The organism is Paraburkholderia tuberum STM678, assembly GCF_902833905.1.
GTDB classification, from domain to species: Bacteria; Pseudomonadota; Gammaproteobacteria; order Burkholderiales; family Burkholderiaceae; genus Paraburkholderia; species Paraburkholderia tuberum.
This window is the reverse complement of the sequence record NZ_CADFGP010000048.1, coordinates 1-55,955: the sequence shown is the minus strand read 5'-3', so window position 1 is coordinate 55,955 and position 55,955 is coordinate 1. Positions and strand designations below refer to the sequence as shown.

Sequence of the window (55,955 nt, the reverse complement as noted above, 5' to 3'; positions counted from 1 at the left end):
GCGGCGCGCGGGACGCGCCGCTTTCAGCGCGGCGCGGGTAAGACGGGTGCTCAAAAGAGTATGCATGGCTTCACATTTAGGCAATGAACCGCACGTCGGCGCGTGCACCGGATGTGCACGGACAAACAGCACCATATGTGCCAATGACGGGGTTGCGATGAACGGCCTGAAAGCGGGAAATTCGGTGCGGGTCGTGGCGCGGGAGATTGCGACGCGAAACACGGCGCACAGCGCAGCGAAGGTACAACGCGGAGAAATCGACGGCACGGGCCCTGACGGCCTGCGCACAACAGAAAACTGCGTAAGCGACGATTGACATGCGAGCAGGCTACATGGGAATCGTGACGTTAGAAAGTCGGTTAATACCCTGCGCGAACCAGATTTCTCCGTGGATCGAATCGTCGCGGATGCCAGTTTGCTGTCACCCTTTACGGGCGATTTGCGTGCGCGTTTGCCCAGCGAATGTGCGGTGCGGGCGCGCCGCGCGCTTGAAACCGGTGCATTGGCGCGCCGCGAAAAGCGAAGGCGACCGGCGCAAAAGATCAGCAGGACGCAGGAGCCTCTCGCGGTGAACCAACGCATCCCGATGGCGCCCGTTTTACAATCGAACATCAGTTAGTCGACAGTAACGGAACGCCATGTCACTCCATTCGAAGAAAGAGCAGATTCAAACGTTGCGGGAGCAGGGTTTTGTCGTCGTGCCAGGACTCGTGTCGCCCGAGCGTTGCGACGAGCTGAAGCGGATCGCGCAGCGGCAGCTGCAGGAAGCGGCGGCGCCGATCGAATTCGAAGCGGATTTGCAGTATCCGGGCGCGCCGTCATCGAAGGATGCTCCAGGCGGACATACGGTGCGGCGCCTGCTCGACGCGTACGGTCGTCACCCCGCGTTCGCGCAATGGGCGACCGCGCCCGAAATCCGTGGCTGGATGGAGCTGTATTTTGGCGAGGAGCCGCGTCTGTCGCGCGCGCATCACAACTGCATGATGACCAAGCACCCCGCGTACGGCAGCCTGACCGGCTGGCATCGCGACGTGCGCTACTGGTCGTTCGAGCGCGACGATCTGATGTCGGTGTGGCTCGCGGTCGGCCCGGAAACAGTCGATAACGGCGCGCTGTGGTTCGTGCCGCAATCGCACGGCGCCGCGTTCACATCGGACCGTTTCGACGAAGCGAAGTTTTTCCGCACGGATCTCGCCGAGAACGACGCCGCGATCCGCACGGCGGTGTCGCCCGAGCTGAAGACTGGCGACGTGGTGTTCTTTCACTGCAACACGCTGCACTCGGCCGGCAAGAATCTGAGCGACCAGGTGAAGTTCTCGCTGGTGTTCACCTATCACGGCGCAAGCAATGTGCCCCTGCCCGGCACGCGCTCGGCCGCGAAGCCCGAAATCGCGTTCTAGATTATTGTGGTCGCGGGCCTCGCGCCGACGCTCAGCGCTTGCGCCCCGACATCGCGATTCCCGTCAGCCCGGCGAGCGTCGCCACCACGCCCGCGACGATCAGCACGATCGCCTTGTTGCTCGGCGAGCCGGTAAAGAAGCGCGACACGTCGCTGCTCACCGAATTGAACGCCTGCCCGCCGAAATACAGCAGCACGATACCGCCGACAATCAGCGCGATCGAAATCGCTTTCGTCATCTGCACCTCCCATCAACCTGAACCGGCCAGAGTGTAGGTGAGCCGTGCGTGCTCGTCCATCCCGCAGACTGGTTGCGCTGCAAGCGCCGCGTCGATTGGCTAACATAGCGGTCCGGCCGCACCGCGGCGACACCACAACAACAAATCTCCCCAGCAGCATGCCTCCCGCAACGCGCGAATCCTCACGCCCGCCATCCTCGGGCGATCTCATCGACAAGGACACTAGCAATGGCTTACGAAGCAGCTTCAGAACGCTATTCGGACATGCAATACCGCGTCTGCGGCAAGTCGGGTCTCAAACTGCCGGCGCTGTCGCTCGGCCTGTGGCACAACTTCGGCGACACCACGCCGATCTCGACGCAGCGTGACATCCTGCGCACGGCCTTCGACCTCGGCATCACGCACTTCGATCTGGCGAACAACTACGGCCCGCCGTACGGCAGCGCGGAAACCAACTTCGGCCGTCTGTTCAAGGACGATTTCAAACCGTATCGCGACGAGTTGCTGATTTCGTCGAAGGCCGGTTGGGATATGTGGCCCGGTCCGTACGGCCAGGGCGGCGGCTCGCGCAAATACGTGCTCGCGAGTCTCGATCAGAGCCTGAAGCGCATGGGCCTCGATTACGTCGACATCTTCTATTCGCATCGCTTCGACGCGCACACGCCGCTCGAGGAAACCGCGGGCGCGCTCGCGAGCGCGGTGCAGCAGGGCAAGGCGCTGTATATCGGCATCTCGTCGTACTCGTCGGCGAAGACGCGCGAAATGGCGAAGCTGCTCGCCGAATACAAGGTGCCGCTGCTGATCCATCAGCCGTCGTACAACATGCTGAACCGCTGGATCGAACACGACCTGCTCGATACGCTCGATGAAGTCGGCGCGGGCACGATCGCGTTCACGCCGCTCGCGCAGGGATTGTTGACCGGCAAGTATCTGAACGGCGTGCCGGAAGACGCACGCGTCAACAAGCCGGGCGGCGGTTCGCTGAAAGACGAGCATCTGAGCCCGCGGAACATCGAGCACGTTCGGAAGCTCAACGACATCGCGCAGCGCCGTGGTCAGAGCCTCGCGCAGATGGCGCTCGCGTGGGCGTTGCGCGATCCACGCGTGAGCTCGGTGCTGATCGGCGCGAGCCGCGCGGAGCAGGTGCGCGAGAACGTCGGCGCGCTGAAGAAGCTCGCATTCTCGGCCGACGAACTCGCCGAAATCGATCGCTATGCGACCGAAGGCGGGATCAATCTGTGGGAAAAGCCGTCGACGGATCAGGCGATCTGATCGCGTGAGGAGCCGTCCGCGCAACAGGCGGACGGACGCAAGGGCAAAACGAAGCCGCACGCTCAGCGTGCGGCTTTTCTGCAGGTATTTCGCCGCGCCGCTACACGAGCGCCGGCAGACCCTCGACCAGCGCCACCGCGCACATCACACCGATCAGCGCGCCCAGCACACGCAGCCCGTTGTGTCGCAACTCGGTCTTGCAGGGCAGCGCGCCGACGAATAGCGCGCCCGCCAATGCCATCGGAATGACCAGGATGAAATCGCCGATCGTAAAGTAGGTCATCTTCGTCTCCTCCCATGCGGGATGGTTGCTATGTCGTTCCAGCAGAGGCCGCGGCTTCGAAATCATGCCGCGCCATTGCACGAATCGAGTATAGGAGACCGATCGAGCGGCGCGACGGCGCCAGCCGGCGCGTCGGCGCTTATTCGTAAGCTGCTGAACCCAGGCGCGGCGCGGCCCGCGGCGATTGGCGCGGCGCAACAAAACGCGGCGGAAAATATCAAATGTTCGCTTACGCAAGCCTTTCGTTTTGCCGCCGATCCATGCGTGTTGGCTGATTGCGGCCGGCTCGCGGTGCGTGCACCGCGCAACGCGACCGATGCGCCGGGCTATTCGCGCCCGCGCAGGCGGCTCGCCGCGATCAAGCCGATCACGAGCAGCGCACCGACTAGCCCGACGACGCCGTTCCAGCCATGACCGGCCCACACATGGCCGCCATACGAACCGACCAGGCTCGAGCCGATGTAGTACGCGAGCAGATACAGCGCAGCGGCCTGGCCTTTCGCGTCTTTCGCCAGACGCCCGACCCAGCCGCTCGCGACCGAATGCCCGGCAAAGAACCCGAACGTCACGCAGGCGATACCGGTCGCGATCGCCGCGAGCGGATGCAGCATCGTCAGCGCGAGGCCGAGCACCATCAGCAGCAGGCTCCCGATCAGCACGCGCGCGCGGCCGAACGAGTCGGCCATGCGCCCGGACCATGGCGACGCGACCACGCCAACCAGATAGACGATGAAAATCGCGCCGATCTCCGTCTGATTCAACCGATACGGCGGCGCGAGCAGCCGGTAGCCGATGTAGTTGTACAGCGTGACGAAGCTGCCCATCAGCACGAAGCCGAGCAGGAACAGCAGCGGCAGACCCGGTCGCGTGAACTGGCGCAACAGCAGCGTGCGGTGATGCGCGAAGCCGAGCCCCCGGCGCGGCACGAAATGGCGCGACGGTGGCAACAGCGCGCGGAACGCGAGCATCGACAGCAGGCCGAGCACGCCGATCGTGCCGATCGCGATGCGCCACGAAAACAGATCCGCGACCACGCCGGTGATGACCCGCCCGGCCATGCCGCCGATCGCCGTGCCGCCGACGTACAGGCCCATCGCGAGGCCGAGGCCGTCGGGATGCACTTCCTCGGCGAGATAAGCCATCGCGACGGCCGGCACGCCGCCGAGCGCGAGCCCTTCGAGCGTACGCAGCACGAGCAGCTGGTGCCAGTGCGGCGCGACCGATACGCCAATCGTCAGCACCGACGACACCGTCAGCGACAGCGTCATCAGCTTGTGCCGGCTCCAACCCTCGGAGACGAAACCGGCGACGAAAATCGCGAGCGCGAGCGCGGCAGTGGATAGTGACAACGACAGACTGCTTTGCGCCGGCGTCACGTTGAACGCTTCGGAGAACGACGGCAGCAGCGGCTGCACGCAGTAGAGCAGTGAGAACGTCGCGTAGCCGGCGAACAGCAGCGCGAGGCTGGCACGCCAGTACGCGCGCGAGCCGCGTTCGAGATAAGGGATGTCCGACACGGTGGTGGTGCTTGCGCAAGCAGCTGAAGCTGCGCCGCGGGAGGGAACGGCAGATGCGGTCCGCTGGGATGGCGGCGGCAGGGTCACAACAAAACTCCTTGGGTCACACGGAAACGCGCAAAAGTGTTAAGGATACGCTGAAAACGCGTTTCAAGCCGGCGTCGCGGGCAACGTGGCGTGCCAATGGTGACCCGCAGCGCTCCATCCGCAGCACGTCGCGCGCCTGTCTCCCGGCGCTAGCCGTGCGCCCCGGCTTCACTGCCCGGCGCCGGCGCCCGCGTCGCCCCCGAAGTCGCCGTCGACGGATGCACGAGCGCGTCGTCGCCCGGCACTCGGATGATGATCAGGGTTCAGCGCGATCAGGATGTCCGAGTCGGATGTGCCGATCGTGCCCGTGTTGCTGTACGAAAGGGTTGACGCCCGACACCGGCAGACCGATGTTGTCGATGATCGAATGCAGTTCGCCGGCCGGAATCAGCTGACGGATGCGCGCATCGACACGATCGGTCAGCACCGCGGTTTCCTCGACGCGCATGCCGGTTTTCGCGCGCATGTGCAGCGCGATCGTGCCGGCATCGACGGCGGGGAAAAAGTCGCGGCCGATAAACGGCAGCAACAGCAGCGACGCGCAACAGCACGCGAGAAACAGCGTGACGAACAGTCCCGGTCGCGCGACTCGCGCTTCGAGAAATACGCGGTAGCGCTCGCGCAAACGCGAGAAACCGCGCTCGAACGCGTAGTGCATGCGCATCAACGGATTGCGCGTTTGCACCGGTGCGTGATGTAAATCCGCGGGCTTGTGGTGATAGCGCAGCAGATACTTCGCGAGCGTCGGCACGAGCGTACGCGAGAAGAAGTACGACGCGAGCATCGCGAACACCACCGCTTCGGCAAGCGGAATGAACAGATAGTGCGCGACACCGGTGAGCAGAAACATCGGCACGAACACGATACAGATCGACAGCGTCGACACCAGCGTCGGAATCGCGATCTGATGCGCGCCGTCGAGAATCGCCTGTTCTAGCGTCTTGCCCTGTTCGAGCTGATGGCTGATGTTTTCGATCGCGACGGTCGCATCGTCGACGAGAATCCCGACCGCGAGCGCGAGGCCGCCGAGCGTCATGATGTTGATCGTCTGACCGAGAGAGGACAACGCGATGATCATCGATGATCAGCGTCGTGCGCCAGTTGCCGAGGAACAGCAGAATCATCAGGCCCGTCAGGCACGCGGCGATCAGCGCTTCACGCAATACGCCCTGCACGGATGCACGCACGAACAGCGATTGGTCGGCGACGGGGTCGATATTCAGCGACGGCGGCACCAGATTGCGCAGCGTCGGCATCATCGTCTTGATGCGGTCGACGATATCGAGCGTGGACATTCCGTGTGTTCGATATCGTTGACCGCCACCGACAAGCCGCGCTCGTAGTTCAGCGCGATGCGCCGCTCCATTTCGTCGGCGGGCAGGCCGTTATACGACCCGATGACCGAGAGCACCGGAATATCGATGTTCGGAAAGATGTCGGTGGGCGTGCGCAGAATGGTCAACGGTCCGACGATCAGCAACAGCAGCGCCAGCACGACGAACGTATAGGGGCGCCGTAGCGCGAGACGAACGATCCACATGACTAGCGCAGACGGATGAAATGAGCGGCGAGCGCGCCGCGCGGATCGGAAACGAGGCGCGCACCTCGGCGCGAAGGCAGGTGCGAAGCCGCGCGGCGCCCGCATCTGGCAGATCGTTCCGGCCGTGCACGTTTTTGATGTCTCCCCCCGCAGGGTTTATGATGGTCTGCATTACGACGTCTGACGCCGAGATAATCGGCCGTGCGCAGCGTAATGGGAATAGGGCGAAACGACGGGTGAAAGCCTTCTATTCGCCTTCCCAAAGCCCCGCAAAGCGGGAACAATGACTCGAACCTCTTACGCGCCATGCGCGCGACAGATTAAGTGCGCACGCAACGTCAAATGCGAAGCGGCGTTTTTATCATCACCTCGACCGGCGTGAAATCATAAAGCCGGCTAAGGGAAGCGGGGAATTATCATGGAAGTCGGTTCCATTGTCCGATCGGTACATATCGCCGTGCCGCAAGGCGCGCGCGGAATCGTCATGCGCATTCTTGGCGACATGGCGATGGTGGCGTGGTACGCCGGCGAGCCCGGCGCCTCGCAGCAACTCAATACCGAACCCTTTTTCCTGGAAGATCTGATCGATACCGGCGACCTGATACGTCCGGCCGGCGCGCAGACGCATTGAACGAGAGGCTTACCGGTTGCTCATTGCCGTTGTGTGACCCGCAGGTGCGGGCTGTAGTGATGCTGTAAGGTCAGATCGGCTCGCCAGCATCGCCGTGGGCCGATGCGCGCGTCGATTCACGGCGCGTCCCAAATCAGCCCGTATTTCTAGCGATGCCACCCACGCATTGTGAGTCGTCGCCCTCGTCTTTACCCGCGGCGCGGCGCACAATGCGGGGCATGAACGACACCATTCCCGACAATTCCTATCCCGAGGCCGGCGCCGATGGCGCCGTGCCATTCGCGCGGCTCACGCCGGAAACCGTGCTCGACGCGATCGACGGCGTGCTCGCAACGACCGGCGTGCGTACCGACGGCCGTCTGCTGCCGCTCAACAGCTACGAAAATCGCGTGTATCAGGTCGGCGTCGAAGACGGTCCGCCCGTGGTCGCGAAGTTCTATCGTCCCGAGCGCTGGAGCGACGCGGGGATTCTCGAAGAGCACGCGTTCGTCGCCGAACTCGCCGCGCGCGAGATCCCGGCCGTGCCCGCGCGCGTGCTCGATGGCCGCACGCTGCACAGCTTCGACGGCTTCCGCTTCTCGGTCTTCGAGCGACGCGGCGGTCGCGCGCCGGATCTCGACCGGCGCGACACGCTGGAATGGCTGGGGCGTTTCATCGGACGCATTCATGCGATCGGGCAGACCCAGGACTACGTAGAACGTCCCACGCTAAACATCGACACGTTCGGCTACGAGCCGCGCGACTTCCTGCTCGCGCACCGTTTCGTGCCCGACGATCTGCGCACCGCGTGGGAAACCGTCGTGAATCTCGCGCTCGAAGGCGTCGAGCGTGCGTTCGAGCGGGCTGGCGAGATTCGCAGGCTGCGTCTGCACGGCGACTGTCATCCGAGCAACGTGCTGTGGACCGACGCGGGCCCGCATTTCGTCGATTTCGACGACAGCCGCATGGGGCCCGCGATTCAGGATCTGTGGCTGCTGTTGCCGGGCGAGCGTGCGGAGGCGTCGCGCGCGCTGGCCGATCTGCTCGCCGGTTACGAGGATTTCTGCGAATTCGATCCGCGCGAGCTGTATCTGATCGAAGCGCTGCGCACGTTGCGGCTGATTCACTATCAGGCATGGCTCGCGCGCCGCTGGAACGATCCGGCGTTTCCGGCCGCGTTTCCGTGGTTCAACACGCAGCGCTACTGGGAAGATCGCATCCTCGAGATGCGCGAGCAGATCGGCGCGATGCAGGAAGGGCCGTTGTGGCCGGTTTGACGTGTTGACGGTCAAGGCGCCTGCGACGCCACATTCGACGACTCCACCAACGTCGATCTGACGATTACCTCCGCGCGCACGTCCCGCCCAATCGCTTCGATCGCGGGACGCATGCGCGTGAAATCGTCGGGCGTGCAGACGTCGCCGTCGAAATGGGTGGCGCCGTCGCGCGTCATCGTAACCACGTTGCTGCGCGGGTCGAACGCGTACTGCGACGTGAAATCGACGAAGCGGTCCTGCGTGCGTTGCGCCTCCGGCATGTCGAGCACGCGGAAATTGGCCGGCAGTTCGATGCGCGCGCGTTCGTGGATCGCGAGGTTGTGGCACACGAACGGCTGCGTGCGCTTGCGTTCGCCGAGCCAGTAGCGCGTGTCGGCTTCGACGCCGCCGCCGAGGCTCGTCAAGGCCGGAATCGAGGCCGTCATGCCGGTCACCACGAGACTCTCGAGCGTGCCTTTCATCGTCAGCGTGAGCGGGCCGTCGGCCGCGCTGAGGTCGCTCGTCGTCAGCGTCGCGGTGCCGCGCAGATTCGCGTTGCGTAACTCGGCCTGAATCGATTCCTCGCGTTGCGCGGGCGTTTGCGTGCGCAGCCGCGCGCGGGCCTGCTCGGCATACGGCCCGGCATCCTGCAGCCGATACGTGAAGCTCGCCGAGCCATCCGGTTCGATCTTGATCGCGAGATCGGTGCTGCGCGACATCTGCGCGGTGGCCGGCGTTTGCGCGAGCACGCCGTCGCCGATCAGCACGGTAGGACGGTCCATGTCGGACGAAGGCAGAAAACCGAATTCGACGTTCGACGCGGTCGAATCCGCGTACATCTGCAAATCGGGCAGCCACGTGATCGCATGATTGATGACGCCGTAGCCCGGGACGCTCGGCAGCGTGTAGATCGTGCCGCTGCTGATCAACGCCGGCTCGTTGCGCACGCCGAGCGCGTCGAGCAGCGCGCCGTAGAGCGCGACGTGGTCCTTGCAGTCGCCATAGCGGTTCGCGAGAATCGCGCTCGCGCTGTGCGGCACGACGGCGCCACGTCCGACGTAGATCGCGACATAGCGGATATTGCGGCGAACCCAGTCGTACAGCGTTTTGGCTTTGTCGTGTGGGGTGTGATCGTGCGCGGTCAGCTGCTGCGCGAGCTGGGTGATCGCGACGTCGTGCGCGCCCGGGTCGGCCGCGGAACTGCGATAGGAGGCGGCGAACGCGGCATAGCTTGGGAAGGTCGACACCATCAGCCGATCACCGTACGACACGTACGCGACCGAGCCGCGTTCGAGCCGGTCGAAGTGTGCCTTGTCATAGCGGAATTCGTAACGCGTGCGGCCGTCGCGCGTGACCGGTGTCACTGCGCTGAAGCCGCGCGCGTCCGCATACAGCGGCTTGTCGGCGGGCAGGTCGTAGATCAGGCGGAAGTTGCGGGTCGGCGCGAGATCGGGTGGCGTGAAGTCGCTGAATTCGCCCGGCACTATCGGCTGACGCTGCGTCTTGCGGTACGTCAGATGCACGCGCGCGCCGGGTTCGACCGCGGGGAACACGATCACCTTTTCCTGGATGTCCTGGAACATCGGCGCGTCGAACGAGCGGACTTCCTGCACGTCGCGGATCTGCTCGGGCGCAACGTCGTGACGCTTGCCGTCGGCGGTGACCGTGTAGGCCTCGAGGATCTGCACGTCGGCCATGTTGCGGTTGAACCAGACGTATTGCTGAGCGACCCGCTCGACGCCGGCTTCGTTGTTCACGCGCAGCGTCATCGAATCGAGCTTCGCATACGAGCCGTCAGCGTTGACGGTGAAGGTCTGCGTCTCGCCTTCGTTGGTGTAGGGATCGTCCAGGTTGAGCGGCGCGCTCGCGCTCGCGGCGTGAACGCCGGCCAGCCAGCCGGCGGAGGCAAGGACCACGAGGCAGAGTCGCATGACGGCGGGCTACACGCTGTAAGCGGCGCCACCCGACGCCGCAATCTCCCGCGCGGCCTTCGCGCCTTCGACCTGCAATAGCGTCGGCAGCGACACGCCATTTTTCGCCGCCGTCACCTCCGCCAGAATCGACACCGCGATCTCGGGCGGCGTCCTGCTGCCGATATAAATGCCGACAGGTCCATGCAAGCGGGCCAGTTCGGCTTCGTTCAGATCGAACTCCTTCAGGCGCTCGCGTCGCGCGTGATTGTTCCTGCGCGAGCCGAGCGCGCCGACATAAAACGCCGGCGTCTTCAATGCTTCCATCAGCGCGAGATCGTCGAGCTTCGGATCGTGCGTGAGCGCGATTACCGCGCAGCGCTCGTCGAGCTTCATGTCGATCACGGTATCGTCCGGCATCGTGCGTACGATCTTCGTGCCCGGCACGTCCCATTCCTCGGTGTATTCCTCGCGCGGATCGCAGACCGTCACCTGATAATCGAGCCCCACCGCGATATGACACAGGTAGCGAGACAACTGCCCGGCGCCGATCACTAGCATCCGGTAGCGCGGGCCGTGGATCGTCAACAGACGCTCACCGTCGAAATGCACGCCGTCGGTCGCCTGTGCGTCGTCGAGCCGCACCGCGCCCGTCGTCATGTCGAGTTCGCGCGCGACGAGCCGGCCATTTTCGACCGCGTGACACAGCTCGGCGATGCCGCTTTGCCGCGTCAACGGTTCGAGCACGAGCTGGATCGTGCCGCCGCACGGCAGGCCGAAGCGATGCGCTTCCTCGGCCGTGATGCCGTACTTCACCGCCTCCGGATGTGTCTGCTCGATGCCCCGTTGCCGCACGCGATCGATCAGGTCGTCTTCGATGCAGCCGCCCGACACCGAGCCCACCACGAGGCCGTCGTCGCGCACCGCGAGCATCGCGCCCTCGGGACGCGGCGACGAGCCCCACGTCTTCACGACCGTCACGAGGAGCGCGCGATGTCCGTCCGCCAGCCAGCGGGCGCAGGTTTTCAGAACTTCGAGATCCACGCTGTCCATGATTTCTTCCCTTTCTTTGCTTCGCCGCCGGACTCGCCGTCCGCGGCCTCGTTCGATTCCGTTTGCTCGGAGGCGGATGCGGCTTCGGCTTCGGTTTCGGTATGCACCGGGGCGTCGCCTTCCGCTGTTTCATGAGCGCTATTGTCTCCCGAGAGCTGGGCGCCGAGGCGCTTGAAAAACTCCCCCGCAATCTTGCGCGCCGCACCGTCGACGAGCCGCGAGCCGATCTGCGCGAGCTTGCCGCCGACCTGCGCATTGGCGGTGTAGGAGAGCTTCGTCGCGGCATCGCCGTCGGCTTCGAGCGTGACATGCGTGTTGCCCTTGGCAAAACCCGCGGCGCCGCCCTGGCCTTCGAACACAATGGTGTAGGTGTTCGGCGCGTCGATATCGGTCAGTTGCATGCGCCCCTTGAAGCGCGCCTTGACCGGGCCGACCGCCGCGCTCAGCGTGACCAGGTACGCGTTTTCGCCGTCCGGGTCGATGCTTTCGCAGCCGGGGATGCAAGCGCGCAGAATCTCGGTGTCGTTCAACGCGTCCCAGGTTTGCTGCTGCGCGACCGGCAGCGTATGAATTTCGCTCAATTCCATGACGTTGCTCCTGCGAATGTCGTCGCGACGACGGCGTGGCGAGGCGCGCGTGTCAGTTGCGCGAGATCGTGGCCGAACGCTGCGAGACTGTCTAGATTATGAACCGGACGATGCGCGTCGACATACGGCAGGATCGCCTGCACGCCGCGCGCCTTCGGAGTAAAGCCGCTGAACCGCAGCAGCGGATTGAGCCACACGATGCGATGCGCGAAGCGTGCGAGGCGCGCCATTTCGGTATCGAGCACGTCGATTGCTTCGTGATCGAGACCGTCGGTGACGAGCAGCACCGTCGCACGACCTGTGAGCACGCGGCGCGCCCAGCGTCGGTTGAACTCGGCGAGCGCCGCGCCGATGCGCGTGCCGCCCGACCAGTCGACCACCTGATCGCTGAGCGTCGCGATCGCGACGTCCGGATCGCGTTCGCGCAATGCGCGCGTCGCGTTCGTGAGCCGCGTGCCGAACAGAAACACCTGCAGACGTTCGCGCGACTGCAACAACGCGTGGCAAAAGTAGAGCACCGCGCGCGAGTAGTTGCTCATCGAGCCGGAAATGTCGAGCAGCAGCACGAGCGGCGGCTTGCGCTCGACCCTCGCGCGATACTTCCACACGGTCCAGTCGCCACCGGCGCGCACCGCATGCCGCGCGCTCGCGCGCAAGTCCGCATGCGTGCCGTGCGATGCCGCCTTCAGGCGCCGCGTCGATTCGGTTGCGAGCGGCAGCCGCTGGCCGCGAATCAGATGCCGCAGCGTGCGCCATTCGTCGGCGTTCAGCGTGTCGAAATCGCGATGACGCAGCCGCTCTTCTGCGCTGAACGTCAACTGCGCATGCAACTCGTGCTGCTCGGTTTCCTGCGGCGCATTCAGATGCGGCGACGGTGGCATGCGCACCGCGAGCGCGTCGGCGAGACGGTTGTTGCGCTTAGGCGGTGGCAGCCCGTCGCGCACTTTCGGCAGCAGCAGCGCGCGCAGCTTGCCTTCCCAATCGGGGTCGCGCCAGAACAGATCGAACGCGGCATTGAAGAGTTCGCGTTCATCAGGCGCGGTGACGAGCAGCGCGGCAAGCGCGGCGTGCACGTCGTCGCGGCGGCCGAGGTCGATCCACTGCAACGCGGCGAGTGCGTCGACTGCCTGTGCGGGCGACATCGGCAAGCCGGCGCCGCGCAGCACGCGCACGAAATGGACGACGTTGCGCGCGAGCGTGGGCGCAGTGTGCTGGTTCGTGTCGTCGAGCCTGCCCGAGCCGGTTCCGTTCGTCATGCCAACGGCCCTCACCCGGACAGACACTGCGCGATCTGCGCGGCATCCACACGCGCGAGATCGTCCTGATACTTGAGCAGCACGCCGAGCGTGTTCTGCACCGATTGCGGATCGAGCTCCGTGACCGACAGCGCTTCGAGCGCGCGGCACCAGTCGATCGTCTCGGCGATGCCGGGCGCCTTGAACAGATCCATGCCGCGCAGCCGATGCACGAAGTCGACCGCGCGCCGCTGCAATTGCGCCGACGTTTGCGGCGCGCGCGCGGCGACGATCTCCAGTTCGCGATCGCGGTCCGGATAGCCGATCCATTGATACAGACAGCGGCGCTTCAACGCGTCGTGAACTTCGCGCGTGCGGTTCGACGTCATGATGACGAGCGGCGGCTGCGTCGCGCGCACGGTGCCGTATTCGGGAATCGATACCTGGAAATCCGAAAGGAGTTCGAGCAGGAATGCCTCGAATGGTTCGTCGGCGCGGTCGATTTCGTCGATCAGCAGCACGCGCCGCGCGCCGGGATGGTTTTCGTCGGGCATCAACGCCTGCAGAAGCGGACGCTTCAGCAGGAATTCGCCACGATATAGCGTGTCGTTGTCGGGGCGCTCGCCGCTCGCTTCGGCAAGCCGCAGCGCCATGATCTGGCGCGGGTAGTCCCATTCGTAAAGCGCGCTCGCGGTGTCGAGGCCTTCATAGCATTGCAGGCGCAGCAACGTGGTGCCGAGCATGCCCGCCGCCGCTTTCGCGAGCTCGGTTTTGCCGACACCCGGCTCGCCTTCGACGAACAACGGCCGCTCCATGCGCAGCGCGAGATACAGTGCGGTCGCGAGCTCGCGGCTCGCGAAATAGCGTTGGGCGGCGAGTTGGGCGAGGGTGTCGTCGATCGAAGCCGGCTGCATGGTGATCCTGAATCTGCGCGACAGGCCATGGCAAAGCGTGGCGCGAGTGAAGAACGCAATGGCCGCGAGCCCGGCGTCGAACTGTCGCGCCGGCTCGCGAAGTGAACGAAGCCGGCTTGCGCGCACCGTGGTGAAGGCGCGGCAAGCCGGGGCGGCTAGCGAGGATCGCTAGGCATTTGCCTTCGTGACCGCGCGCGCGGCGAGCACCGGAATCAGATGCGCGCGATACGCGGCGCTCGCGTGCATGTCGTCGTTCAGCTCCTCGGGCGACACGCTCACTGCACGTGCCGCCTCGGGCGTGAAGTTCGTCGACAGCGCGCTTTCGAGCTCGGCCACGCGAAACACCGATGACGCCGCCCCCGTTACCGCGACGCGCACGCCGCTCGCGACCTTCGCGACGAACACGCCGACCAGCGCAAAGTGCGAGGCCGGATTGCGGAATTTCTCGTATGCGGCACGCTCGGGCACCGGAAACTCGACGGCGACGATCAGCTCGTCGGGCGCGAGCGCGGTCTCGTACATGCCGACGAAGAAATCGGCCGAAGCGATGCGCCGCCGGTCCGTGACGATCGTCGCATCGAGGCCCATCGCCGCCGCCGGGTAGCACGCGGCCGGGTCGTTGTTCGCGAGCGAGCCGCCGATCGTGCCGAGCGCGCGCACCTGGCGATCACCGATATTCGCGGCCAGCTCCGCGAGCGCCGGCAACACGCGCCGCACGTCCGCGTGTTCGGCGACGTCCGCGTGACAGACGGCTGCGCCGATCGTCACCGTGCTGGCGTCGACGGTGATCGTCCTGAGCGCGGGAATGCGCGTCACGTCGATCAGTTGCGACGGCTGCGCGAGACGCAGGCGCATCGTCGGCAGAAGGCTCTGGCCGCCGGCGAGGAACTTCGCGTCGCTGTCGGCGGTGAGGGCTGCGGCGGCCGCCTGCGGATCCGTCGCGCGTTGATACTCGAATGAATACATGTCGAATGCTCCGCTCAGGATCGTTGGGTCAGGCTTGCTTCGCCGCTTGAATCGCGGACCAGACGCGATGCGGCGTGGCCGGCATCTGCAGATTGGTCACGCCAAGCGGCGCGAGCGCGTCGATGATCGCGTTGATCACGGCCGGGGGTGAGCCGATCGCGCCCGCTTCGCCGCAGCCTTTGACGCCGAGCGGATTGTGCGTGCACGGCGTGCCCTTCGACGTTTCGACCGTGAAGTCGGGCAGGTCGGACGCATGCGGCATCGCGTAGTCCATGTAAGAGCCGGACAGCAACTGGCCGCTGTCGTTGTCGTACACGCAGCGCTCGAGCATCGCCTGACCGATGCCTTGCCCGAGCCCGCCATGCACCTGACCTTCGACGATCATCGGATTGATCACGTTGCCAAAATCGTCGACCGCGGTGAACTGCTGGATGCGGGAGACGCCGGTGTCCGGATCGACTTCGATCTCGCAGATATACGCACCCGACGGATACGTGAAGTTGGTCGGATCGTAGAACGCGCTTTCTTCGAGCCCCGGTTCGAGCACGTCGAGCGGATAGTTGTGCGGCACGTACGCGGCGAGCGAGATCTCCGCGAACGCCTTGGTGCGGTCGGTGCCCGCGACGCGGAACACACCGTTCCTGAACTCGATGTCTTCAGCCGACGCTTCGAGCAGATGCGCGGCGATCTTCTTCGCCTTTGCTTCGATCTTGTCTAGCGCCTTCGAGATGGCCGAGCCGCCGACCGCGATCGAACGCGAACCATACGTGCCCATGCCGAACGCGATGCGGCCGGTGTCGCCGTGCACGATCTCGACGCTTTCGAGCGGAATGCCGAGGCGGTCCGCGACCACCTGCGCGAAGGTCGTCTCATGGCCCTGGCCGTGGCTATGCGAGCCCGTGAACACGGTCACCGAACCGGTCGGGTGCACGCGAATCTGGCCGACTTCGAACAGGCCCGCGCGCGCGCCGAGCGCGCCCGCGATGTTCGACGGCGCGAGACCGCATGCCTCGATGTAGCACGAGTAGCCGAGGCCGCGGCGCTTGCCGTTGTTTTCGGATTCCTGCCGGCGTGCGGCGAAGCCCTCGACGTCCGCGAGTGTGAGCGCGCGCGACAGGATCGCGTTGTAGTCGCCGGTGTCGTAGGTGAGGCCGACCGGCGTCGCGTACGGGAATTGCGTGATGAAATTGCGGCGGCGGATTTCCGCGGGGTCGATTTTCATCTCGCGCGCCGCGGCTTCCACCAGGCGCTCGACCACGAACGTCGCTTCCGGCCGGCCCGCGCCGCGATACGCATCGACGGGAACGGTGTTGGTGAAGACCGCCTTCACTTCGGCGTAGATCGCGGGCGTTGCGTATTGCCCGGCGAGCAGCGTCGCGTACAGGATCGTCGGCACGCTCGACGCGAACGTCGACAGATACGCGCCCATGTTCGCGATCGTATGCACGCGCATCGCGAGGAACTTGCCGTCGGCGTCCAGCGCAAGCTCGGCTTTGGTCACGTGATCGCGGCCGTGCGCATCGGAAAGGAACGCCTCGGAGCGCTCGGCGGTCCATTTGACCGGCCGGCCGATCTTCTTCGACGCCCAGGTGAGCGCGACGTCTTCGGCGTACAGGAAGATCTTCGAGCCGAAGCCGCCGCCGACGTCCGGCGCGATCACGCGCAGCTTCGATTCCGGCAGCGACAGCACGAACGCGGCCATCAGCAGCCGCTCGACGTGCGGGTTCTGATTCGCGACGTACAGCGTGTAGCTCTCGTCCTGCGCCGAATAGTTCGCGTTGACCGCGCGCGGTTCGATCGCGTTCGGCACGAGGCGGTTGTTGACGATGTCGAGCGCGGTCACGTGTGCGGCTTTCGCGAACGCGGCGTCGGTCGCGGCCTTGTCGCCGTGGCCCCAGTTGTAGCAGACGTTGTCGGGCACTTCGTCGTGCACGGCCGCTTGACCCGGGTCGGCCGCATGCGCGGTATCGACGACGGCCGGCAGTTCTTCGTAATCGACGTCGATCAGTTCGGCCGCATCTTTCGCCGCCTTGATCGATTCAGCGATCACGAGCGCGACCTGATCGCCCACGTGCCGTGCTTTCGTATGCGCGATCACCGGATGCGGCGGCTCGTTCATCGGCTTGCCGTCGGTGCTATGGATCAGCCAGCCGCACGGCAGTCCGCCGACGTTGTCGGCGGCGAGATCCGCGCCGATGAAGATCGCGATCACGCCCGGCGACTGTTTGGCCGCGCTCGTGTCGATGCTTCTGATCTTCGCGTGCGCGTGCGGTGAGCGCAGGAACACCGCGTAGGTTTGCTGCGGCAGCACGATGTCGTCGGTGTACTGGCCTTTGCCGGTCAGGAAGCGATAGTCTTCCTTGCGTTCGACGGCGGCGCCAATCAGGCTCTGTGTATCGGGTGCGTTCATCGTCGGCTCCTCAAGCGGCGGTGGCGCCGGCGGCATTCGTGCCGGCAGATGCGCTCGATGCGGCGGACTTCATACCCGCGGCGCCCTCGAGCACGGCCTTGACGATGTTGTGATAGCCCGTACAGCGGCACAGATTGCCGTCGAGCTGCTCGCGCACCTCGTCGCCGGTCAGATCGGGTTGACGCTGCACCAGCGACACCGCGTTCATCACCATGCCCGGCGTGCAGAAGCCGCATTGCAGACCGTGACAGTGTTTGAACGCGGCCTGCATCGGATGCAGCGCGCCGTTGTGCGCGAGCCCTTCGATGGTCGTGACTTCGGCGCCATCGGCTTGCGCGGCAAGGATGTTGCAGGACTTGATCGCGCGGCCGTTCAGATGCACGGTGCAGGCGCCGCATTGCGCCGTATCGCAGCCGACATGGGTGCCGGTCAGACGGAGTTGATCGCGCAGGAACTGGACAAGCAGGGTGCCAGGGTCGACTGAGGCGCTCACGGGCGCGCCATTGACCGTCAGACTGATGCTGATCGCCATGAAGCTGTCTCCTTTGTCGACCGCAGTTAGCGCTTCAGCGCTTACTGCGGTCCCATGCGTTTATCGCGGTCGATCGGAGCGAGCGCGTTGGCGTATCGATCCCTGCCTCGGCGCTGACCACGATCCCATGCAAGATAGTTGCTGTGGGTGAGGCCGGACCTGTGATTGTTATTGCCCCCTGCTTTGCTTCGACTGCGTGCTGACTTCGATTCGCCAGGTCCGATGAGGGTACTACGGGTTTTACAAATCTGCCGAAAAGTAAAGCACAAATCGCGCGGGCGCGCTATGAGGGGAAGTGTGTTCGGCGCGCGCGAGCGCACGACGAGAACACGGCGGCCACGGAATGGGACGCCGCAAAGACAAGCGCCCCGTCTGCGGAGCATGACGGGGCGCATCGATAGATCAGCGGAAAGCGAGGCCACGCTCGCGAGCATTCAGCTCATTGGCGTGGCTTCATCGAAACGGCGCATTACTTTGCCAGTTTCGAATGACGGCGCGAGTAGCCGAAATAGATGAACTTGCCGATCAGCAGCCAGATCACGAACGCGCCCCACGTGATGCCTTGCAGATTCAGCATCAGGAACAGGCACGATGCGACCGCGAGCACCGGCACGACCGGCACGCCAGGGCAACGGAACGCGCGCGGCAGCTGTGGGTGCGTCTTGCGCAGCACGAGCACCGCGATCGACACCATCGAGAACGCCGCGAGCGTGCCGATATTGATCAGCTCAGCCAACACATTGAGCGGCACCAGCGCGCCGATCAGGCCGAAGAAGATGCCGACGAGCCACGTCGTGAAGAACGGCGTCGCGAAACGCGGATGCACTTTCGACAGCTTCGCGGGCAGCAGGCCGTCGCGCGACATCGCGAAGATCACCCGCGTCTGACCGTAGGCCATCACGAGAATCACGGTCAGCATGCCCAGCACGGCGCCGAGGTCGATGAAGCCGGCGACCCAGTTCTGCCCCGCGAGTTGCAGCGCGTACGACACCGGGTGCGAAATGCCCATGAACTTCCCGGACGGCACGATGCCGGTGACGACCGCGGCCACGGCCACATACAGCACCGCGCACACGCCGAGCGACGCGATGATGCCGATCGGGAGGTCGCGCTTCGGATTCTTCACTTCTTCGGCCGCCGACGACACCGAGTCGAAGCCGATGAACGCGAAGAACATCACCGCGGCCGCGCCGAACACGCCGCTCCAGCCGTGAGGCATGAACGGGTGCCAGTTGGCCGGCGTGACGTGAAACACGCCGACGCCGATCACGAGCAGCACGACGACGACCTTGATCGCAACCATGATGTTGTTGATTCGCGCGGATTCGCGCACGCCGAGCGACAGCAGCGTGGTGATCGCCATCATCACGAGGAAGGCGGGCAGGTTGAACAGCGTTTCGTGTCCGGGCACGGCGCCCGGGGCTGCGCTCAGCGCCATCGGCAGCGATACGCCGAAGCCCGACAGCAACGACTGCAGATAGCCGGACCAGCCGACCGACACCGCCGAGGTCGCGAGCCCGTACTCGAGCATCAGGTCCCAGCCGATGATCCACGCGGCCAGCTCGCCGAGCGTCGCATACGAGTACGTGTAGATCGAACCGGCGACCGGAATCGTCGATGCGAATTCAGCGTAGGCGAGCGCGGCGAAGCCGCAGGCGATCGCCGCGATCAGGAACGAGATCATCAGCGCGGGACCGGCCTGTAAGGCGCCCGTGCCGGTCAGCACGAAGATGCCGGTGCCGATGATGGCGCCGACGCCGAGGAAAGTCAGGTCGAGCGCGCCCAGCGCCTTTTTCAGGCCGGCGGTCTGAGCGCTCGCCGCAAGCATGTGCTCGACGCTCTTTTTGCGAAACAGGGACATTGGCGTGGGTCTCCAGTGGTGCACGCGTGTTGCGCGCCGAATGTCGGGAAAACCCGCGATTCTAGCGGATGCGTGTCGCCGGGCTGGTTCGCGCGCGGCGCTTTCTGGGCCAAGGCGATGGGCGGAAACTCCCGCCAGGAGGTGATTTCGAGGAGGTCTTGCGGTGCCGGAAGCGGGGCGGCGGTGAAGCTATTTACTGAATAGTCAATTGATGAGGATGGAATTTCTCCGATTGCGCCGGCGCCACGATCGGACGACAGCGGCGCAACGCCGCGGGCACGGCTGGCGGCGCCTGCTGGGCTAGCCTGCCATCGCGGGATTCAGATCGACGAGGCGGTTGCTCATTACATAGAAGGTCAGCTCGGCGTTGTTGCGCAGCTTCATCTTGTCGAGCAGCCGCGTGCGGTACACGCTGACCGTCTTCACCGACAGCGACAGCGCGGCCGCGATATCGGTGAGACGTTTGCCGGACGCGAGCATGCACAGCGTCTGGTACTCCCGATCGGACAGCTTTTCGTGCGGCAACTGCTCGCCGTCGAACGACACGTAGTCGGCGAGCGCCTCGGCCATCTCGGGGCTCACGTACTTGCGGCCCGCCGCGACCTGCTGGATCGCGCCGATCATCTGCGCGGCATCGACCGTCTTCGACAGATAGCCGGACGCGCCGGCTTTGAGCGCGCGCACCGCGTACTGGTCCTCGCGGTACATCGAGAACATCAGCACCGCGACGCGCGGCGCCTTGCGCTTCAGACGCTTGAGCACCTCGACGCCATTCATGTCGGGCAGCGAAATGTCGAGCAGCACGACGTCGAAGCTCTGATGGACGACCAGGTCGAGCGCTTCGGAGCCGCTTTGCGCCTCGGCGACCTCGCGCGCGACGCCGCGATCGAGCAGCAGATGGCGAACGCCCTGGCGGACCACCGCGTGATCTTCGACGATCAGGATGCGCAGGCTCATGGTCGCGGGCTCACGATTGCAGCGCGCGCCGGGCGGCGCGCGGCGTTGGGGCGGCCGTGAGCAGCGCGTGCCACGCGAAGCGGGCCTGGATCAGGGTGCCGCGCGGGGTGATGGCGCCGTTGTTGCCAGCGCCGCTGTCCTCGCCACGACCGACGCTCGTGCGCCTCGCGCTGATTCGCAGCGTGCCGTCGAATGCGGCGCAGCGCGCCTGCATGCCGGCGAGGCCGAAATGATCGCGCGGTTTTTTCTGGCCACCGCGTTCGCGCGCGCCGCGCGGCAGGCCGATGCCATCGTCGCTGACGAGGAGCCTCAGATGACGCGCACCGGTTTCGACGCGCAGGTCGGCGCAGGTCGCGCGCGCGTGCTTCGCGATGTTGTTCAGCGCTTCCTGCGCGACGCGGAACACGGCGAGCGCGGCATCGGCGGGCAGGCGCGCGAGCCGCGCGTCGCCGCTGCAGGTGAAGGTGGTGCGCAAGCCGGTGCGCATGGAGAAGTCGCGGGCCCAGCACTGCAGCGCGCCGGCGAGGCCTGTCTCGAACGACGGCGCGTGCAGTTGCGCGATGGCGTCGCGATTTGCCGCCTGCACGGCGTCGAGCGAACGATTCGCGACCGCGAGCGCGGCCGCGCATTGCGGGGGCGCGTCGGCGGGCAGCCAGGTTTCGATGCCGGCGAGCGCGAAGCGCGTCGCAGTCAACTCGGCGCCGACGTCGTCGTGCAGCTCGCGCGCGACGTGACGGCGCACGCTTTCCTGCGCGTCGACCAATTCGGCCGACAGCTCGCGTACCCGCGCGCGCAGCCGCTCGATCTCGCGCGCTGCGAGCGATGGCATGTCGAAGCCATCACGCTGCGCGGACGAAGCCAGCGCAGCGTTGAACGGGACGGCAGTCGACGTATCCATGAATTTCCCTCTCAGGAGGCGGAGTGGACGGCGAAGCGGGCACGCGCAGACGGAATCAAAGCCCGCGAATCACGAGGTTTCGCGTCGGACGAAACACGATGGCCCAACGTAACGAAATTTACATTCAGTAACAACTCTGGTGGACGACGATCGGTGCATGAATTCGTCTGATCTCGCGGCGCGATGATATCTCAAAAAGATTAAAAAAGCAGTCCCACCAAGGCTTAGCGCAGAGTCTTCAGAGATTAGATGATGTTTACTGCGGACTCGTGCTGTCAGAGGAATTCTGACAGCGAAGGTGGCGCAACGCGCTCCAATTTGTAACGGAGCAACAAAAAAAAGGAGCCCGGAGGCTCCTTTTTTGGAATTCGCGGCGCGCGGGCCGCGAAGAAGAATGCCGCCGACTTAGCCGACGAAGGCCTTTTCGACCACGTAATGGCCCGGCTCGTTGTTGCTGCCTTCCTTGAAGCCCGCGTCTTCGAGCAGCTTGCGCGTGTCGCGCAGCATGTGCGGGCTTCCGCACAGCATGACGCGGTCGTCCTCGAGCGAGAAACCCGGCACGCCGAGGTCGGCGAACAGCTTTTCGGTTTCGATCAGCTCGGTGATGCGGCCGCGGTTCTGGAACGCTTCGCGCGTGACAGTCGGGTAGTACAGCAGCTTTTCCTGTACGAACTCGCCGAGGTGTTCATGCGCCGGCAGGTGCTCGGTGATGTATTCCTTGTACGCGAGTTCGTCGACGAAACGGCAGGTATGCGTGAGGACCACGCGCTCGTAGCGGTCGTAAATGTCCGGATCCTTGATGATCGACATGAACGGCGCGAGGCCCGTGCCGGTGGACAACAGCCACAGCGTCTTGCCCGGCAGCAGGTTGTCGGCCACCAGCGTGCCGACCGGCTTCTTGCCGATCAGCACTTCGTCGCCGACCTTCAGGTGCTGCAGACGCGATGTGAGCGGGCCGTCCTGCACCTTGATGCTGAGGAATTCGAGATGTTCTTCGTAGTTCGCACTGGCGAGGCTGTATGCGCGCAGCAGCGGCTTGCCCTCGACCTGCAGGCCCACCATCGTGAACTGGCCGTTTTCGAAACGGAACGACGGATCGCGCGTGCAGGTGAAGCTGAAAAGCGTATCGGTCCAGTGATGGACGCTCAGGACGGTTTGTGAATTCAGGTTGCTCATGGCTTCTTGGATAGTGCGAAAACAAAGGCGGCCAGTCGTCTGAGCCGGCCGGCACGGCAAGGGCGATGCTGCGCTGACCCGTGGTCGGGACTCCCGCGCAATCCGTCATTTTACCGTGCCCGCCGGGGCGGGGCCGCGGCGCGGCGGTCGAGCGTGGTAAAGCGGGTTGCCAAACCGGGAAGCGGCGGCGCCGGCTTGCTGGCGCCGCGAAGTACGTTGGCGTGAGTGCGGCCGTGCTTCAGCGGGGTACGGCGATTCGGCGAACGCCGCGAAGGGCGGCTGCCATTGGTTGCCCGGCCGGCGCGAAAGCGATGCGCCGCAAGGGCAACATTTTCAGGATGATACCGAAAGGCGGCGTGCGCTGCAGCATTGACCCTGCTGATAAAACTGGCAAATGGGGAGGAACCCTGCCGGCGCCATCGAGATCGCTTCGCTTTCGACTATCGTTTGCGCGCCGCGATTTTTTGGGGAGTACGCCCGAGGTTGCCTCGTTTACGCAGGACGCGAGTCGCGCGAAGCCAGGCAGTGCGGTGGGTGCGCGACACTCGTCCTGGCGGCTGCGGCCGCCCATGCGAGTAGGAGGTGTCAAATGGAGGCTTCTCGTGCGATATCTGCATCCGGTTCATACACTGGCTTCGACGGGTTGGTGATACGCGCACGCGCTTCGCGCCGCGTGTGTCGCGCGCCCGACCCGAAACGTCCCAGCGAAATCGTCGAGTTCACCGTCGACGGACAATTCGTCGCTCAAATGTCGGTCGACCCTGCGCCAGGCTCCGCGTTCGGCCTCGATAGCAAGCGCCACTTGCAGTTCACCGCGGCAGACGACGCCACGAATACGGCGACCGTCTGGACGTTGCGCACCGACAGTCAATAAGGAAACCGGGGACGACGAGCGGGGACGTCGTGACGCGTCGGGGACGCGTCACGGTCACACGGTTTCGCGGCGAGTCTATCGGTACACAGAGATGGGTCGGGGGCGGCGATTGTGGCGGCAAGCCTCGGCCAAGTAAGGAAATTCTGTCCGATGGAATTGATGACGCCAATTCGCGGGTGCCGCTTGCTCACGCCGCCGCCACCCGCTTTTTTCCGCGCTGTTTCCACACGCGCGCCTGCAGCACGATCACGAGTAGCAGGAACACGCCGCGAAGCACGGATTGCCAGTACGCGGACAGACTGATGAACCCGAGCCCGTTCTCGAAGTTCAGCAGTTGAACACGAGCCCGAGCAGCAGCACGCCGGCAATCGTCATCGCGACGGAACCCTCGCGCCCGCGGCGACGCTCAGATTCGCGGAACGGCGCCAGGTTGATCTCCTGGTAGATCGTGCTGATGCCCGCTTCGCGCGCCTGCTTGGGCGTGCGGAAATCGAGCATCGTCGTGACGAGCTGCAGCTTGTCCATCTCGGCCATCGTGCTTTGCACGACCGTCTGGCCGTCGCGCATCACGGTCACGCGATCGCACAGCGCGTACAGCTCGTCGAGCCGGTGCGAGACGAAAATTACCGCGCGGCCGTCGTCGCGCAGCTTGCGCACGACGGTGAACAGCAGTTCGACTTCGCGCTCGTCGAGCGACGACGTCGATTCGTCCATGATCACCATCTTCGCGTCCGACGACACCGCGCGCGCAAGCGCCACCATTTGCCGCCATGTCTTCCTCCAGTAACCGGTGACGGTTTATTTGCTTTTCGTGCTGCTCGGGATTGCCTCTGTCCAGCCGGGGGGCCGACGTTGGTTCGCCGGCGAGCGCGCGATTGGCTATGACCCACCGGCGCTGTCTTCCCGACCCGACGTGCCGATTATTCCACTTGAAATTATTATCGATCAATCACTAATAATATTAGTTGTCGCCGCTTTTGCCTCGGTAATTACCCGGACCGAGGTGCGTTCCACCAGCGGTCCGTCGAGCTTGACCGTGCGATGGCGCACCGGCGCGCCGGCTGCGCGGTTGTGCTCTTCCTGCAGCAGCGTTTCGACGGCCCAGCGGCCGAGTTCGTAGTTGGGCAGCACCACCGTCGACAGCGGCGGATGCGTGTGGCGCGCGATTTCCTGGTCGTCGTAGCCGAGCACCGACACGTCCTCGGGCACGCGCAGGCCGAGTTGCTTGAGCGCCTCGATCGCGCCGATCGCGGTCAGGTCGTTGGCGCAGAAGATCGCAGTGGGAGGATTGGCCTCGCGCATCAGCGACAGCGTCAGCTCGAAGCCGAGGCCGGGGCTCCAGTCGCCGTCGCGCACGAGTTCGGCCGCGAAAGGCAGATCGGCGGTCGCGAGCGCGGTGCGGTAGCCCTTCAGGCGGTCTTTCGCGGCGTCCTGCCACGGCTCGCCGTTGATGTAGCCGATGCGCCGGTGGCCGGCCTGCAGCAGGTACTCGGTCGCCAGATGGCCGCCCGCGACCTCGGCCGGCACCACGGACGAGAACGTGCTGTCGCCGGTGTAGCAGTTCAGCAACACGGTCGGCACCTGCGACAGCGCGCTCGGCGGCGCGACCTTGCGCGTGTAGACGGTCGCGTAGATCACACCGAACACGTGCGGATTGGTGAGGACCGTGTCGAGTACCTGTTTTTCGATGTCGGCGTTGCCGTGCGTCGAGTAGACCGCGAGCATCTTGCCGCTCGCGTACGCGGCGTCGCGCGCGCCGTCGATGTTGACGACCGGGTGCGGGCTCGTCGAGATTTCGTCAGCCAGATAGACGATCAGGTTGCGCTCGTCGCTCGATGCCGCTACGGGCGCGCGCAGCGACTGCCGGTAGCCGAGGTCGTGCGCGGCCTTCAGCACCTTGTTGCGGGTCGCATCGGAGAATTTCGCGCCGGCCGCGTTGTTGAGCACGAGCGAAACGGTGGATTGCGACACGCCGGTGAGCTTGGCGATGTCGGTCATGGTGGGACGGCGTTGAGTCGATTTTTTCATTGTGCGGGCCGCGCCGAGGCGGCGCTGAAGCGGGGCAATGCCAGCGGCATCATGCTGCTGACGGTACCACTAATAATATGCGCGCGGCAACGCGCGCTAACCCGCCATTTGGGAACGGAGCGTAGGTCCGTTACCGGCCCTTTTTGAACGAATTTATTACTAATAATATTGACCAATGGTGCGGTGTCGTGCGATTCTCGCTCGGGGCGGACTGAGGTGGTCCGCCGGCCGCGGGGTGCGCGGCACGTCAAAGGAGATATGAATGCACGTTGATGCCGCTTTCCGCTCGCGGTTTCGCCTCGTCTGACCATGCGCGACGTTTCCCTGAATCCTGCCCGGTCGCGCGCGGCACATGACGTGACTCGATCGGCGACTCAACGCTCATGGCTCGACGATCCCGTGATCGCCGCGCGCCTCGTCACGTTGTCGGCCGGTGCGTTGCGAGCGGTGCTCGCGCCGGACGTTGGCGGCGCGCTCGCGGCGTTCTACGAAGTCACGCCGGAAGGTCCGTTGCACTGGCTGCGGCCGGCGCTGCCGGAAGCGTTCGAAGCGCGCGATCCGCTGCGCATGGCGAGCTTTCCGCTGTTCCCATACTGCAACCGGATTCGCGATGCGCGCTTCGCGTTCGACGGCGCGACGATCGATCTCGCCGGCAACGACCCGCGTTTCGCCCACGCGCTGCATGGCAACGCGTGGCGGCATCCGTGGCGCGTCGGCGCGCGCAGCGAAAGCGCGGTGGACTTGCACTTCGAGCACGAACCGGATGCGAGCGCGACTGGCGACTGGCCGTTTCGCTATCGCGCGCGGCAGCGTATCGAGTTGCGCGGTGGCGCGCTCCACATCACGATGTCCGCGCGGAATCTCGCCGGCCGGCCGATGCCGTTCGGCATGGGCCATCATCCGTACTATCCGCGCACCGCGTCGACGCGCATCCATGCCGACGTGCAGGCGATGTGGCACGCGGACACCGACGTGCTGCCGACGCATCTCGGCCCGCATCCCGCCGTCGACGCCTTGCGCGCGGGCATGTCGCCCGATGCGTTCGATCTCGACAACAACTTTTCAAAGTGGTCGCGCGTGGCGACGATCGCGTGGCCCGACGAGCGCCGCAATCTGACGATGCGTGCCGACGCGCCGTTCGATCACCTGGTCGTGTTCGCGCCGGCCAACGATCCGCAGCTATGCGTGGAACCGGTCACGAATACGACCGATTGCTTCAACGCGGTTGGTACACAAGAACACGTCGGTGGCTGCGTATTGCAGCCGGGGGAGGAGATCGAAGCGGCGTTGAGCTGGACGCCGCTTCGCGAGTGAGGGTGGACGCGCTTTCCGTTGGCGAAAGCTCAACCAGCAGAAGCGCTCACTCCAGCCGCAACTTCGCCATATACGGCAAATGATCGGACAGCCACGCGGTCTCCTGCGTCGGCTGGATCCATTCGACCGGCTGCATGTCGCGCACGAACATCTTGTCGAGCGACAGCGCCGGCGAGAACGCCGGGAACGTGCGCGCCGGTTCGCCGAGCAGCGTCGCGACTTCCTGCAAGCCATGCTCGCGAAAGAGCGGCACCGAGTCGTTGCGCCAATCGTTGAAATCGCCGGCCAGCACGAGCGGACCGTCGGGGGCTTCCTTCGCGATCCAGTGCGCGATCCAGTCCATCTGCCGCAACCGCGCCGGACGCGTCAGCGCGAGATGCGCACAGAGCAACGTGACGAGTCGTCCGCCGAACGTCGCACGCGCGACCAGCAGGCCGCGCTTTTCGAAGCGGTGCGCGGAGATGTCCCAGCGGCCGCCGAGATCGAGCGGATGCGGCGACAGGATCGCATTGCCGTGCCGCCACGACGGCTTGAACACGTTCGGGCCGAGCGCGACTTCGAGTTCGAGCGCGCGCGCGATTTCGGTTGCCTGACAGTGCCATACGTCGGTCAGTGGATCGCCCATCGGCGTGCCGAAACTGCTCGCCAATACCGGCGACGGCATACGCCGCGCCATCGCTTCCTGCAGGAAGTATGCGTCCGCGTGGGTCGATTGAACCCAGCGCTGCATCGCCTGCCAGGCCTGAAAACCGAGCGGTGTGCGGCCCTTGTGCAGGTTCCAGCTCACCGCGACGAAATCGTTCGGCGCGAGGTTCTCGCGGATCAGTTCTTCTGGGTTTCGCATGCCGCGTTATCCACGTGTTCTGTCTGAGCGCGTCGGTAAGGCGCGCGGTTCCTGTCAGTTCGGATTGCTGCTGCCGGTCGCGGCGCCATTGCCGCTCATGCCGCCGTTCGTGCCGTTGCCGTTCGCGCCATTGCTCACGACGTTCGCATGCACGCGGTACACGAGGTTCGGATTGTGATCGACGATCGTCCAGCTCGCCCATTGATCCGGCGGCACCACGAGACCCGGGTGGCTCGCGCTCACCTGGCGCGGCTGCGGCGGCAGCTTGCAGCCGATGTCGGTGCGCCGCGCATTGTCGTCCTCGAGCGTTTCCTGCGTGTCGATCGAAAACATCACGCCCTCGGGATCGACGCGCAGCGGCGACACCGTGATCGTGCGTGACAGATCGATGCTGCCGGCCGGCTGGTCCTTGCAGCCGACCTCGTGTTGCACGACCTGGTGATGCGTATCCGTGCGCGCCTGGCCGACGGTCGTGGTGCCGTCGAACGAATCGATCTGCTGGCCATCTTTCACCACCTGCAACTGCCATTGCACGACCTGCTGCGCTGGCTGTTGTTGCGCGTGGGCGAGCAACGAAGCGCCAAGCAGCATGGCCACGATACTGGTTTTCCACATAAAAAGGATCTCCGCTTACGCGTCGCTTGCGTGGGTGCCTCGTAGCAATTAGAGAGCCATCTTACCCCCGATGGCCGCAACGATTTCTGACACGGTCGACGAGGGCCGGTTCAGCAACACTCCATTCCAGATGAGGATGGGATGCCAGCGATCGTTAGCAGCAGAGCCACATGACTGCTGGCTTGCACGCGTTTGTGTCCTCGCTACACTGGACTCGAACCGGCGCTCACAAGGCGCCGCCGCTGCAGAATCAGCCAGACGGGGTGAGCGATGACGACAGCAATGGTCAAACAGGAAATCGCCGTGGCCTCGTTCAGCCGGGTGTATGACCTCGACGAGGTCGAAAGCGCGCTGAACGGTCTCGGCGAGGGCGCGAACGAGGCGCTGCGCGCGACCTACGAAAAGATGCTGAAAACCGGCAATCTGCGATTCTGCGTGAAGCCGAACCGGATGCCGTCGATCGACGATCTGATCGGCGCGCTGCCCAATTTTTCCGCCCCGCTCGACGACATCCGCAAGCAGGTCGTGCTGTGCCTCGAAACCGAGGACCGGCTCGAACTGATGCCGATCCTGTTGCTCGGCGAGCCCGGCATCGGCAAGACGCATTTCGCGAAGCACCTCGCGCGCCTGCTCGGCACCGCGTACCAATACGTCGCGATGAGTTCGCTGACGGCGGGCTGGATTCTGTCGGGCGCCTCGTCGCAATGGAAGAACGCGAAGCCGGGCAAGGTGTTCGATGCACTCGTGAACGGCAGCTACGCGAACCCGGTGATCGCCGTCGACGAAATCGACAAGGCGAGCGGCGATTCGCAATACGATCCACTCGGCGCGTTGTACGCGCTACTCGAACACGACACCGCCCAGAGCTTCATCGACGAGTTCGCCGAGATACCGATCAACGCGGGCAACGTGATCTGGATCGCGACCGCCAACGACGAACGCGCGATCCCCGAGCCGATCCTGAACCGCATGAACGTCTACGAGATCTCGCCGCCGGACCACGCCGGCGCGCGACGCATCGCGCAGTCGATCTACGACGAGATCCGCGGCGCGCACAACTGGGGTCTGCGCTTTCCGGGCACGCTTGGCGAAGCGACGCTCGATGTGCTCAAGCGGGCGTCGCCGCGCGAGATGCGCCGCGCGATCCTGAACGGCTTCGGCGCGGCGCGCATCGCGGGACGCGACCAGATCGAGCCCGCCGATATCCGCCTCGATTACGGAAACCGGCGAAAACCGATCGGTTTTTGAGGTTTTCGGTCGGTTTTTTGCACCCAAACCCCGCTTCTCTGGAATTTGGGGAGCTGTTTCGGCAAATTTATACAGCCTGCGTTGTGAATGCTGCGGCAATTATTGCTATTTTCGATGTGGAGCGCAGAATCGAGCGCAGCTTGCGCCGCCATCGCCTGGTCGGCGCGCACGAACGTTTGTCACTTCTGTCTGTACCGAGTCGTACAATTTCCCGTGGCGGTGATAAAAAGACATAAGCAGACCAGCGGACAGATGCGTTCGACAACAAACGGAACGCGGCGGCGAGGTGCCGTACTTGTCTTCCTTCCATCGGCTGAACGAGGCAGCGCGCGGCCCAATGCGCCGCGTCAACGGATATGGATCAGATCGAATGTGTAGTGATCGGCGCCGGCGTGATCGGCCTCGCGACGGCGCGCGCGCTGGCGGCGCGCGGGCGCGAGGTGATCGTGCTGGAGGCCGCCGACGCCATCGGCGTGGGCACGAGTTCACGCAACAGCGAAGTGATTCACGCGGGCATCTACTATCCGCGCGGATCGCTGAAGGCCACGCTGTGCGTGCGCGGCCGCGAAATGCTGTATGACTATTGCGCCGAGCGCAACGTGCCGCATTCGCGCTGCGGCAAGCTGCTCGTCGCCACGTCGCGCAACCAGATTCCGCAGCTCGAAAGCATCATGGCCAAAGGGCGCGACAACGGCGTGCTCGACCTGATGCGCGTCACCGGCGATCAGGCGCAGGCGCTCGAACCGGCGCTCGAATGCGTGGAGGCGGTGTTTTCGCCGCAGACGGGGATCGTCGATAGTCATCAGTACATGCTCGCGCTGCAAGGCGATGCCGAGCGCGACGGCGCCGTGTACGCGTTCCATGCGCCGGTCGAGGCGATCGAGGCTCACAACGGCCGTTTCACCATCGCGGTCGGCGGTGCGGCGCCCGCCACGATCAGCGCTGCCTGCGTGATCAACAGCGCGGGTCTGCATGCGAACGCACTCGCGCGCAAGATTCGCGGACTCGACTCGCGCCACGTGCCGCCGCTCTACTTCGCGCGCGGCAATTACTTCAGCATTTCGGGGCGCGCGCCGTTCAGCCGCCTGATCTATCCGATGCCGAACGAAGCCGGCCTCGGCGTGCATCTGACGCTCGACCTGGGCGGCCAGGTGCGCTTCGGCCCCGACGTCGAATGGGTCGATGCGATCAATTACGACGTCGATCCGCGTCGCGCGGAGTCGTTTTATGCGGCGATTCGCGCGTACTGGCCGGCCTTGCCCGATGGCGCGTTGCAGCCGGCGTACGCCGGTATTCGTCCGAAGTTGTCCGGCCCGGGCGAGCCCGCCGCGGACTTCATGATCCAGGGGCCGGCCGCGCATGGCGTGCGCGGGCTCGTCAATCTGTTCGGCATCGAGTCACCGGGGTTGACGGCATCGCTTGCGATTGCGCAGCGGGTCTGCGAGCTGAGCGGGCGGCCTTGAGGCCGCGTTTGCACCGTACCGATCCGCTTATCTTTAGCATTTGGAATATCACGGGCGACGGCTACGTTGCTATGCTTGGCGAACGCTGTCATCAGAACGGCGTTGATTCCCATATAAATGGAGTGAGTCCCCATGAGTTCTTCCCGTCGTACGTTTTTGATCGCCAGCATCGGTGTGGCATCGACGCTCGCGCTGTCGCGCCAGGCGTTCGCCGACGCGCCGAAAGTCTCCGAAACCGATCCGACCGCGCAGGCGCTTGGCTACAAGGCGGACGCGAGCAAGGTCGACAAGGCGAAATTCGCCAAATACACGCCTGGCGAGCAATGCAGCAACTGCAGCTTCTTCCAGGGCAAGGCGGGCGACGCCTACGGCGGCTGCCCGATGTTCGCGGGCAAGCAGGTCGCGGCCACGGGATGGTGCAGCGCCTATAACAAGAAGGCCTGATCAAGCCTGCGCGGCGCAAGCCGGGCCGGTTTTTCAAAGCTTCATTGCAGCGGGCCGCTGGACTATTAGCGGCGCGCATTCATCAATGGCGGCCGCTTGTCGAACCACGGCCGTGCCGCCTCGAGTTGCGCGGCGAGTCTGAACAGAGTCGCCTCGCCGCCGGTACGCGCCGCGAACTGCACGCCGATCGGCAGCCCGCGCGCATTCCAGTACAAAGGCACCGACATCGCCGGCTGGCCGCTCAGATTGAACAGCTCCGTGCATCCGGCCCACGCGAACGCCTTGTTCGACGCTTCGAACAGCAGTTTCTTCATCAATCGTTCTAGCGGTATCGTGGTGACCGCGCGCATCTGCATGCGCTCGACCGAGCTTGGTCGCATCTCGCCGATCTTGATCGGCGCGGACGCGAGCGTCGCGCACAACAGCACGTCGTAGCGGTTCAGCAGGTCGGTCAGACGCGCGGTGATGCGGCGCTGTTCGTCGAGCGCGGCCGGCAAGCCCTGCTCGCCGAGCTTGCGGCCGACGTGCGCCATCGCCCATGTCGAAATTTCGAACTCGCCGCGCGTTGGCTTGTGGCCGGTGATGCGCTCCGCGTTCAGCACGAGGTCCTCGGCGGTCACCGACCACAGCGTGAGGAACGCATGACGGACCGCCGCGAAATCGACGCCGAGCGACACCGGCTCCAGACGATGGCCGAGTGAGCTCGCGAGTTGCGCGGCGTCGTCGAGCGCGGCGCGCGCATCGGCCGATAACGACGGCGCGAGCATCGGCTCGGTCACGTAGGCGATCGTCAGCGGTTTGCACGGCTCGCGCGTCGCGCCGAGAAAGGTGCCGGGCGCGCCGCTCGGCCGCTCGGCGTTGCCGGCCAGCAGATCGAGCAGCAACGCGCTGTCGCGCACGCTGCGCGACACGGCGTGATCGATGCCGAGTTCGCCGGCGCTGGCCTGCGCCGCGCGCGGCACGCGACCGCGCGAGGGTTTCAGGCCGAACAGTCCGCAGCACGACGCCGGAATCCGGATCGAGCCGCCGCCGTCCGACGCATGCGCGAGCGGTACGATGCCGGCAGCGACCGCCGCCGCCGCGCCGCCGCTCGAACCGCCCGGCGTGTGATCGATATTCCACGGATTACGGCACGCGCCAAATAGTTCGGGCTCCGTATAAGGCATCTGGCCGAGCTCGGACGTGCTGGTCTTCGCGAAGATATTCAAACCCGCCGCTTTCGCGAGCGCGACGACCGGCGCATCCTGCGTCGGAATGAAGTGGCGGTAGTGTCGGCTGCCCATTGCCATGGGCAGTCCCGCAACGGGCGCGCCGAGATCCTTGATCAGGAACGGCACGCCGGCGAGCGCGGCGTGGGCGGCGCAGTTGTCCGTTCCGTTCGCGCCGTCGACGGTATTCGCGCGATTCTCGTCTTCGCGCGACGCACGTTGGCGGGCCGCATCGTAGTCCTTCAGAACGACCGCGTTGATCGCGGGATTGACGGCCTCGGTGCGCGAGATCGCGACGTCGATCAATTCGCGCGCGCTGACCTGGCGCGTGCGCACGAGTTCGGCGAGGCCGATGGCGTCATGAGCGAGATAGTCTGATTGCACGTCGGTTGAGCCCTCGCGGTCGGTTGGCATGCTGCGTCGAATTCGTGGCCGGCCATGCACGCGCGACTGAGGCGTTTCGCTCGGCATCGCGTTGCCCCGCCCGGGCGTCGCACATGTGAAAAGACGGCGTGTCGGCCGACACGCCGTCTTGCACAGAGTACCCGAGTTGAGCGCCGACGTGACTCGTGTGAATCCGAATGCGCACTTCAAATGCGCGAGCGTGCGATCACATGCGCAACGCGGCGGGGCCGGCTGAATACCGGAACCGCGGATTACATCCGCTCGCCGAGGAACGTCAGCGTGCGGCCATGCGCCAATGCCGACGCGTGCTGGTTGTACGATGCACGCTCCGAGCAGTTGAAACCGTGGTCGGCGTTCGGGTAGATGTTGAATTGCACGTCGCCGCGACCCGCGAAGCGCTCCTGAATCTGGCCGATGTCCGACGGCAGAATATGCGCGTCGAGCTCGCCGTAGTGGAACTGCATCGGCACCTTGATGTTCGCGGCCTTGTCGAGATGGTTATGGATGCCGCCGCCGTAGTAGGCGACAGCGGCGTCGACCGAACCGGCCGCCGCGGCCAGATAGGCGAGACGGCCGCCGAAGCAGTAGCCGATCGCCGCGATCTTGCCGGTCACTTCCGGCAGCGCGCGCAAGGCGGCCGCAGCGGCGCCGAGATCGGCGACCGCGTCGTCGACCTTGGTTTTCTGCATCAGCTCGATGCCCTTTTCGCGATCCTTGCCGTCGTACGTCAATTCGACGCGCGGCTGCACGCGCCAGAACACGTCCGGGGCGAGCGCGACATAGCCGTCCTGCGCGTACTGATCCGCGACCGAGCGGATATGGCCGTTCACGCCGAAGATTTCCTGAATGATGATGACGGCCGGTCCCTTGCCGCCCTTCGGCAGCGCGAGGTAGCCGCCGAAACTGTCGTTGCCGGCGGGGATGTCGATCCATCGGGAAGTCGTGCTCATGCTGTTCTCCATTGACTCGCGCGACCGCCGCGCGAGGTCGGTGTGTACGAAACGCTCAAGGCCACGAGGCCCTGCAACGGGCGGTTAGTTTGCCATCAAAAGAATCGCCTTGCAGAGAGGCGGGACGGGGCCTCGCGGGTGATGCGAAGTGCTTCGATTCTCGTCAGGCGATTGAAACGATCTCGATAATTCATTTCTCCGCGATGGCGCGTGTCGGTACAGTCAGCGCGTGATGGCTCGCGCGTGTCAGCGCATCTCGCGAACATGTTGGCGAGCCCATGAATCAGCACATCGACGGCTTTGCGCCGCAAGGAAACGAACATGAATGAAGGCAGTTTCGTGACGCCGTTCGCCGAGCACTTCCAGATGCGGTTACCCGTCGTGCAGGCGCCGATGGCCGGCGGCGCGACGACGCCGGCGCTCGTCGCGGCGGTATCCAATGCGGGCGGACTTGGTTTTCTAGCGGGGGCGGCGCTCGCGCCCGAGAAGATCGCGAGCGAGGTCGCGGCGATTCGCGCGCTGACCGATCGCCCGTTCGGCGTGAATCTGTTCGTGCTCGATCCGGTCTCGCCCGTTGAAGCCACCGTGCGCCGCGCGCTCGACGCAATCGATCCGCTGCGCGCCGATCTCGGCTTGCCGCCGGGACAGCCGCTCGCACGCTATGCGCCTGACTTTCGCGCGCAACTGGAAACGCTGATCGAATTGCGGGTGCCGGTCGCCGGCTTTACGTTCGGTCTGCTAGCAGCGGACGACGTCGAGCGTTTGCACGCGAGCGGCAGCTATGTAGTTGGGACTGCGACGCATGTTGCCGAAGGCATCGCGTGGCGCGATGCGGGCGCCGATGCCGTCGCCGCGCAAGGCGCGGAGGCGGGCGCGCATCGCGGCACGTTCATCGGCGCATTCGAAGATGCGCTGGTGGGCACGATGGCGCTCGTGCCGCAACTGGTCGACGCGACCGGGCTGCCGGTGCTCGCGGCCGGCGGCATCATGGACGGTCGCGGCATCGTCGCGGCACTCGCGCTCGGTGCGCAAGCCGCGGTGATGGGCACCGCGTTTCTGACCACCCGCGAGAGCGCGATCCCCGAGGCATGGAAAACCCGCGTGCGCGGCATGTCAGATACCTCGACCACGGTGACGCGCGCGATCACGGGCCGCCACGCGCGCGGCATCCGCAATCCGTTGATACAACGTTTGCGCGAATCGGCGGACAGCATCGCGCCGTATCCGGTGCAAAACGCGTTGACGCAGGCGCTGCGGCAAAACGCGGCGCGTGCGCAGAACGGCGATTACCTGTCGTTGTGGGCGGGGCAGGGTGCGCCGCTTGGCCACACGCGCGCCGAAGCAATTGGCGCGATCGAACTGATGGCGCAGCTCGAGCAGGAATGGCAGGCGGCCTCCGTGCGAATCGCCGCGTTCTTGCGTTGATTGCATGGCCGATTTAAGGCTGATTTAAGTTTTTTACCGCACTCACAATCCTGTGCGGCACGCCACATTTTTGAGTTGAAAAACCCTTCGAATCATATGTGACAGAAGCCGGAAAATGGCTAAATCCGCGCCCGCGGAGAAACTTCCTAATTAGCGGAAACCCGCATGGGCTGGGGCTTTCCGGTCCGCTCGCCCAAGCCACGAGCGGTTCGCCCGGGAACTGCGCTATTAGTGTTGTTCCCACTTTCTCAAAAAATTCCCGCAAATTAATTTGATGGCCTACACTTGCGCGCAAGTACGGTTTGCCAACTGTCACAAACAGTCCGGTAAACGTACTGGCCAAGTGCATGAACGATGCAACCGGCGTGGTCGTCCACGGGACTGAGCGACACGTGTAGGGGAAGCGGGGCACAGGGCGATTACGTTGTTTTGACCGAAACTGGAGACTTACATGAACATCAAGATTCAAAAGCTGTTGCCGATCAGCGCTGCGGCGGTGCTGTTCGCGACGTTGGCAACATCGGCCGCGGCCGACACGGTCGTGAAGATCGGTCACGTCGCGCCGTTGACTGGCGGTATCGCTCACCTGGGTAAAGACAACGAAAACGGCGCACGCCTCGCCATTGAGGAAATCAACGCGAAGGGTCTGACGATCGGCGGCCAGAAGATCACGCTGCAACTCGACGCGCAGGACGACGCGGCCGACCCCCGCACGGCCACGCAGGTTGCGCAGAAGCTCGTCGACGACAAGGTCGTCGCCGTGGTCGGCCACCTGAACTCGGGCACCTCGATCCCGGCATCGAAGATCTATAGCGATGCGGGCATCGTGCAGATCTCGCCGTCGGCAACGAACCCGGCCTACACGCAGCAAGGCTTCAAGACGACCTACCGCGTCGTCGCGACCGATGCTCAGCAAGGCCCGGCTCTCGCGAACTACGCGGCGAAGGGCATGAAGGTGAAGAGCGTCGCGATCGTCGACGACTCGACCGCTTACGGCCAGGGTCTCGCGAACGAATTCGAGAAGACGGCGAAGTCGCTCGGTATGAAGGTCGTGTCGCACGACGCGACGAACGACAAGGCCGTCGACTTCCGCGCGATTCTGACGAAGATCAAGGGTGAAAATCCCGACGCGATCATGTACGGCGGCATGGACGCGACCGGCGGCCCGTTCGCCAAGCAGGCGAAGCAGCTCGGCCTGCGCGCGAAGGTGCTGGCAGGTGACGGCGTGTGTACCGACAAGCTGTCGGACCTGGCCGGCGACGCAACCGACAACATCGTCTGCTCGGAAGCCGGCATGGCGCTCGAAAAGATGGCGGGCGGCAAGGCGTTCGAAACGAAGTACGAGAAGCGCTTCGGCCAGCCGATCCAGATTTACGCGCCGTTCACGTATGACGCGGTGTACATCATCGTCGACGCGATGAAGCGCGCTAACTCGACCGATCCGGCGAAGATCCTGGCAGCGATGCCGACGACCGACTACAAGGGCGTGATCGGCGAAACGACGTTCGACTCGAAGGGCGACCTGCAGCACGGCGTGATCTCGCTGTACGACTACAAGCAAGGCAAGAAGACGCTGCTCGACGTCGTGAAGATGTAAATTCGGTGTGGTCGAAGGCGGCGTCGGGCCGCACTTCGATTTGCCGCCAAAGAGGCACGTGGGCCGTCAGGCTTGCGTGCCTCTTCTTTTTGGCGTTGCGTTTGCGTCAGATCTTCAAACGCCGCAGCACCTTCGGCCCGACGAGCGCGATCATCGCGGCGCACACGGCGACGACCGACAGCCCGATCGTCAGATTGGTCACCTGCGCGACCGCACCGATGATCACCGGTCCGAGCAGCAACCCGAAATAGGCCAGCCCCGCGACGTGCGCGAGCCCCTCGGCCGCGTGGATGCCTTTCACGCTCGCGGCCGCCGCGAACAGCACCGGCATCATGTTCGCGAGGCCCAGGCCGATCAGCGCAAAGCCGGCGAGCGCGGCCACCGGATTCGGCAGCAGCAGCGCGTCGACCATCCCGGCGCAGGCGAGCGCCGCACTGATCATCACGAGTTGCGGCGCGCCGAAGCGGGCGCGCACCGCGTCGCCGGCAAAACGCGCTGCTGCCATGCCGCCGGAAAACGCCGCGTAGGCGGCGCTGGCGAGCGCGGGCGTCGAGAGCACGACATCGCGCATATAGACCGTGGCCCAGTCGTACATCGCGCCTTCGGCGATCAGCGCGACCAGCGCCATCGTGCCGAGCGCCCACAACGCCGGCGAGCGCCAGCGGCTCGCGCGCGGCGTCGCGGCATCGGGATGCTCGGCGTGCGGCACGTGCGGGAGCACCGACGGGCACGCGAGCACCAGCACGAGCGCGCTGGCCGCCGCGGCGAGCGCGAGGTGCACAGCCGGCGCCATGCCGCGCGACAGCAGCGCCCCGCCCACCGCCGCGCCGAACATGCCGCCAAGGCTGAACATCCCATGCAGCGACGACATGATCGGCTTGCCGAGCGCCTTTTCGACGGCGCTCGCTTCGGCGTTCATCGCGACGTCGAGCGTGGCCATGCCCGCGCCGAAGACGGCCAGCACGATCAGCACGATCCAGTACGCCGGCACGACGAGGATCAGCGCGGCGCAGGCGGCCATCGCGAGGCCGCCGGTCAGGCAGGCGCGGCGCGTGCCGACCCGCGCGATCCACGACGCATTGGTCACCATCGCGCCGATCGATCCGCCCGCCACCGCGAACAACGCGAACGACAGCATCGCCGGATTCAGATGGAAGCGGTCGCGCACCGTCGGCACGTGCACGCCCCACGACGCGTACATCATGCCGGCGATGAAAAATACCGCCATCGTGGCAATGCGTGCGCGTTGCCGTGCGGTGACGGACAGATTGCGATGCGCGGCGGGCAGGACGGCGAATTCGGAGGCTTGGTGATCGGGCACGGAGGTCTCGAAGCGAAGTGCGCGAGAAAGCGCATTGAAAGCGGATCTTCGATTCTATCGAAGCGTGGTGGCGAATGCTTGGAGCCGTGGGATCGGGCGCATACGATTGATAGGCTGGGGGATGCAACCTGGCGGTATTGCCGGCTTTCATGCCGTGGCACGCCGCAGTTGGTTTTTGCATTGCCGCGCGGCGGCTTTTCTGCCGCTCACCGCTTTCCGTTCATTCCTAATTCACCGAGGAACGCTCAGTTGAACATTCCGGCTCACGCTCCGCTGCATCTGCTGCACACGGCCACGGTCGGCACGCTCGCCACCCATGCTCGCCAGCCCGAGGGCTTTCCGTATCCGTCGGTGCTGCCGTTCGCGCCGGACGCGCGGCATCGTCCGACGATCCTCGTAAGCCGGCTCGCGGAGCACACGCACAACCTGCACACCGATCCGCGCGCCGGTTTTCTGGCCGTCGACGCACCCGACGGCGACGTGCTGGGCGGCCAGCGCGTCACGCTGCTTGGCCGCTTCGAGCCGGTCGGCTCGAGCCCGGAACTGGCGCGGCGCTACCTGCGCTATCACCCGGACGCGGAGCGCTACCTGATGCTGGGCGATTTCACGTTCTGGATCATGGAGGTCGAGCGGCTGCGCTACATCGGCGGCTTTGGCGCGATGGGCTGGCTCGATGGCGCCGAACTCGATCCGCTGCCGCCGCTTGCAGTCAGCGAGGAGGACGCGCTGATCGCGGAATTCGGTCGCCGGCTGAGTGGCGCGGGCGGCGTCGAATTGCTGGGTGTCGACCGTTATGGCGCCGATCTGAAACGCAACGGCGTGCGCCACCGTTTCGCATTCGATGGCGCCCGGTCCGATACCGGGACATTGCACGCCGCGCTCGAAGTCTGCATCGAGCGGCATGCGGATTAAAGTATTTATCATTTATCGAGAAAACGCGCATGCGCCAGTCGCGACGAACGGGGTCTTTGTCTCAATAGTGCGCGGCTTATCCAAGCCAAAGCTTTCATGCCGTGAAATGTTCGATGTGCAATGGACCGCTCAAGTCTCATTTCTTGATAGTCAAATCGTGTAAATATGCAGATGAGTGGACTTTTTTAGCGACATGCGAAATCAGCGATTAGAAAGGCCGTAGTCCGACCCAAAAGCAGCGCAGGAAACTTTTTGAAACGAATTTAAATTAATTTTTTCCGGTTGCTTATCCAGCCTTTCTATTTTGTGTTAATCTCGCCGTCAAATTCCGAGGCATGAAACCTTCAAAGGCGAGTCGGCAAAAGACCGGCGGTCATTTATCCATACCACAAGGGAAACCTATGTCTTCTTACAAGGAACTGCTCGCGCAGCGCGAGAAGCTCGAAAAGCAGATTGAAGAAGCGAAGTCGCGCGAATACGCGGAAGTCTTGAATGAAATCAAGCAGAAGATGGCGGATTACGGCATTTCGCTGAGCGAACTCGGCGGCGGCCGCGCACCGAAAGGCGCTAAAGCGAGCCGGCCGCGCGCAGGCGTCGCGCCTAAATATCGCGATCCGGAAAGCGGCAGCACGTGGTCGGGTCGCGGCAAGCCGCCGCGCTGGATTGCGGGTCTTGATCGCGAAAAGTTTCTGATCCAGAAGTAATCACGATCAGGCGGGCAGTGAGGGTTGGCCGCACGTAGTACGAATAGCGGCAATCCACCGCGTTTATAGCCTACTGCAGAATCTGAAAAAGCCGCGCACCGTTCAGGGCGCGGTTTTCGTCATTTGCGGCGCCGAGTTTTTTGTCGCATGCGCTTCAGGCAACTGGAACGCGAATGCTTTTCGTTTAGATAAGCGATTGATTTAAAAAGGTTTTTCCCCGATTTTCCCTGCGTGCGCGATTCGCGGCGGGTACAATAACAATAATTGACCTTTCCGCCTCTTCAGCATGCAGTCCGCCGCGATCGCCCAAACCACCGAGAAACAACGCGTTGCGCGCAAAAGTACTTTTGCGAGTATTGCGCTCAATAGCGTGTTGATGACGCTGCAAATCGCCATCGGCACGATCGCGCACTCGCAGGCGCTAGTTGCCGACGGTATCCATTCCCTTGCCGATCTTATTTCCGATTTTGTCGTGCTGATTGCCAATCGGCACAGCGGGGCCAAGCCCGACGCGGATCACAATTACGGGCATAGCCGTTATGAGACGGTGGCGTCGTTATTTCTCGGCGCGCTGCTGATCTCGGTCGGCGTCGGCATGTTGTGGCGCGCCGGTACGCGGCTCGCCGACCTGCAAAATATTCCCCCCGTGCACATGAGCGCGCTCGCGGTCGCGGCGCTCGTGCTGGTCTGCAAGGAAGCGCTGTTTCGCTACATGCTGCGCGAGGCGAAGCGCGTGCGTTCCGCGATGCTGATCGCGAACGCATGGCACGCGCGCTCTGACGCGGCATCGTCGCTGGTGGTGGGGATCGGCGTGATCGGCAGTCTCGCCGGCTTGCGGTTGCTCGACCCGATCGCGGCGGCCATCGTCGGTTTCATGGTCGCGCGCATGGGCTGGACCTTCGGTTGGGACGCGCTGCAGGATCTGTCGGACCGCGCGCTCGACGAAACCGCCGCGGCCGACATGCGCGCATTGCTGATGTCCACCCCCGGCGTGCGTGACGTGCACGAAATGCGTACGCGCAAGATGGGCGATTTCGCGCTCGTCGACGCGCACATTCTGGTCGATCCGATGATTTCGGTATCGGAAGGGCATTACATCGCGGAGTCGGCGCGTCTGCGTGTGCTGACCGACAAGCGCGTGCTCGACGCGCTGATCCACGTCGATCCGGAAAACGATGCGCTCGCGCATCCACCGGTCGATCTGCCGCCGCGGGAGCGCGTGACCGCCGAGGTCGACGCGGCGCTGGCGGCCTGGGGCTTGCAGGCCGCTGGGATAAATCTGCACTACCTGAGCACCGGGCTCGACGTGGAGGTGGTGTTACCGGCGGTGGCGTCCGTTGAAGGGCGCGCTGCGGACGGCCCCGAGGCCGCGCGTCTGCTGGAAAGCGAGGCGCAGTCGCTTGGGCGCGTCGATCTGGAGGCGCTCAAGCGTCGTCTCGGCGCGCGCAAGCTAGACGTGCTGCTGCAACGGGATATCTCGGCCGCGCAAGGCGGTCCGGCGGCGGAACTCCAGACCGGCGTCGCCCCCGGCGCTCGGTCAACTGCCACGGAGCCTCACAACGCCGCCTGAGTCCGACGAGTTTCGGGCATCCGATGCCGCGAACCTTCATGCCGCCCGCGGCGGCGGCATCCGTCACAACGGCAACTGCGTATCGAACTTGATTTCGCGCAGCACGACGCTCGTCCGCACCTGCGCGACGGCTGGAATCTTGAAAATGCGTTCGTGCAGGAAGCTGTCGTACGCCTTGATGTCCGGCGCGACGATCTTCAGGATGTAATCGGATTCACCGGTCGTGCTGTAGCACTCGGTCACTTCGGGGCAGGTGGCGATTTCCCGCTCGAACTGCTCGACGCCGCCTTCGGTGTGGCGCGTCAGATGGATATGCGCGAGCGCGCACACGTGCAAGCCGAGTTTTTCGCGATCGAGCAGCGCCGTGTAGCGCTGGATCACGCCCGACTGTTCCATGTCCTTGATGCGCCGCCAGCACGGCGTGCTCGACAGCCCGACCTGGTCGGAGATTTCCTGCACGGAACGACGTGCGTCGAGCTGCAGTAGGCGCAGGATCTTCTGTGAGAACGTATCGAGTGTCAACTGCGCCTCCGTTAGCGTCGCCGTATCAACGCATGGTAGAGGGCGCGAAAACGAAACGCAATGTAAAACGGCTCTCGCGAGCGAGATTGCCTAATTTACCGGGTCGGGAGCGGCGTTTTGCCCTGAGCCGTCCCCATCATCCTTGCCGTCCCCCGGCAGCTCGGGCTGACGCGCGCGCAAGTCCTTCAGCATGTTGCAAAAGAGGGCACCCTGCTCGATCGCGTCGTCGAGCGCGACGTGCGTGTGCGGATGCTCGTCGAACCAGTGCTTCGGAAAGCGCGGCTTGATGTTCTTGCGGTACGGCAGACCGGTCATCGCGAACGCGAGCGTCTTGATGTCGAGCGCCGACCACGAAAACGGGCAGCGGCCGACGAAGCGCATCATGTACCAGAACATATAGGTGAAGTCGAAGCCGGCGGGCATCGCGACGAACACCGGCTTGCCCGGCAGCGCCTCGACCCATTCGACGTAGGCGGTCAGGGCGGCCTCGGGTTTCTGCAAGTCCTGGCGGCAGGCCGCCCATGCTTCCGGCTGGGTCTTCCACCACGCTTCCTGAACCGGATGCGGCGCTGCGCCTTCGAGCAGTTCGAGATTCGCCGAGAACGTCGCGATCAGCTGCTTGTCTTCGGTGTATGCGGCGGATGCGAAGCTCAGCATCGAGTGCGGGCCGGGGATCGGGCCGTCCGCTTCGACGTCGGTACTCACATAGATTTCGCTGCTCATGCGCCCACTCCGTCGGCGACGTAGGGATTCGTGCGGCGCTCGGCGCCGAACGTCGAGGTCGGGCCGTGGCCGGGCACGAACGTGACGTCGTCGCCGAGCGGCCAGAGTTTGTCGCGGATCGAGCGGATCAGGTCCGCATGATTGCCACGCGGGAAATCCGTGCGGCCGATCGAGCCGGCGAACAGCACGTCGCCAACTAGTGCAAGCCGGTGCGCGCGGCTGAAGAAGACCACATGGCCCGGCGTGTGGCCGGGGCAGTGGTAGACCTCGAGGGTTTCGTCGCCGAATTGCACGGTGTCGCCGTCTTGTAGCCAGCGGTCCGGCTCGAAGGCGTCGGCGGCCGGGAAGCCGAAGCGCGTGCTCTGGTCCGGCAGCTTGTCGAGCCAGAAGCGTTCGTCGGGATGCGGACCTTCGATCGGCACGCCGTCGTGGCTGGCGAGTGTCTTCGCGCCGGCGCAGTGATCGATGTGGCCATGGGTCAGCAAGACCTTTTCGACGGTCACGTTCTGCCGCGCGATCTCGCGCTGGATCATGTCGAGGTCGCCGCCCGGATCGACGACGGCAGCGCGCCCGGTGGCCTCGCAAACGAGCAGCGAGCAGTTCTGCTGGAACGGCGTGACGGGGATCAGGGTGACTTTCATGGCTGGACGACGCGCTGGAAAAACGTTGATTGTACCGGGCCTCGCGACAGCCTCCGCCGCCCATGCTACAGGGCCGGCTCCCGGCCCGTCTCGGTCTTTCGTATGTCCATTTTTGCGATAAATGTGAAGATTGATCAAGTTTTTGAGCAGCTCGCCATCCCAACAAAAAGTTTTGGGTATAATGGACTTCATGCACTAGGAATTGTGCTGCCACAAGGCGATGCGTTCCCACAAAAAGGGAATGCCGCTCGCCGTTCAAGTAAGGGCTGTCGGAATGCCGACGGCCATCCAGTATCGATGCGTTCGATGCACACGTCTTGCCCAGCCAGGCGCCGCGCGCCTGCTACGGAATTAATCTCCGTGACGCTGGGTGGGGCCTACGCCGCCGTTCCTGCGCGCTGAGTTGCGCGCGCAAGAACGTGTCATTGCCACGTTCAGTTGGCGGCATGTGGGGTCTGGTCAGGCTGCCGGGGACAGGTTGCGCCAGACGTGAAAATTAACCGTGCGGTAGCGGCTGAGTGAGCCGTATCCGGGCTTTGACGTACTGCGCATTTTCGCGCGGCGCGTTGTCGTCCCTACCGCCGGAGCCGCAAGCAACACACCCAGCAGTTTGCGGGTGACGCGGCTCGACAATGTGATTGCACGTCTTATGAAAACTCGGCTAACCCGTGGTGTAGGGACTCTTTTTGCCTTTTTTGTACTGGCCGGCTGTGCCACGCCTCCGGGCGCGCCCGATACGTCCGCGAACGACACGCCGCAAAGTACAAAGAACACGCACCTGAGCTCTTTCGGACCACAATCGTTCGGTAGCGCGCCGGCCTCGAGCCCGAGCGCGTCGAACGCGCCCGCGTCGCCGCTGGCTGACGCGCAGCCGCTCACCGACGACGGCGTCGACGTCGCGGACTTCCATCAGATCGGACGCGCGTCGTGGTACGGACGCTTCTTCCACGGCCGCCGCACCGCCAATGGCGAGCGTTACGACATGCATGCCCTGACGGCCGCGCATCGCACCCTGCCGCTCGGCTCGTACGTGCGCGTGACCAATCCGGCCAATTCGCGCTCGGTGATCGTACGGATCAACGACCGCGGCCCGTACGCCCGCGGCCGCGTGATCGACCTGTCGATGGCGGCCGCCGCCATGCTCGACATGCGCCACACCGGCACCGCGCGGGTCAAGATTGAAGGGCTCACGCAGCAGGAAGCGCGCGCCGAGCTGAACGAGACGCTCGCGTCGAACTCGGATTCGAACAAGTGATGTGACGTTACGTGGCGATGATGCCGCGTCGGCTGAACCAACCGTCTGTAGAAAATCGAAGGGCCGCGACATGCGGCCCTTTTCTGTTGCCGTCAGCCTTTTACCCGCCGGGCCCGACCCTCACGTTTCGGGCTTGTCTTCCTTCAGCGCCAGCGCGCGCGCGTACAACGCGTGGCGCGATGCGCCCGTGAGCGCCGCCGCGACCTTCGCCGCGCTGCTCACCGTCAATTCTTCCAGCAGGATGCCGAGCAGCGCGTCGTGATCGTGCTCGCCGGCCGCTTCGGGCGCCGCGCCTTCGACCACCAGCACGAATTCGCCACGCTGCCGGTTCGCGTCGGCAGCGAGCCACGTTGGCCCTTCGGCCAGGGTGCCCTGGTGCAGGGCTTCGTGTAACTTCGTCAGTTCCCGCGCGATCAGCAGACGGCGTGTGCCGCCGAACACATCGGCGAGCGCCTGCACCGTCTCGACGATCCGGTGCGGCGCTTCGTAGAACACCATCGCGTGAGGATGTTGCGCGAGCGCCTGCAAGGCGGCGGCGCGCGCCTTCGGCTTCGGCGGGAGGAAGCCGAGGAACGAGAACGTCGCGACCCAGTCGCCGGTCGCGCTGAGCGCGGTGGCGAGCGCACTCGCGCCGGGCAGCGGGACCACCACGAAGCCGGCCTCGCGCACGGCATCGACGAGCTTGGCGCCGGGGTCCGAGATGCCCGGCGTGCCCGCGTCGGACACGTAGGCCACGCGCTCGCCGGCCTGCAGATACTCGATTACGCGCTGCGCGGCGGTGCGCTCGTTGTGCTGATGCACGGCGACGAGCGGCTTCGAGATGCCGTAGCGCGCGAGCAGCTGACCGGTGTTGCGGGTGTCCTCGGCGGCGATGCGATCCGCGAGCCCGAGCACGTGCAGCGCGCGCAGCGTGATGTCGGCGATGTTGCCGATCGGCGTGGCCACCACATACAGCGCGGCGGCGGGGTACTGCTGCCCTTGCGCGAGTTCGGAGAAAGGAGTCATGACACGGAAGACACAAACAGACGGAACGAGGCCGACATTGTGCCATGTGGGCTTGCGCGAGCAGGCCGTGCCGAAGACTGCGCAAAAGATGCCCATAAACGCCGGTCCAAAAACCCCCCACAACTTTTCCTGCGCTCACCAGTCCAAATCCGTCGGCGCGGCTTTCGAAGCACGCGCGCGAGAATTTTTGCAGCGCCAGCGTCTGCGCTTCGTGGCGCGCAACGTCACCTGTCGGGGCGGCGAGATCGATCTCGTGATGAGTGATCGTGACGGCGCGCTGGTGTTCGTCGAAGTTCGCGCGCGTGCGCAGCGGCATTATGGCGGTGCGGCTGCGAGCATCGGTTGGCAGAAGAGACAGCGCATCGTGCGAGCGGCGCGGCACTATCTCGCGACGCGCGCCACGACGAACCGCGGCCCGCGCGACGAACCCGCGTGCCGTTTCGACGTCGTCGCGTTCGAGAGCGGCAGGCTCGTGTGGTTGCGCGATGCGTTTCGCGCCGACGAAGTCTGACCGACAGCGCAGACAACGCGCGTGAGTGCGATAAACTTGCGCTCGCGTGCCGCGCGAACTCATCGGCGGCCACAGCCTGGCAGTATGACTTCACAACACGGCCGCGCAGTGCGGTCCATTCGCGGTACAAGATAGAGACTCGATGTCAGTCGAACGCATCCAACAACACTTCCGCGACAGCGCGGCAGTCAAACTCGAAGCCCTCGAAACCCTGTCGATGCCGATCGCCGCCGCGATCGACACGATGTTCGCCGCGCTCGCCAACGGCAATCGCATCCTCGCGTGCGGCAACGGCGGATCGGCCGCCGACGCGCAGCATTTCGCGGCCGAGCTGATCGGCCGCTTCGAGCGCGAGCGGCCAGGTCTGCCGGCCATTGCGCTCAGCACCGACACCTCCGTGCTCACCGCGATCGCCAATGACTATTCGTTCGAACAGATCTACGCGAAACAGGTCTGGGCGCTCGGTCAGCCCGGCGACGTGTTGCTCGCGATCACCACATCCGGCAATTCCGCGAACGTGCTGGCCGCGATCGAAGCCGCGCATGAGCGCGAAATGATCGTCGTTGCGCTGACCGGCAAGGGCGGCGGACGCGCGCAGGAGGTGCTGAGCGACACCGACATTCACGTGTGCGTGCCGTCCGACCGCACGGCGCGCATCCAGGAAGTGCACCTGCTGACCATCCATTGCCTGTGCGACGGCATCGATGCCATGTTGCTCGGCGAAGACTGAGACTGATTTCGAAGGAGAGCTAGTTGATGAGCGTTTTCCGCATCAAGAAGACACTGGTGAGAACCGTGCTCGTGGTCGGGGTCGCGGCGGGCCTGTCGGCCACGCTGCAAGGCTGCTTTCTCGCTGTCGGAGCCGCGGCGGGCGGCGGCGCGCTGATGGCGACCGACCGCCGCACGCTCGGCGCGCAGACCGAGGATCGCGAGATTCAGGTGAAGGCGCTGTCGCAGATCAGCCAGAATCTGCCGGACTCCGCGCACGTCAACGTCACGGTGTTCAACCGCCGCGTGCTGCTGACCGGCGAGGTCGCGGGCGAGGCGTCGAAGCAGCGTGCCGAGAGCATCGTGCGGAACATGAACAACGTGAATACGATCGTCAATGAACTGGCGATCGCGCCGGCGAGCTCGTTCTCGTCGCGCACCAACGACACCTACCTCGAAACGCGCGTGAAGACCGCTCTGATCGCCGAGAAGAACATTTCGGCGAACAATTTCAAGGTCGTGGCCGAGCGCGGCAACGTCTATCTGATGGGCCTCGTCACGATGAATGAGGGCAATATCGGCGCCGACGTCACGAGCCGCGTGCCGGGCGTCGTGGAGGTGGTCAAGGTGTTCCAGTACATACAGCCGCAGGAAGCCGAAGCTGCTGCGGCCGCCGGTGCGACGGCGCCGGTGGCCGCCTCGCAGCCCGAGGTCAGCGAGCCGACGGTCGGCGCGATTCCCGATTCGTCGGTGAGCGCGCGGCCGCTCGATCAGCAGGCGCCTGCGCCGGTCAACTCGTCGACGTCGGTGCGACCGGGTAATCCGAAGGCGGTGCCTTGATGCGCGGTATGACGCGTGCGGGTGTCGTGTTCGCGTTGGTGGTCGGCGCGCTCGCCGGCACGATGACGTCGGGTGCTCGCGCGGCCGAGGCGCCGCGCGGCCAGCAGGTCGCCGCCGCGAATGCATGCATGGGCTGTCACGCCGTCGATCGCAAGCTGGTTGGTCCGTCGTTCCAGCAAATCGCCGCGAAGTACAAGGGCGACGGGCAGGCGCCGGCCAAACTCGCGCGCAAGGTGAAGGACGGCGGCTCCGGCGTATGGGGCATGATTCCGATGCCGGCCCATCAATCGATGAGCGATGCGGACATCCGCGCGGTCGTCGACTGGGTGCTCGCGGGCGCGCCGTCCAGATGAGGTTTTCCCGGGGGCGCAGCCTGGCAAAAGGGAAAATGGCTGTGCTAGAATTATTTTTGTGTTGGGGGGGTAGCTCAGCTGGGAGAGCGTCGCGTTCGCAATGCGAAGGTCGAGGGTTCGAGCCCCTTCCTCTCCACCAAGAATATCAAAGGGTTACAGGTGATTTTCCTGTAACCCTTTTGTGTTTCTACGGTTCGTGTAACCGCTGTGTAACCGGATTTGGTACACGCCGGTCCATTTCGATCCGTCTGACAAGCAAGCTGTGGGACCGATTACGGTTCGCGCGGTTCAGGTGCGCAGGTGTCACGCTTGTTGTCGTTGCAAGGCCGGCTTCGACTATCGCTTCGTTAATTTGCCGAATGCTCAAGCGAGCGCCGTTTGTCCTGCTCTTCAGGATGCCCCGCAGATCCCGGAAGGAGCTGTTCGCGCGTGCTCCCTCAACTCGGCGCGGCCATTCGGTAGCAGGTGCAGCTCCACCTTCCCGCCGCGCTCGATGCCCAGGTGCTCCAATACGTCTTTCGTAAATGTCATCCGGCCCCGCGCGGTGACAGTTAGCGTGCTCATGGCATCGCCTCCACCAATTGCCGTCCCATGGTGACGCAAAAATTCGCCCGCCTCGGACGTTTCTCGGACGCTTCGGTCCTGCGTCCTACCCGCTTTAAGCTGATCTAGGTAATCTGCCCACGCTTGCATCATCGCGACCCGATCCTCGATAAACCGGGTGCGGTTGTAGGCGTTACCAAGCGCACCGGGTACGCGGTGCGCAAGTTGGTGTTCGATGACGTCGGCAGGGAAGCGGAGACGCTCATGCAGAATCGTGCGCGCCATTGCGCGAAAACCGTGGCCGGTGATCTCCGTTTTTGTGTCATAACCGAGTCGTTGAAGCGCGGCATTGATAGCCGCACCGCTCATCGGTTTTCTGTGATCGCGGCCCGGGAATACGTAGCGCCACTGGCCGGTGAGCGCCTGCAATTCTCTCAACATCTGGACTGCCTGCGTAGCAAGCGGCACCAGATGCTCGGTCTTCGTCTTGGAAACGGTATAGCGCCATTGGCCCCGCTCGAGGTCAATTTTCGCCCATTCGGCCCGCCTCAGCTCGCCGGGTCGCACGAACAACAATGGCGCTAACCGCAGTGCAGCGCGTACGACAAGCGTGCCCGAAAAGCCGTCAAATGCAAAGAGCATCTTGCCGACCTTTGCGGGATCCGTGATCGACGCGAAATGAGTATGCCGATTCGGTCGTAGCGCACCGCGTAGGTCGGCACTGACATCGCGGGCGGCGCGCCCGGTCGCAACCGCGTAGCGGAAGACCTGCCCGCAGTTCTGATGGAGCCGATGCGCAGTATCGTGAGCTCCTCGCGACTCTGCCCGACGTAGCACTTCGAATACTTCCGGCGGAGTTATGTCCGCAATGGGCCGCGAGCCAAGCAACGGGAACAAGTCCTTCTTCAAGCGCCCCATGATCTTCTCGGAATGGGTGGTCGACCAACTTGGAGCCTGTCTCTCGAACCACTCCAACGCAACCGCCTCGAAGGTCGCCGCGGCGTTGAGCCGGGCCAAGCGCTTTTTCTCTTTCTTAGCCTGTCCTGGGTCAACACCGTCTGCCAACATCGCACGTGTCTCGTCGCGCTTGCGGCGAGCATGGGCGAGCGTGACGTCAGGGTAGACGCCAAGCGCCAGCCGCTTCTCGCGGTCTAGGAAACGGTATTTGAGGCGCCAGTACTTTCCTCCGGTGGGAGCGATCTCGAGATACATTCCGCGACCGTCCGAGATCCGATACGTCTTCGCTCGTGGCGCTGCTCGGCGAACTTCCAGATCGGTAAGTGGCATGGACACCTCCCTGGCGTAAGGGCACGGATTTTCGGCGATGCGACAAACCGGCCCCACGCCCCTAAAGCTGAATCCGAGAGCCCCGGCTGTCAACGAAATTCACGGGTAGGCCAACCATGCGAGCCCTATGCTGCGCGAGAGGCTCGAGGTGTGGATGCTGAAACAGGCCGGCGTCCATTTCGGGTAGGATCGCCGGGATTCGGGATCAGTCGGTACAGGAACCGATTGACCCGTTCTGCTTTTGAACGCTTACCGCGATATCAAAATTACCGGACGGATACTTCATGGCGACCAAGACAACTCTCCCCGGCTCCGCGACGATCGAATTCAACCTGAAGGTGGAAAACGGAGCGAAACACTTCTACAGCTTCAAGACATGGACGCCAATCATGGGCGCCTTGTTGTTGTCGGGACTCATGCCGACCGAATATTGGTGCGGCATTCCCGATGCGCCGCCAGGTCCGGCGAGCTCGCCGTCATTCTGGGTGGACCAGTTTGACAGGCTCTACAAGGGGCTCTGGGAGATGGGCCCGGACGGCGAAGAGGGCATCCCGGCGAAGAACGAGAAGCACCTGAGAGGACTCGATGGAGAGAGCTTGATGGCTACCGTATCCCCGCGATTCCCAGATGCACGCAAGGTGCTCAGACACTGGGACACAAAGTGCGAGGACGAACAGGATTACCCGTTGGAACTCGATCCGGTGAAGTTTGTGGTCTGGCTCGAAGAGCTCTGCTGGAATGAGGAAATCCGTTTCTTTGACCGGACCTGGGTAGACGCATTCCTGAAGCTTCATGGAATTGGGAAGAACAACGCCATCTTGCCGTCCGACGTCGTGGCGTCATTTCAGAAGGTGACCGACGTCGGGGACGACGGCGGTTGGCACCCACTGGGTACGCACATCTCCGAAGCTCAACGCGAAGCGATATCGCAGGGCAAGGAGCCGTTCGCTATCGAAGTCGTTTTCCCATTGATCATCGGCATTCTTGAGGCCAGAGGCGTGATCGACCGATTGGACAAGAATTACGTTTCGGGAAAGGCAATACCCGTCAAGCTGGACGATGGAAGAGTGTACGTACTCAAACGGGATACGTTGCGCGTGCAACTGAATAGATTGAAAACGAAGCGTTTCGCGCCGCAGCTGTAACCCAGCGCGCAAAAACATCGGCCTATCGAATTGGGGATAGGTTAACCAGTCCCCAATTATTTTACCCGCGATTGCCACCCACACCTTCGGCAGATTGCCCGCCAGCTGGGCTTCTGAGCTCCGTCTCCACGCTTCCCTCATCCTCGTCTTTTTCCTCTCCAGCACTCATTTGGGTCGATGGCGCACGTCTTCGTACATTCGCGTACATCGAGGCGACTCCGGCGAAAGTGATCTACAAAATCCTGACTGCGCTGAGATTTGTGGAGCGAAAGCGCTTGACGGTCTTCAATGTTGACCGGCTCCGCAGCTCTTCAAAGCGCGAAACGATATTTCGCTACCTACGGAGAAGTTCATGTACAGCAACGCAAACAAGGCGGTTACCGCCGAACGTCAGCATCAGATCACGGGGCACATCGCAGTCGCAACGGTCCAGCCGCAGTGGGCACCGACCGAGCACAGCTACCTTACGACCGAAGCGTTGGCCGACTCTATGGGCCTGCAGGCGCAGTCGGTTCGCAAGCGCTATTCGCAGACGGGCTCGTACTTCGGCTTGAAGCCCATCAAGCTTGCCAACCGCCGGCTCATGTGGGAGGCAGACGCCGTCGCGACGTTCCTGCGCGGGGAGGGCGCCTAACATGTCCAAGTCCATCTTGCGTTTGCTCGATCGCTCCGGCGTAAATACCGGCCAATGCGGTGGCGCGGCGTACGGAATCGCCGGCGTTGCGGCAACGGTTGATCCACAACGTGCCGTGGCGATGTTGCTGGCAATCCTGGCGACGTCGACCTCGCTCGGCATCGCGGCGCTTTCGGGCTGGCAGCACGGCGGCTCGTTGCCGGAGCAGCTCGCCTGCATTGCGCTGGCGGCTGCCGCTGTGCTCGGGATGCACTTGCTGCCGGCGCTCAGCCGCGGCAAACCCGTTGCCGTGCGGGGCGCGGCGGCAGCGCTCTGGGGCGCAGGCCTGATCGTCGTGTTTTACGGCCAGACCTCGTTTTTTCTGCTGGCGCAGCAGCACGCGGGCGAGCGTAGGGCGAAGGCCGTACCGGCAACCCCGGCAGCGCTCGCGCAGAGCGATCATCCGATGCGCGATCTGACTGCGATTGCCCAAGAGCAGTTGAAAACCCGCGCATCCCTCGGCGCCCTCGATAGCCGTCCTTGCTCAGGTGATTGCACGGTCTTGCGTATGCGCCGCGACTTGCTGACGGCGAAACTTGATGCGCTTGCGACCGAAGCCGGCGAGGCCAAGCGTCGTGAGTCGGCTGAAGATCGCCAGACCGAGCAGGCCGAGCGCGCGACGCGCATGCGTGACGCGTTACGTGACGATCCCGTCACGGTGCGACTTGCCGACTGGTTTGGTGTGAACGCGGACCAACTGGATCTGTTGTTCGCACTGGTTTGCGCCTGCGTGCTCGACGGCATTGGCGCCATGGGCTGGTACTTCGCGCTGTCCGCGCGTCGTCGCGACGACGCTACCGGGTGCGCCGGTGTCGTCACGACCGGCAAGGACGGTCACGATTCAGTCCGTACTGAGGTGGACGCCGACGACCACGACGACCACGTAACCTCCTTCGTCCCGGACCAGAACGTTGATGCGCGACTCCAGCAGCTCATGTGCGACGTCGTTGAGGGTAAGTTGCCGGTAACCGTGACGGGTATCCGCAATCACCTCGGGTGCGCACAGGCAACCGCGGCCAAGTTGCGCCGAGAGTTGCTGGCATTCGGTGCGGTGACCGTTCGTAGCAACGGGGGGCGCCATGCTTGCAACTAAATTTAACAGCACCGGCACCGGCGTGATTCTCGAATCTGCTCAAAACATTCCGATGCTGTCGCCCCGAGAGATCTGGAAGGACTGGCTGTACTGGGCGAAAGTGCATCTGCTTGCAGGCCCGCCGTCGACGGGAAAGACCACGATCGCGATGGCCATGGCGGCAACGGTCTCGACTGGTGGAATGTGGCCGGATGGTTCGCGTAGCCCGAAAGGCCGCGTAGTGATCTGGTCGTCGGAAGACGGGATCGAAGACACGGTAATCCCGCGGCTCGCTGCCGCCGGCGCTGATCTCAGCAATGTCGAAGTGCTGCGCATGACCCAAGAGAACTGGGCGAGTCGGATGTTCGATCCCGTTCGAGACCTGCCGCTCCTCGAAGAGCGGATCGGGCAACTGGGGGATGTTGCCTTGGTGATCGTCGATTCGATCGCTGAGCTGATGCCGGGTAGCCCGGGTAATAACAACAAGGTGCGAAAGAGCCTTCTGCCGCTGGTCGGTCTCGCCGAGCGCACCGGCTGCGCCGTGTTGGGCCTGACCCACGTGGTCAAGGCTTCGAAGAAAAAGCACCCGCTCGAGCGGATCATCGGCGGCGTGGGCCTTGGCGCAGTTGTGCGGGTCGCGATGCTGGTTGCGCGCGACGACGGCGGTTCCTTCGGAGCCGTGCGGGAATGGAATGTCCTCGTCAAGGCGAAAGCAAATATCTGCCGTGAGGACGGCGGCTTCCTGTACCGCACTGCCGGTGTGCAGCTCTCGGCTCCGCATGGGCTGATCGAAAGTTCGCGGATTCAGTGGGGAACGGCGCTGCGGGGTTCGGCGATGGATATCCTGGACCGGGCTGAAAGCAGTGAGCAGGGTGCCGCCGCGGGCAAGTTTCAGCAGGCTGGCGATTTCCTGATGGCGGAGCTCCAAGCTGGACCGCGTCCGGCGTCTGATGTCGAGGCAAGGGCGGCGATGGCCGGAATTTCGAAATCAACGCTTCGTCGTGCCCGCGAGCAGCTTGGCATCGACTCGCAAAAGCAGCGTGGCGCGGGTTCTGCGAGTCCGTACCTGTGGTCGCTGCCGCCGCACAGCGCTGTTCCCGGCGTGGCCGGCGCGCGCAGCATGATGGACTTGGGCGTATCGATGCCGCCTGTCGCCCCAGGTCATTTGCCGAAGGACTACTGGCCGATGGACGGCCTGATGACGAATGGCATGGCGGGCGATGCGCCCGGCAACCGCGCATTCACCGGTCAGCCCGTTCCCGCATTTGGTCTGCCTGTTTATCCTGCGCCGCCCTCGCCGATCGCGGGTTATTCGGTCATCAGCAGTTCGGCGCATGATGCACAACCTGAGCAACCTGAGCAACCTGAGCAACCTGAGCAACCTGAGCAACCTGAGCAACCTGAGCAAGTTGGGCAAGTTGGGCAAGTTGGGCAAGTTGGGCAAGTTGGGCAAGTTCGGCCGCACCCGGAATTCGCCGGTGTGTCACAGCCGGTGATGGCTAACGAAATGGGCACAGGCGATCGTCAAGTTGAGCTGCATCAGCCGCAGGCCGAATCGGGCATGGTCGCCGCAGTTCTCGGTTATGCGTTCGATGAAGCAAAACGCGAGCTCCAGCGCCGTCCGCGCGCAGCCGATGACGACCCTGCGCATTACCTGGCCAATGTCATCGATTCTGTGGTTCGCGGGTATGACGACTTGACCCAGCCGGAAAAGCGTCAGTTGTGGGAGGCGCTTTGGACGGCACTTCTGCCCTACGTTCTGGGCAATTACCAGTGAACTGCGTACGGCGGCGCATGCCCGTCCCCAACGCCTGGGGACGGGCGTGGTCGCTTGCCGTGGTGATACGCGGCTCGGCAATCGGCGGACTTGCGCCGGTCAGCCGACGTAACCACCGCGACGGCAACTGCCTATCTGAACACCGTATCCCGTAAGTAATATCGCGCGGTTCTTCCTTCCGATCGCCCTCCGTTCGAGCATGCGCATCCTGACCACGGGTTCGCAGGCGCTAGCCATATAACCGCTTTCTCCAGAATGGCGCCTTCGTTGAACGGAATATCCATATGCCATCGGTAAAAAATGTCGGGACAAGTCTTAATAATTATGTGGTGAATAATGATCGATCCTCCGTGAATTCTTGATTTCATGAGTGCAGGGTGCATGCGTTTTGTGTAATCGCGAATTTAGGTAATTAGTGAGATCATCAGTTGTTCTTCAGGATGGTGGTTGTTTGTTGTTGAAAAGGCGATTCAATGAATCACTGCTACTTCCTTGATAAATTATTCATCACAAAAGGAAATTTTAAATCATGTAAATCAGAAAAGAAGGTTGACTATGAGTGACTTTGTCCCACAAAAGAAGCTGGACATCCTTGATCAAACGTTCGAGCAGCTTGCTCAACAAGAAAGCGTATGCCTTGGTCACAGAACTAAAAAAGACCGCATCTGGAAGACCGGTAACTACGGTTGGCTCTTCAAGCGGTTGGTCAAGTTCATGGACGCCGTGCTGTACTCGAAATTGATGCCGTTCCATATCGAGCAAACGGGGAAACGAAAGAAGGTGACTGACGCGTCTCACCTTGCAAGCTTTTATCGTCAGTGCCATCAGTTCATGGATCTTTATTGGAAAGGACAAGCCTATAGCCCAGATTTTGAATTGTTTTTCGAGTGCTTTCGCAAGCATCCTAAAATCGGCTATTGCCTGTTTCAAGGATCAAGATGGAATTTGGAAGAAGGGTTATGCGAAGCGGAGGTATTCAACGACTTCGTGACATACCTGAGACGCGAGGCGATAGCTGGTAACGTCAAAAAGAAAATCGCTGACTGGAAAGCGGTATTGAAGGATGAGAAGAAGTCGATCCGTAAATACGTCATTGAGTTAGCCAGGATGTACTCGAAGGTGTTGGCCGTCCGGGTCGATATGGGCTATCTGACGGTCATAGCGTTATACATAAGTCCTTAGCCGAGCCCGTCGCGGAGCGCGCGTAGCGTGTCAGCGGCAGCGAGTACCTGATCGAGCCCTCGCCAGATGGTCTTGGCACCCGGTTCACCGTCGC

General features: G+C 64.0%; 52 protein-coding genes, 1 tRNA gene and 4 pseudogenes (1 of these 57 running past the window's edge). 27 read left to right on the top strand and 30 right to left on the bottom strand.

What is annotated here, in order from left to right; genetic code table 11:
• Positions 1-66, bottom strand: the 5' end (the start) of a protein-coding gene (locus HWY30_RS31200; RefSeq protein WP_090802621.1) for a hypothetical protein. 309 nt of this gene lie to the left of the window's left edge; the window shows 66 of its 375 coding nt (coding positions 1-66); its start codon is at positions 64-66; its stop codon lies beyond the left edge, outside the window.
• A gap of 91 nt (positions 67-157) precedes the next feature.
• On the opposite strand from HWY30_RS31200, the gene HWY30_RS31195 reads away from it, so the two are divergent.
• From HWY30_RS31195 to HWY30_RS31185, 3 genes are all read left to right on the top strand, one after another.
• Positions 158-316: a hypothetical protein gene (locus HWY30_RS31195; protein WP_167368613.1), complete on the top strand. Its 159-nt coding sequence runs from the start codon at positions 158-160 to the stop codon at positions 314-316.
• A 72-nt stretch (positions 317-388) separates the two neighbouring features.
• Positions 389-619 (top strand): hypothetical protein, encoded by a 231-nt coding sequence (locus HWY30_RS31190; protein ID WP_143037129.1) that lies wholly within the window; start codon positions 389-391, stop codon positions 617-619.
• A gap of 19 nt (positions 620-638) precedes the next feature.
• Complete coding sequence (locus HWY30_RS31185) at positions 639-1,400, top strand: phytanoyl-CoA dioxygenase family protein (protein ID WP_090802623.1); 762 nt, start codon at positions 639-641, stop codon at positions 1,398-1,400.
• A 31-nt stretch (positions 1,401-1,431) separates the two neighbouring features.
• Here the strand turns inward: HWY30_RS31185 and HWY30_RS31180 are convergent, their stop codons facing one another.
• Positions 1,432-1,638, bottom strand: a complete 207-nt coding sequence (locus HWY30_RS31180; RefSeq protein ID WP_018419114.1) for a DUF3185 family protein — start codon at positions 1,636-1,638, stop codon at positions 1,432-1,434.
• A gap of 228 nt (positions 1,639-1,866) precedes the next feature.
• Here HWY30_RS31180 and mgrA point away from each other — a divergent pair, with 228 nt between their 5' ends.
• Complete coding sequence (gene mgrA, locus HWY30_RS31175; RefSeq protein ID WP_090802624.1) at positions 1,867-2,910, top strand: L-glyceraldehyde 3-phosphate reductase; 1,044 nt, start codon at positions 1,867-1,869, stop codon at positions 2,908-2,910.
• Positions 2,911-3,010: 100 nt separating this feature from the next.
• Here mgrA and HWY30_RS31170 read toward each other — a convergent pair whose 3' ends face one another.
• The 3 genes and pseudogenes from HWY30_RS31170 to HWY30_RS31160 all read right to left on the bottom strand — a co-directional run.
• Positions 3,011-3,193 carry a hypothetical protein gene (locus tag HWY30_RS31170; protein WP_090805541.1) on the bottom strand — a complete coding sequence of 61 codons (183 nt, stop codon included), beginning with the start codon at positions 3,191-3,193 and terminating at the stop codon, positions 3,011-3,013.
• A 326-nt stretch (positions 3,194-3,519) separates the two neighbouring features.
• Positions 3,520-4,710 carry an MFS transporter gene (locus HWY30_RS31165; RefSeq protein WP_244145078.1) on the bottom strand — a complete coding sequence of 397 codons (1,191 nt, stop codon included), beginning with the start codon at positions 4,708-4,710 and terminating at the stop codon, positions 3,520-3,522.
• Positions 4,711-4,992: 282 nt separating this feature from the next.
• Positions 4,993-6,337, bottom strand: a pseudogene (locus HWY30_RS31160) (efflux RND transporter permease subunit); the annotation flags it as partial.
• 418 nt (positions 6,338-6,755) lie between these two features.
• On the opposite strand from HWY30_RS31160, the gene HWY30_RS31155 reads away from it, so the two are divergent.
• Together HWY30_RS31155 and HWY30_RS31150 are read left to right on the top strand one after the other, a co-directional pair.
• Positions 6,756-6,968: a hypothetical protein gene (locus HWY30_RS31155; protein ID WP_018419122.1), complete on the top strand. Its 213-nt coding sequence runs from the start codon at positions 6,756-6,758 to the stop codon at positions 6,966-6,968.
• A gap of 209 nt (positions 6,969-7,177) precedes the next feature.
• The gene (locus HWY30_RS31150) at positions 7,178-8,224 is read left to right on the top strand and encodes a serine/threonine protein kinase (RefSeq protein ID WP_425199413.1); all 1,047 of its coding nucleotides are present in this window, start codon (positions 7,178-7,180) and stop codon (positions 8,222-8,224) included.
• 11 nt (positions 8,225-8,235) lie between these two features.
• Here HWY30_RS31150 and HWY30_RS31145 read toward each other — a convergent pair whose 3' ends face one another.
• The 12 genes from HWY30_RS31145 to HWY30_RS31090 form a co-directional block, all read right to left on the bottom strand.
• Positions 8,236-10,134: a DUF3857 domain-containing transglutaminase family protein gene (locus HWY30_RS31145; protein WP_090802631.1), complete on the bottom strand. Its 1,899-nt coding sequence runs from the start codon at positions 10,132-10,134 to the stop codon at positions 8,236-8,238.
• A 9-nt stretch (positions 10,135-10,143) separates the two neighbouring features.
• Positions 10,144-11,166 (bottom strand): XdhC family protein, encoded by a 1,023-nt coding sequence (locus HWY30_RS31140; RefSeq protein WP_090802632.1) that lies wholly within the window; start codon positions 11,164-11,166, stop codon positions 10,144-10,146.
• On the bottom strand, positions 11,139-11,753 hold the full coding sequence (locus tag HWY30_RS31135) for an SRPBCC family protein (protein WP_090802634.1): 615 nt from the start codon (positions 11,751-11,753) through the stop codon (positions 11,139-11,141). The genes HWY30_RS31140 and HWY30_RS31135 overlap by 28 nt, the downstream gene beginning before the upstream one ends.
• Positions 11,744-13,009, bottom strand: coding sequence for a vWA domain-containing protein (locus HWY30_RS31130; protein WP_090802635.1), 1,266 nt, complete (start codon positions 13,007-13,009; stop codon positions 11,744-11,746). The genes HWY30_RS31135 and HWY30_RS31130 overlap by 10 nt, the downstream gene beginning before the upstream one ends.
• Before the next feature lie 11 nt (positions 13,010-13,020).
• The gene (locus HWY30_RS31125; RefSeq protein ID WP_090802637.1) at positions 13,021-13,902 is read right to left on the bottom strand and encodes an AAA family ATPase; all 882 of its coding nucleotides are present in this window, start codon (positions 13,900-13,902) and stop codon (positions 13,021-13,023) included.
• 168 nt (positions 13,903-14,070) lie between these two features.
• Complete coding sequence (locus HWY30_RS31120) at positions 14,071-14,868, bottom strand: FAD binding domain-containing protein (RefSeq protein WP_090802638.1); 798 nt, start codon at positions 14,866-14,868, stop codon at positions 14,071-14,073.
• Between the two features lie 28 nt (positions 14,869-14,896).
• Complete coding sequence (locus HWY30_RS31115; protein WP_090805542.1) at positions 14,897-17,278, bottom strand: xanthine dehydrogenase family protein molybdopterin-binding subunit; 2,382 nt, start codon at positions 17,276-17,278, stop codon at positions 14,897-14,899.
• 10 nt (positions 17,279-17,288) lie between these two features.
• A complete protein-coding gene (locus HWY30_RS31110; RefSeq protein ID WP_090802640.1) occupies positions 17,289-17,810 on the bottom strand; it encodes a (2Fe-2S)-binding protein in 522 nt (173 codons plus the stop codon).
• A 469-nt stretch (positions 17,811-18,279) separates the two neighbouring features.
• Positions 18,280-19,671 (bottom strand): branched-chain amino acid transporter BcaP, encoded by a 1,392-nt coding sequence (bcaP, locus tag HWY30_RS31105; RefSeq protein ID WP_090802642.1) that lies wholly within the window; start codon positions 19,669-19,671, stop codon positions 18,280-18,282.
• 300 nt (positions 19,672-19,971) lie between these two features.
• On the bottom strand, positions 19,972-20,628 hold the full coding sequence (rqpR, locus tag HWY30_RS31100) for a response regulator transcription factor RqpR (RefSeq protein WP_090802643.1): 657 nt from the start codon (positions 20,626-20,628) through the stop codon (positions 19,972-19,974).
• A gap of 10 nt (positions 20,629-20,638) precedes the next feature.
• Entirely contained in the window at positions 20,639-21,526 is an 888-nt protein-coding gene (locus tag HWY30_RS31095; RefSeq protein WP_090802645.1) for a sensor histidine kinase, read from the bottom strand.
• Positions 21,527-21,931: 405 nt separating this feature from the next.
• Entirely contained in the window at positions 21,932-22,702 is a 771-nt protein-coding gene (locus tag HWY30_RS31090; RefSeq protein ID WP_018419136.1) for a ferredoxin--NADP reductase, read from the bottom strand.
• 685 nt (positions 22,703-23,387) lie between these two features.
• Between HWY30_RS31090 and HWY30_RS41975 the strand changes: the two are divergent.
• Positions 23,388-23,576 (top strand): annotated as a pseudogene (locus HWY30_RS41975) (hypothetical protein); the annotation flags it as partial.
• 187 nt (positions 23,577-23,763) lie between these two features.
• Here the strand turns inward: HWY30_RS41975 and HWY30_RS31085 are convergent.
• From HWY30_RS31085 to HWY30_RS31075, 3 genes and pseudogenes are all read right to left on the bottom strand, one after another.
• A pseudogene (locus HWY30_RS31085) lies at positions 23,764-23,972 on the bottom strand (ABC transporter permease); the annotation flags it as partial.
• A 96-nt stretch (positions 23,973-24,068) separates the two neighbouring features.
• Positions 24,069-24,344 (bottom strand): annotated as a pseudogene (locus tag HWY30_RS31080) (sugar ABC transporter ATP-binding protein); the annotation flags it as partial.
• Positions 24,345-24,521: 177 nt separating this feature from the next.
• Positions 24,522-25,574, bottom strand: a complete 1,053-nt coding sequence (locus HWY30_RS31075) for a LacI family DNA-binding transcriptional regulator (protein WP_090802646.1) — start codon at positions 25,572-25,574, stop codon at positions 24,522-24,524.
• A 339-nt stretch (positions 25,575-25,913) separates the two neighbouring features.
• On the opposite strand from HWY30_RS31075, the gene HWY30_RS31070 reads away from it, so the two are divergent.
• Positions 25,914-26,918, top strand: coding sequence for an aldose 1-epimerase (locus HWY30_RS31070; RefSeq protein ID WP_090802648.1), 1,005 nt, complete (start codon positions 25,914-25,916; stop codon positions 26,916-26,918).
• Between the two features lie 46 nt (positions 26,919-26,964).
• Here the strand turns inward: HWY30_RS31070 and HWY30_RS31065 are convergent, their stop codons facing one another.
• Both HWY30_RS31065 and HWY30_RS31060 read right to left on the bottom strand, forming a co-directional pair.
• The gene (locus HWY30_RS31065; RefSeq protein ID WP_090802649.1) at positions 26,965-27,762 is read right to left on the bottom strand and encodes an endonuclease/exonuclease/phosphatase family protein; all 798 of its coding nucleotides are present in this window, start codon (positions 27,760-27,762) and stop codon (positions 26,965-26,967) included.
• Between the two features lie 54 nt (positions 27,763-27,816).
• On the bottom strand, positions 27,817-28,377 hold the full coding sequence (locus HWY30_RS31060; protein WP_090802651.1) for a hypothetical protein: 561 nt from the start codon (positions 28,375-28,377) through the stop codon (positions 27,817-27,819).
• Positions 28,378-28,647: 270 nt separating this feature from the next.
• Between HWY30_RS31060 and HWY30_RS31055 the strand changes: the two genes are divergently transcribed.
• The 3 genes from HWY30_RS31055 to HWY30_RS31045 all read left to right on the top strand — a co-directional run bounded on the left by HWY30_RS31055 (position 28,648) and on the right by HWY30_RS31045 (position 31,532).
• On the top strand, positions 28,648-29,625 hold the full coding sequence (locus tag HWY30_RS31055; RefSeq protein WP_090802652.1) for an AAA family ATPase: 978 nt from the start codon (positions 28,648-28,650) through the stop codon (positions 29,623-29,625).
• 356 nt (positions 29,626-29,981) lie between these two features.
• Positions 29,982-31,088 (top strand): NAD(P)/FAD-dependent oxidoreductase, encoded by a 1,107-nt coding sequence (locus tag HWY30_RS31050; RefSeq protein WP_090802654.1) that lies wholly within the window; start codon positions 29,982-29,984, stop codon positions 31,086-31,088.
• Positions 31,089-31,220: 132 nt separating this feature from the next.
• Positions 31,221-31,532 carry a high-potential iron-sulfur protein gene (locus tag HWY30_RS31045; RefSeq protein ID WP_090802655.1) on the top strand — a complete coding sequence of 104 codons (312 nt, stop codon included), beginning with the start codon at positions 31,221-31,223 and terminating at the stop codon, positions 31,530-31,532.
• Between the two features lie 65 nt (positions 31,533-31,597).
• On the opposite strand, the gene HWY30_RS31040 is transcribed toward HWY30_RS31045, so the two are convergent.
• Both HWY30_RS31040 and HWY30_RS31035 read right to left on the bottom strand, forming a co-directional pair.
• Entirely contained in the window at positions 31,598-33,154 is a 1,557-nt protein-coding gene (locus HWY30_RS31040) for an amidase (protein ID WP_090802657.1), read from the bottom strand.
• 242 nt (positions 33,155-33,396) lie between these two features.
• On the bottom strand, positions 33,397-34,095 hold the full coding sequence (locus HWY30_RS31035) for a dienelactone hydrolase family protein (protein WP_090805544.1): 699 nt from the start codon (positions 34,093-34,095) through the stop codon (positions 33,397-33,399).
• Between the two features lie 321 nt (positions 34,096-34,416).
• Between HWY30_RS31035 and HWY30_RS31030 the strand changes: the two genes are divergently transcribed.
• Both HWY30_RS31030 and HWY30_RS31025 read left to right on the top strand, forming a co-directional pair.
• Positions 34,417-35,520, top strand: coding sequence for an NAD(P)H-dependent flavin oxidoreductase (locus HWY30_RS31030; protein ID WP_090805545.1), 1,104 nt, complete (start codon positions 34,417-34,419; stop codon positions 35,518-35,520).
• A 451-nt stretch (positions 35,521-35,971) separates the two neighbouring features.
• Entirely contained in the window at positions 35,972-37,117 is a 1,146-nt protein-coding gene (locus HWY30_RS31025; RefSeq protein ID WP_090802659.1) for a branched-chain amino acid ABC transporter substrate-binding protein, read from the top strand.
• A gap of 106 nt (positions 37,118-37,223) precedes the next feature.
• On the opposite strand, the gene HWY30_RS31020 is transcribed toward HWY30_RS31025, so the two are convergent.
• Entirely contained in the window at positions 37,224-38,438 is a 1,215-nt protein-coding gene (locus HWY30_RS31020) for an MFS transporter (RefSeq protein ID WP_090802661.1), read from the bottom strand.
• 249 nt (positions 38,439-38,687) lie between these two features.
• Between HWY30_RS31020 and HWY30_RS31015 the strand changes: the two genes are divergently transcribed.
• The 3 genes from HWY30_RS31015 (at position 38,688) to HWY30_RS31005 (ending at position 41,624) form a co-directional block, all read left to right on the top strand.
• Positions 38,688-39,350: a HugZ family pyridoxamine 5'-phosphate oxidase gene (locus HWY30_RS31015; RefSeq protein ID WP_090802662.1), complete on the top strand. Its 663-nt coding sequence runs from the start codon at positions 38,688-38,690 to the stop codon at positions 39,348-39,350.
• Positions 39,351-39,751: 401 nt separating this feature from the next.
• The gene (locus tag HWY30_RS31010) at positions 39,752-40,054 is read left to right on the top strand and encodes an H-NS histone family protein (RefSeq protein WP_008921239.1); all 303 of its coding nucleotides are present in this window, start codon (positions 39,752-39,754) and stop codon (positions 40,052-40,054) included.
• Between the two features lie 286 nt (positions 40,055-40,340).
• A complete protein-coding gene (locus HWY30_RS31005) occupies positions 40,341-41,624 on the top strand; it encodes a cation diffusion facilitator family transporter (RefSeq protein ID WP_090802664.1) in 1,284 nt (427 codons plus the stop codon).
• Between the two features lie 63 nt (positions 41,625-41,687).
• Here the strand turns inward: HWY30_RS31005 and HWY30_RS31000 are convergent, their stop codons facing one another.
• The 3 genes from HWY30_RS31000 to HWY30_RS30990 form a co-directional block, all read right to left on the bottom strand.
• A complete protein-coding gene (locus tag HWY30_RS31000; protein ID WP_012431468.1) occupies positions 41,688-42,146 on the bottom strand; it encodes an Lrp/AsnC family transcriptional regulator in 459 nt (152 codons plus the stop codon).
• A 90-nt stretch (positions 42,147-42,236) separates the two neighbouring features.
• A complete protein-coding gene (locus HWY30_RS30995; protein WP_090802665.1) occupies positions 42,237-42,869 on the bottom strand; it encodes a 3'-5' exonuclease family protein in 633 nt (210 codons plus the stop codon).
• Positions 42,866-43,510 carry an MBL fold metallo-hydrolase gene (locus tag HWY30_RS30990; RefSeq protein WP_090802667.1) on the bottom strand — a complete coding sequence of 215 codons (645 nt, stop codon included), beginning with the start codon at positions 43,508-43,510 and terminating at the stop codon, positions 42,866-42,868. Before HWY30_RS30990 ends, HWY30_RS30995 begins: the two co-directional genes overlap by 4 nt.
• Positions 43,511-44,159: 649 nt before the next feature.
• Here HWY30_RS30990 and HWY30_RS30985 point away from each other — a divergent pair.
• Complete coding sequence (locus HWY30_RS30985; RefSeq protein ID WP_090805547.1) at positions 44,160-44,765, top strand: septal ring lytic transglycosylase RlpA family protein; 606 nt, start codon at positions 44,160-44,162, stop codon at positions 44,763-44,765.
• A 120-nt stretch (positions 44,766-44,885) separates the two neighbouring features.
• Here HWY30_RS30985 and rsmI read toward each other — a convergent pair whose 3' ends face one another.
• Entirely contained in the window at positions 44,886-45,770 is an 885-nt protein-coding gene (gene rsmI, locus HWY30_RS30980; RefSeq protein WP_090802668.1) for a 16S rRNA (cytidine(1402)-2'-O)-methyltransferase, read from the bottom strand.
• 37 nt (positions 45,771-45,807) lie between these two features.
• On the opposite strand from rsmI, the gene HWY30_RS30975 reads away from it, so the two are divergent.
• From HWY30_RS30975 to HWY30_RS30955, 5 genes are all read left to right on the top strand, one after another.
• Entirely contained in the window at positions 45,808-46,281 is a 474-nt protein-coding gene (locus HWY30_RS30975) for a YraN family protein (protein ID WP_425199414.1), read from the top strand.
• Between the two features lie 142 nt (positions 46,282-46,423).
• Positions 46,424-47,011, top strand: a complete 588-nt coding sequence (locus HWY30_RS30970; protein ID WP_062125567.1) for a phosphoheptose isomerase — start codon at positions 46,424-46,426, stop codon at positions 47,009-47,011.
• A 26-nt stretch (positions 47,012-47,037) separates the two neighbouring features.
• Positions 47,038-47,829 (top strand): BON domain-containing protein, encoded by a 792-nt coding sequence (locus HWY30_RS30965; protein WP_090802672.1) that lies wholly within the window; start codon positions 47,038-47,040, stop codon positions 47,827-47,829.
• Entirely contained in the window at positions 47,829-48,182 is a 354-nt protein-coding gene (locus HWY30_RS30960; protein WP_090802673.1) for a c-type cytochrome, read from the top strand. The genes HWY30_RS30965 and HWY30_RS30960 overlap by 1 nt, the downstream gene beginning before the upstream one ends.
• A gap of 63 nt (positions 48,183-48,245) precedes the next feature.
• Positions 48,246-48,321: transfer RNA gene (locus HWY30_RS30955), tRNA-Ala, on the top strand.
• 251 nt (positions 48,322-48,572) lie between these two features.
• On the opposite strand, the gene HWY30_RS30945 is transcribed toward HWY30_RS30955, so the two are convergent.
• Entirely contained in the window at positions 48,573-50,012 is a 1,440-nt protein-coding gene (locus HWY30_RS30945) for a phage integrase central domain-containing protein (protein ID WP_208524339.1), read from the bottom strand.
• Between the two features lie 284 nt (positions 50,013-50,296).
• Here HWY30_RS30945 and HWY30_RS30940 point away from each other — a divergent pair, with 284 nt between their 5' ends.
• The 5 genes from HWY30_RS30940 (at position 50,297) to HWY30_RS30920 (ending at position 55,861) form a co-directional block, all read left to right on the top strand.
• The gene (locus HWY30_RS30940) at positions 50,297-51,157 is read left to right on the top strand and encodes a hypothetical protein (RefSeq protein WP_090802675.1); all 861 of its coding nucleotides are present in this window, start codon (positions 50,297-50,299) and stop codon (positions 51,155-51,157) included.
• Between the two features lie 352 nt (positions 51,158-51,509).
• A complete protein-coding gene (locus tag HWY30_RS30935; RefSeq protein WP_244145077.1) occupies positions 51,510-51,791 on the top strand; it encodes a DNA-binding protein in 282 nt (93 codons plus the stop codon).
• 1 nt (position 51,792) lies between these two features.
• Positions 51,793-52,923 (top strand): hypothetical protein, encoded by a 1,131-nt coding sequence (locus tag HWY30_RS30930; protein WP_090802677.1) that lies wholly within the window; start codon positions 51,793-51,795, stop codon positions 52,921-52,923.
• Entirely contained in the window at positions 52,910-54,679 is a 1,770-nt protein-coding gene (locus HWY30_RS30925; RefSeq protein ID WP_244145076.1) for an AAA family ATPase, read from the top strand. Before HWY30_RS30930 ends, HWY30_RS30925 begins: the two co-directional genes overlap by 14 nt.
• A gap of 555 nt (positions 54,680-55,234) precedes the next feature.
• Positions 55,235-55,861, top strand: a complete 627-nt coding sequence (locus tag HWY30_RS30920) for a hypothetical protein (protein ID WP_244145075.1) — start codon at positions 55,235-55,237, stop codon at positions 55,859-55,861.
• Positions 55,862-55,955 lie beyond the last annotated feature (94 nt).

Excerpts from the sequence above, each read along its gene's own strand:
- HWY30_RS31155 (WP_018419122.1), top strand. The coding sequence starts at position 6,756 with ATGGAAGTCGGTTCCATTGTCCGATCGGTACATATCGCCGTGCCGCAA.
- HWY30_RS30995 (WP_090802665.1), bottom strand. The coding sequence starts at position 42,869 with ATGAGCAGCGAAATCTATGTGAGTACCGACGTCGAAGCGGACGGCCCG.
- rqpR (WP_090802643.1), bottom strand. The coding sequence starts at position 20,628 with ATGAGCCTGCGCATCCTGATCGTCGAAGATCACGCGGTGGTCCGCCAG.
- HWY30_RS31170 (WP_090805541.1), bottom strand. The coding sequence starts at position 3,193 with ATGACCTACTTTACGATCGGCGATTTCATCCTGGTCATTCCGATGGCA.
- HWY30_RS31140 (WP_090802632.1), bottom strand. The coding sequence starts at position 11,166 with ATGGACAGCGTGGATCTCGAAGTTCTGAAAACCTGCGCCCGCTGGCTG.
- HWY30_RS31075 (WP_090802646.1), bottom strand. The coding sequence starts at position 25,574 with ATGACCGACATCGCCAAGCTCACCGGCGTGTCGCAATCCACCGTTTCG.
- bcaP (WP_090802642.1), bottom strand. The coding sequence starts at position 19,671 with ATGTCCCTGTTTCGCAAAAAGAGCGTCGAGCACATGCTTGCGGCGAGC.
- HWY30_RS31030 (WP_090805545.1), top strand. The coding sequence starts at position 34,417 with ATGAATGAAGGCAGTTTCGTGACGCCGTTCGCCGAGCACTTCCAGATG.
- HWY30_RS31110 (WP_090802640.1), bottom strand. The coding sequence starts at position 17,810 with ATGGCGATCAGCATCAGTCTGACGGTCAATGGCGCGCCCGTGAGCGCC.
- HWY30_RS30990 (WP_090802667.1), bottom strand. The coding sequence starts at position 43,510 with ATGAAAGTCACCCTGATCCCCGTCACGCCGTTCCAGCAGAACTGCTCG.
- HWY30_RS30960 (WP_090802673.1), top strand. The coding sequence starts at position 47,829 with ATGCGCGGTATGACGCGTGCGGGTGTCGTGTTCGCGTTGGTGGTCGGC.
- HWY30_RS30925 (WP_244145076.1), top strand. The coding sequence starts at position 52,910 with ATGCTTGCAACTAAATTTAACAGCACCGGCACCGGCGTGATTCTCGAA.
- HWY30_RS31010 (WP_008921239.1), top strand. The coding sequence starts at position 39,752 with ATGTCTTCTTACAAGGAACTGCTCGCGCAGCGCGAGAAGCTCGAAAAG.
- HWY30_RS31055 (WP_090802652.1), top strand. The coding sequence starts at position 28,648 with ATGACGACAGCAATGGTCAAACAGGAAATCGCCGTGGCCTCGTTCAGC.
- HWY30_RS31095 (WP_090802645.1), bottom strand. The coding sequence starts at position 21,526 with ATGGATACGTCGACTGCCGTCCCGTTCAACGCTGCGCTGGCTTCGTCC.
- HWY30_RS30920 (WP_244145075.1), top strand. The coding sequence starts at position 55,235 with ATGAGTGACTTTGTCCCACAAAAGAAGCTGGACATCCTTGATCAAACG.
- HWY30_RS31050 (WP_090802654.1), top strand. The coding sequence starts at position 29,982 with ATGGATCAGATCGAATGTGTAGTGATCGGCGCCGGCGTGATCGGCCTC.
- HWY30_RS31070 (WP_090802648.1), top strand. The coding sequence starts at position 25,914 with ATGCGCGACGTTTCCCTGAATCCTGCCCGGTCGCGCGCGGCACATGAC.
- HWY30_RS31115 (WP_090805542.1), bottom strand. The coding sequence starts at position 17,278 with ATGAACGCACCCGATACACAGAGCCTGATTGGCGCCGCCGTCGAACGC.
- HWY30_RS31090 (WP_018419136.1), bottom strand. The coding sequence starts at position 22,702 with ATGAGCAACCTGAATTCACAAACCGTCCTGAGCGTCCATCACTGGACC.
- HWY30_RS31195 (WP_167368613.1), top strand. The coding sequence starts at position 158 with ATGAACGGCCTGAAAGCGGGAAATTCGGTGCGGGTCGTGGCGCGGGAG.
- HWY30_RS31180 (WP_018419114.1), bottom strand. The coding sequence starts at position 1,638 with ATGACGAAAGCGATTTCGATCGCGCTGATTGTCGGCGGTATCGTGCTG.
- HWY30_RS30985 (WP_090805547.1), top strand. The coding sequence starts at position 44,160 with ATGAAAACTCGGCTAACCCGTGGTGTAGGGACTCTTTTTGCCTTTTTT.
- HWY30_RS31150 (WP_425199413.1), top strand. The coding sequence starts at position 7,178 with ATGCGGGGCATGAACGACACCATTCCCGACAATTCCTATCCCGAGGCC.
- HWY30_RS31060 (WP_090802651.1), bottom strand. The coding sequence starts at position 28,377 with ATGTGGAAAACCAGTATCGTGGCCATGCTGCTTGGCGCTTCGTTGCTC.
- HWY30_RS31120 (WP_090802638.1), bottom strand. The coding sequence starts at position 14,868 with ATGTATTCATTCGAGTATCAACGCGCGACGGATCCGCAGGCGGCCGCC.
- rsmI (WP_090802668.1), bottom strand. The coding sequence starts at position 45,770 with ATGACTCCTTTCTCCGAACTCGCGCAAGGGCAGCAGTACCCCGCCGCC.
- HWY30_RS30940 (WP_090802675.1), top strand. The coding sequence starts at position 50,297 with ATGGCGACCAAGACAACTCTCCCCGGCTCCGCGACGATCGAATTCAAC.
- HWY30_RS30935 (WP_244145077.1), top strand. The coding sequence starts at position 51,510 with ATGTACAGCAACGCAAACAAGGCGGTTACCGCCGAACGTCAGCATCAG.
- HWY30_RS30965 (WP_090802672.1), top strand. The coding sequence starts at position 47,038 with ATGAGCGTTTTCCGCATCAAGAAGACACTGGTGAGAACCGTGCTCGTG.
- HWY30_RS31035 (WP_090805544.1), bottom strand. The coding sequence starts at position 34,095 with ATGAGCACGACTTCCCGATGGATCGACATCCCCGCCGGCAACGACAGT.
- HWY30_RS31040 (WP_090802657.1), bottom strand. The coding sequence starts at position 33,154 with ATGCCAACCGACCGCGAGGGCTCAACCGACGTGCAATCAGACTATCTC.
- HWY30_RS31005 (WP_090802664.1), top strand. The coding sequence starts at position 40,341 with ATGCAGTCCGCCGCGATCGCCCAAACCACCGAGAAACAACGCGTTGCG.
- HWY30_RS30930 (WP_090802677.1), top strand. The coding sequence starts at position 51,793 with ATGTCCAAGTCCATCTTGCGTTTGCTCGATCGCTCCGGCGTAAATACC.
- HWY30_RS31025 (WP_090802659.1), top strand. The coding sequence starts at position 35,972 with ATGAACATCAAGATTCAAAAGCTGTTGCCGATCAGCGCTGCGGCGGTG.
- HWY30_RS31130 (WP_090802635.1), bottom strand. The coding sequence starts at position 13,009 with ATGACGAACGGAACCGGCTCGGGCAGGCTCGACGACACGAACCAGCAC.
- HWY30_RS31065 (WP_090802649.1), bottom strand. The coding sequence starts at position 27,762 with ATGCGAAACCCAGAAGAACTGATCCGCGAGAACCTCGCGCCGAACGAT.
- HWY30_RS30945 (WP_208524339.1), bottom strand. The coding sequence starts at position 50,012 with ATGCCACTTACCGATCTGGAAGTTCGCCGAGCAGCGCCACGAGCGAAG.
- HWY30_RS31045 (WP_090802655.1), top strand. The coding sequence starts at position 31,221 with ATGAGTTCTTCCCGTCGTACGTTTTTGATCGCCAGCATCGGTGTGGCA.
- HWY30_RS31145 (WP_090802631.1), bottom strand. The coding sequence starts at position 10,134 with ATGCGACTCTGCCTCGTGGTCCTTGCCTCCGCCGGCTGGCTGGCCGGC.
- HWY30_RS31185 (WP_090802623.1), top strand. The coding sequence starts at position 639 with ATGTCACTCCATTCGAAGAAAGAGCAGATTCAAACGTTGCGGGAGCAG.
- HWY30_RS31135 (WP_090802634.1), bottom strand. The coding sequence starts at position 11,753 with ATGGAATTGAGCGAAATTCATACGCTGCCGGTCGCGCAGCAGCAAACC.
- HWY30_RS30970 (WP_062125567.1), top strand. The coding sequence starts at position 46,424 with ATGTCAGTCGAACGCATCCAACAACACTTCCGCGACAGCGCGGCAGTC.
- HWY30_RS31125 (WP_090802637.1), bottom strand. The coding sequence starts at position 13,902 with ATGCAGCCGGCTTCGATCGACGACACCCTCGCCCAACTCGCCGCCCAA.
- mgrA (WP_090802624.1), top strand. The coding sequence starts at position 1,867 with ATGGCTTACGAAGCAGCTTCAGAACGCTATTCGGACATGCAATACCGC.